The organism is Planctomycetaceae bacterium (assembly GCA_021371795.1).
Taxonomy (GTDB): domain Bacteria; phylum Planctomycetota; class Phycisphaerae; order Sedimentisphaerales; family UBA12454; genus UBA12454.
In genome coordinates, this window is record JAJFVK010000021.1 from 57,672 (window position 1) to 115,342 (window position 57,671).

Genomic DNA, 57,671 nt, shown 5'->3' on the forward strand with positions numbered 1-57,671 from the left:
TTTAAAACTATTATACAATTTATTGTTGAATGAATGGCCGATTTTTGGGAAAATCGGCCATTCTATGAATACCTGTTTCTAAGGACAAAATGGCAAACGTACAGAAAGATTTTGGCTTATACGAAGTAAAAACCGAACACGATGCCTGCGGTATCGGCGCTGTCGTTAATATATCAGGCAAAGCCGACCATTCCATCGTTAAATATGGCAAAGAAATTCTCATTAACCTCCATCACCGCGGTGCGGCCGGCGCAGACGAAACCACCGGCGACGGAGCGGGCATTTTGATGCAGATTCCGCACGAGTTTTTTTTTGCACAAACGAAAAATAAAATAAATCTGCCTTCAGCGGGTAATTACGCCGTCGCGATGGTCTTCTCACCAAAAGACGAATCACTCCGCGAAAAATGTCTGGCAATGCTCAAACAAGCCGTTGAGTTTCACTCAATGAAAATCATCGGACAAAGAATCGTGCCGGTAAAACCGGATTGTCTGGGCAAAATCGCGCTCGAAGCCGAGCCGCACATCAGTCAGATTTTTATCGACGCCTGCGGATTCAAAGACGCAGAGCTTGAGAAAAAACTATTCCTCGCCCGCAAACGCACAGAAAAACAGGTACGCGAAACATTCGGCGAAGCGGCAAGTGATTTCTACATCTGCTCGATGAGTTCACGAACAATCTGCTATAAAGGTATGTTTATGGCATGGCAGCTTGCGGCGTATTATCCCGACCTTTCGGATGAGACGATGAAAAGCGCGTTGGCAATCGTGCATCAGCGTTACAGTACGAACACATTTCCGAACTGGCGTTTAGCACAGCCGTTCCGCTGCATCGCACACAACGGCGAAATCAACACATTAAGCGGCAACAAAAACAGTATGTCCGCACGTGAATATAAAATGTCATCGTCTGCGTTTGGCGAATATATGAGCGACTGCTTCCCTGTTCTGGCCCCCGATGGCAGCGACTCGGCGTGTTTCGATAATTCGCTGGAACTTTTAGTTCAGGCCGGGCGTACCATGCCGCACGCGATGATGATGATGATTCCCGAAGCCTTTGGCGTAAAATACCACATGAGCACGGATAAACGCGCGTTCTATGAATATCACGCCTCGTTTATGGAACCTTGGGACGGCCCTGCCGCGATGGTCTTCACCGACGGCCAAATCATCGGCGGAACACTCGACCGCAACGGCCTGCGTCCATGCCGATATGTAGTAACAACCGACGGCCTTGCAATTCTGGCAAGCGAGGCCGGTGTAGTGGAATTTCCACCGGAAAGAATCCAGAAGAAAGGCCGGCTTCAGCCCGGTCACATGTTCCTCGTCGATACCGTCGAAGGCCGCATAGTTACCGACAACGAAATCAAAAGCAAAATCTCGCGGCAAAAACCGTATCGCCGCTGGCTCGAAGAAAACCGCATTGAGCTTCGCGGATTATTCGACAGCCCGAAACTTGCGACAATCGACCGCGAAACCATATATCAGCGTCTGCGAATGTTCGGCTTCAATCGTGAAGAACTCCGAATGGTTCTAAAACCAATGGGTCTTAACGGTCAGGAGCCGGTCGGCTCGATGGGCAACGACGCCGCCCTTGCGGTCTTGAGCAATCAATCGAAATTATTGTTCAATTATTTTAAACAGTTATTCGCACAGGTTACCAACCCGCCGATTGACCCGCTGCGTGAAGGTCTTGTAATGAGTCTTATGGGATTCACAGGCAAAAAATCTAATCTGCTCGACGAATCGCCTCTGCATTGCAGACAGTTAAAACTTCCGCATCCTGTTCTGACAAACGAAGATATTTTGCGTTTGCGTTCGGTCAATCGCAAGGATTTTAAAGTTGTAACTATCGCCGCGTTATTCGATGCGCAGACTGATAACTCCGGCGCAAGCCTGCGGGCGGGAATTGATAAGCTCGTCGAAGATGCAAAGGCCGCTGTCAAAGACGGAGCGTCGCTGCTGATTATCAGCGACCACAACGCCTCGCAGAGCAAAGCGGCGATTCCTTCACTGCTGGCGACTGCCGCAGTTCACAACGGACTGCTTAAAGCGGGTCTGCGAGCCGATTCAGGCATTATCGTTGAAAGTGGAGAGCCGCGTGAAGTTATGCACTTCTGCCTGCTTTGCGGTTATGGCGCCAACGGCGTTAATCCGTATCTTGCATTCGAGGGACTTAATGAATTGCAAAGAATGGGTGAACTGCCGCCGACGATGGAGCCGGTGCAAATCGCCGATAATTTTATCGCTGCGATTAAAAAAGGCATTCTCAAAACGATGAGCAAGATGGGCATCTCGACCCTGCGAAGCTATCACACCGCCGGACTGTTCGAGGCCATCGGTTTGAATAAACAATTTGTAAATGAATTTTTCACGAACACAAGCTCGCGTATTCAGGGCATCGGTCTTGACGAACTGGCAAAAGAAACTCTCATTCGTCATAACGACGCTTTCACTCCTCGCCAAGGCGGACAGCTTGAGCTTGAATACGGCGGCGATTATCATTACAGAATTAAAGGCGAAGCTCACCTGTGGAATCCTGTTACGATTTCGTGTTTGCAGCACGCTGTAAGAAATAAAGACGCCAAAGCGTATGATGAATTTTCAAAAGCAGTAAATAATCAGGATTCAAAACTCTGTACGCTGCGAAGTCTTTTCGAATTCCAAAACGGAAATCCAATTTCAATTGACCAGGTCGAACCAGCAGCAGAAATTGTCAAACGCTTTTGCACCGGCGCGATGAGCCACGGCTCGATAAGCAAAGAAGCGCATGAGTGCATGGCCGCGGCAATGAACAAAATCGGCGGCATGAGCAACACCGGAGAAGGCGGCGAAGACGAGCAGCGATATATCGAAAAGCCGGGGCAGGTATCGCTGAACTGCCAGATTAAACAGGTAGCAAGCGGACGATTCGGCGTAACGATTAATTATCTTTCGCACGCGACCGAATTGCAGATTAAAATGGCACAGGGTGCAAAACCCGGCGAAGGCGGTCAGCTCCCCGGCCATAAAGTTACCGAAGAAATCGCAAAACTGCGACATTCGACTCCGGGCGTAACTTTGATTTCTCCCCCGCCGCATCACGATATTTATTCTATCGAAGATTTGGCACAATTAATATACGACCTCAAGTGCAGCAACCCCGGCGTTAGAGTTTCAGTTAAACTCGTTGCCGAAATCGGCGTCGGAACAATCGCCGCAGGTGTTGCAAAAGGAAACGCAGACGAAGTTCTAATCAGCGGACACGACGGCGGAACTGGTGCAAGCCCGTTAAGTTCAATCAAACACACCGGCTGTCCGTGGGAATTGGGTGTTGCGGAAACGCAGCAGGTACTTGTTGCCAATAATTTACGGGATAGAATTACGCTCCAGACTGACGGCCAAATCAAAACAGGTCGTGATGTTGTCATTGCCACACTGCTCGGCGCGGAAAGATTCGGTTTCGGCACCGGCGCACTTGTTACGATGGGATGCACGCTTTTGCGGAAATGCCACGAAGGCGCGTGTACGTTCGGCATCGCGACACAGGACCCGGAACTGCGAGCGCGTTTCGCAGGCAAACCGGAATATCTTGAAAACTATATGTTTTTCGTTGCCGAGGAGGTTCGCAAAATTATGGCAGAACTCGGTTTCAGAAAATTTGAAGATATGGTCGGCAAAGTTGAGCATTTGTGTACTCAAAAAGCAATCGAGCATTACAAAGCAAAAGGTCTGGATTTCTCGGCACTGTTCGTTCAACCGGATATTTCAGACGGCAGAGCGATCCACAAAGTTACCGTACAGCAGAACAAACTGGCTGACCATCTCGATTGGCAGATAATCGAAAAACTCAAATCCGCGATTGACGGCAAACAAAAAGCGTCGATTGATATGACGATTCGCAACGTCAACCGAACAGTTGGTACAATATTGAGTAACTATGTTACGAAAAAATACGGCGCAGCGGGTCTGCCGGACGGTACGCTTGATCTGAATTTCACCGGCTCGGCAGGTCAGAGTTTCGGCGCGTTTTTATCGCCCGGCATTACGCTCAAACTCACAGGCCAGGCAAACGATTATGTCGGCAAGGGTCTGTCAGGCGGCAGAATCGTTGTCATTACGCCGAGCGGCTCGAAATTTGCCGCACACGAAAATATCATCGCAGGCAACACGCTGCTTTACGGCGCGACGAAAGGCGAACTCTTCATCAACGGTATGGCAGGCGAAAGATTCGCCGTTCGCAATTCCGGAACAACGGCGGTTGTCGAAGGCTTGGGCGATCACGGTTGCGAATATATGACTGGCGGAACAGTCGTCGTACTCGGCAAAACCGGCTGCAACTTCGCTGCGGGCATGAGCGGCGGTATTGCGTATGTCCTCGATGAAATGCAGTTATTCGACACGCTCTGCAACCTCGACATGGTCGAGTTGGAGAGCATTTATCTTGAAGAAGATAAAAATATTTTGAAAGAGTTGATTACGCGACATTACAAATGGACGAACAGCAAACAGGCTCACAGGATTCTGGATTCATGGTCTGATATGCTCGGCAAATTTGTAAAGGTTGTTCCGATTGATTACCGCAAGTCGCTCGAAAAGATGCGTGCGGCCGAACAGCGGCACACCGAAACAACACCGGCAACTGAAGAAGTGTTTCTTAAAGGTTAACGAAAATTTGAAATTTGAAATCTGAGATTTGAGATTGGAATTATGGCAGAAATTAGAGGTTTCTTAAAATATAAACGCAAAAAAACAGGTTATCGTCCGATTGAGCAGCGGATTTGTGATTACCGCGAAGTCGAACTGACGCTCACACCGGAGGATATCATCCAGCAGGCGGCGCGTTGCATCGACTGCGGCATACCGTTCTGTCACGGCATGGGCTGTCCGCTGGGCAACAACATTCCGGAATTTAACGATTATGTTTACAAAGGCCAATGGCAGCAGGCGTGCGATGTTCTGCACTCGACGAACAACTTCCCGGAAATCACCGGCAGAATTTGTCCCGCCCCCTGCGAAACAGCGTGCACACTGGCGGTTAACGATGAGCCTGTATTCATCAGACACATCGAATATCAAATTGTCGAACGCGGCTTCAAAGAAGGCTGGATAAAACCGGTTATCGCGCAGCAGAAAACAGGCAAACGCATCGCTGTCATAGGTTCAGGCCCTGCCGGCCTTGCCGCCGCACAGCAGCTTGCGCGTGCAGGCCACAATGTTGTCGTTTTTGAAAAAGATGATAAAATCGGCGGCCTTTTACGTTACGGCATTCCGGATTTCAAACTCGACAAGAGCGTACTCGACCGAAGAATCGAGCAGTTAACTGCCGAAAGCGTTCAGTTCCAAACCGGCGTCGAAGTCGGCAAAGATATTTCCTCACATTATCTCAAACAACGATACGATTGTGTCTGCATCACTATGGGCGCAGGCCAGGCCAGAGATTTGGCTGTTACCGGCCGCGGTTACGAAAATGTCGTTTTCGCGTGGGATTATCTCGCACAGCAAAATAAACTTTGCAACGGCGAATTAGTTGAAGATAAAATCATCAACGCAAAAGATAAATCCGTCATCGTCATCGGCGGCGGAGACACCGGCAGCGATTGCGTCGGAACAGCTCGTCGTCAGGGCGCAAAAAAGATTTACCAGCTTGAGATTCTACCAAAACCGCCGGCAATCCGTCCATCGGATACCCCATGGCCGAACTGGCCGAGGATTATGCGAACTTCATCTTCGCACGAAGAAGGCTGCGAAAGAATGTGGAGCGTAAAAACCACTAAAATTTCAGGTGCGGAAACATCCGTCAGCGAACTGCACGGCTGCTCTGTCGAATGGGAAAAAACTCCCCGCGGCTGGAACATCAAAGAACTTGTCGGCACAGATTTTACACTTAAAGCCGACCTTGTCATTCTGGCGATGGGATTTTTGCACATAAAGCACGATGGCTTAATTGATGGTCTCGGCCTGAAACTGACAGAAAACGGAAATATCGCCTGCACGGACTTCCAGTCGAGCGATCCTGCCGTTTTTGTGGCCGGAGATTCACTGCTCGGAGCGTCGCTGGTTGTAAAGGCGATTGACACAGGCAGAAAAGCCGCTGAACAAATTAACGAATGGCTGAAAAATAAATGAAGATTGTAGAATGAAGATTGAATATTGAAAGAAAGTGCGTTAAATTCTTCAATCTATTATATCCCCGATTCTTTAGGATTTTTCTTCCTTGAAAGAAAAATCAGAGGGGACAATCTTCAATTTTCAATTTCATTTCTGTTTTTTTTCTGTATAATACGAAGCCAATGAATTTACGAACTGGTTTATCGCAAATAAACACCACCGTAGGTGATTTTACCGGAAATATAGACAAAATCCGGCAGATGTACGTCCGCGCAAAGGATGCCGGGGTTGATTTGCTTATTTTTCCGGAATTAAGCGTTTGTGGATACCCGCCCGAAGATTTGCTGATGAAAAAACATTTTCTTGCGGAAAACAAGAAGGCTGTTGAGCAAATCGCAAAAGACTGTCCCGATATTACGATGATGGTTGGCTTCGCAGAATTCGCCGACCATTTTTGTTATAATTCGCTGGCGGTTATGCAATCAGGCAAAATACTAAAAGTATACCGCAAGTGTCAGCTTCCAAACTATGGCGTTTTCGATGAGAAGCGTTATTTTTCCGCCGGTTCGGAACCTGTCATTGTGAAAATCAAAGATATGGCCGTTGCCTGCTCTATTTGCGAAGACATCTGGGAGCTGCAATGGCTCAACGAATTTCTAACGTCAGTACCGCAAAAGAATTTGCTTGTAAATATTTCAGCGTCGCCATTCCACGCGGGCAAAATTCATCATAAAATCAGTGTCCTGCAGGACTGTGCCAAAACACTAAATTGCGCAATCGCATACTGTAATATCGTAGGCGGACAGGACGAGCTTGTCTTCGACGGCAGAAGCATTTTTGTAAATTCAGCAGGCGAACTTGTCGCAAAAGCCAAAGCTTTCGAAGAGGATTTGCTTATCGCCGATATCCTGCCGAACGGTCAAATAATTTCCAATACGCCGATTAAGAAAACTGATTACGTTGAGGAAATTTACAACGCGCTGGTTCTCGGCACTCGCGATTACGTGAAAAAGAATGGCTTTAAAAAGGTACTCATCGGTTTAAGCGGCGGAATCGATTCGTCGCTGACAGCGAACATTGCTGTTGACGCACTCGGCAAAGAAAACGTTATCGGCGTTACAATGCCGACACGTTTCAATCTTTCCGAAACAATCAGCGATGCGCAGCTCACCGCTGAAAACCTCGACATCGAATTTCACAGTATGCCGATTGAACCGATATTGCAGACTTATAATAACGAGCTTGCTAAATTCCCCGGCTGGAACGACAAAGGCCTGGCGTATGAAAATCTGCAGGCAAGAATCCGCGGCATTATGCTGATGTCGCTTAGCAATCAGTTCGGCTATCTTGTTTTGACCACCGGCAACAAAAGCGAAACGGCAGTTGGCTATTCCACGCTTTACGGCGACACCGCGGGCGGTTTTGCGGTAATAAAGGATGTGCCCAAGACTGTCGTTTACGAATTAAGCAATTATATAAATAAACTTCACGGCAGAGAACGCATTCCGCAAAGCGTCATAGACCGTATTCCGACAGCCGAGCTTCGCCCAAATCAGAAGGACAGCGATTCGCTTCCGGAATACGACGTTCTCGACAGCATATTAAAATTGTATGTCGAGGAAGAAAAATCTCTGCAGGAAATAATTAAGCAGGGTTTCGACCAGGCGGTTGTAATAAAAGTTATCGCGATGGTTGACCGTAACGAATACAAACGTCGTCAGTCTCCGCCCGGCGTGAAAATTACGCCCAAGGCTTTCGGCCGCGACAGAAGAATGCCGATGACAAATCTTTATCGTCAGAGGATAATTAAAAATAATAATGTGTAACAGTAAACATGGATGTAACAATTGCAAAAATGGATATTTAAAAATTAATATCTAATATCTCTGTGTCCTCTGTGTTCTCTGTGGCTAATAATAATATTTTCTCAGTGGCTAAAGGTTTATAAAAGAATGCCAAAGCGTACAGACATCCATAAAATACTCATAATAGGCTCCGGCCCTATCGTCATAGGCCAGGGCTGCGAATTTGACTATTCCGGCGCACAGGCCTGCAAGGCTCTGCGAAAGGAAGGCTACGAAGTCGTGCTGGTCAACAGCAACCCGGCAACGATTATGACCGACCCGGAACTTGCCGACCGAACGTACATCGAGCCGATTACGCCGGAGATGATTGAAAAAATTATCATTATGGAAAAGCCCGATTGCATCCTGCCGACACTCGGCGGACAGACTGGTCTTAATACTGCGGTCGCTTTGGCTGAAACCGGCGTTTTGAAAAAATATAAAGTCAAACTCATCGGCGCGGATTTAGCGACAATTAAAAAAGCTGAAGAGCGCGACAAATTCAAAAAAATAATTCTCGATATCGGCCTTGACGTTCCGAAAAGCGGCTACGTCCACAACTGGGCGGAAGCCGAGAAAATTATTCAGCAGATTGGTTTCCCGGCAATTATTCGCGCATCATACACACTGGGCGGAACAGGCGGAAGCATCGCTTATAACGCACAGGAATACAAGGAATACATTCATTGGGGCTTGAGTTTAAGCCCGAAAAGTCAGGTACTCGTCGAGGAATCGGTCATCGGCTGGAAGGAATATGAGCTTGAAGTAATGCGCGACAGAAAAGATAACGTCGTGATTGTCTGCTCGATTGAAAACCTCGACCCGATGGGCATCCACACCGGCGATAGCATCACAGTTGCGCCGGCACAAACTCTCACCGATAAAGAATACCAGTCGATGCGCGACGCATCTCTGAAAATCATTCGCGCAATCGGCGTCGAAACCGGCGGTTCGAATATTCAGTTTTCGATAAATCCTAAAAACGGAAAAATGTACGTTATTGAAATGAACCCGCGTGTTTCACGAAGCTCGGCTCTTGCATCAAAGGCGACAGGTTTTCCGATTGCGAAAATCGCATCGCTGCTGGCGGTTGGTTACACGCTTGATGAAATTCCGAACGATATTACGAAAATGACGCCGGCGTGCTTCGAGCCGACGATTGACTATTGCGTTGTGAAATGGCCGCGGTTTACATTCGAAAAATTCCCCGCGACAAATTCAGAACTTACAGTTCAGATGAAAAGCGTCGGCGAAGCGATGGCAATCGGACGCACTTTCAAGGAAGCGTTCCAAAAGGCCATTCGCTCGCTCGAAATCGACAGATACTCGCTTGACAGCAAACACATCACCGCAGGCATTGACGATGAAAAACTCCGCCAGACGCTCCGCACAAGCCGCTGGGATAAGCTCTGGTATATCGCCGAGGCAATGCGAAGAAAATTCACAATCGAAGAAATTTTCGACCTTACAAAAATCGACCCGTGGTTTTTGAACAACATAAAACAGATTGTCGAATTTGAAGGCAAGTTAAGTATAAAGAATCTTGAAAAAGCAAAGAAGCTCGGCTTCAGCGATAAATACATCGCGATGAAACTGAACATTCCTGAAACGCAGCTTCGCAAGCAGCGAATCGAACAGGGCATTTCGGCTGTTTATAAAAGAGTCGATACCTGCGGCGCAGAATTCGAAGCGCACACGCCCTACTTATATTCAACTTACGAAGACCAGTGCGAAGCAGACCCGACGACAAAGAAAAAAGTTATTATTCTCGGCGGCGGCCCCAATAGAATCGGACAGGGTATTGAATTTGATTACTGCTGCTGCCACGCGGCGTTCGCGCTGAAGGAAATCGGCATCGAGTCGATAATGGTCAACTGCAACCCTGAAACAGTCAGCACAGATTACGACACATCCGACAGATTATATTTCGAGCCGCTGACGTTTGAAGATGTGATGAACATCGTCGATAAGGAAAAGCCGGACGGCGTTATAGTGCAGTTTGGCGGGCAAACGCCGTTGAAACTTGCAAACGCACTTGCACAGGCAGGCGTGAAAATTATCGGCACAAGTCCCGAAAGCATCGACGCTGCCGAAGACAGAAAACTCTTCAACAAAATCGTTGAAAAATTAAAACTAAATCAGCCGCCCAGCGGAACAGCGATGAATTACGAAGAGTCATTAAAAATCGCCAAAAAGCTCGGCTATCCGCTTCTTGTCCGACCGTCGTTTGTACTCGGCGGACGCGCGATGCAGATTGTTTACGATGAATCAGAATTAAAAACCTGCGTCGAAAACGCGATTGCGGTTTCAAACGAGCATCCGATATTGATTGATAAATTTCTCGATGACGCTGCGGAGCTTGACGTTGACGCGATAAGCGATGGCAAAACCGTTGTCGTCGCTGGCATTATGGAACACATCGAAGAGGCGGGCATTCATTCGGGCGATAGCGCCTGTTCGCTGCCTCCGTTTTCGTTGAGTCCGAAGTTAATCGCGGAAGTAAAACGCCAGACAAAACTGCTCGCACTCGAGTTAAAAGTCAAAGGCCTGATGAATATCCAGTTCGCTATTAAGGGCAGCGAAATTTATATCCTTGAAGTCAATCCGCGAGCGTCAAGAACAGTGCCATTCGTCAGCAAGGCGATTGGTATCCCGCTTGCGAAGCTGGCCGCAAAGGTTATGGCGGGTAAAACGCTCGACGAACTCGGTTTCACGCAGGAGATGGTGCGTAAGCATTTCTCCGTCAAGGAAGCGGTCTTCCCGTTCCTGAAATTCCCCGGCTGCGATACTATTCTCGGCCCGGAAATGCTCTCGACCGGCGAAGTAATGGGATTGTCGGACGATTTCGGAATCGCTTATGCAAAATCGCAGATGGCCGCGGGAAATTCCCTGCCGACAAGCGGAAATGTTTTCTTCAGCGTGAAGGATGCCGACAAAGCAAAAGGTGTCGAAGTAGCCCGCAGACTGCATAATTTGGGCTTTAAACTCATGGCGACCAAAGGCACTTGCATTGAGCTGATTAAGAACAACATCCCATCGGAATTCGTATTGAAGATGAATGAAGGCAGGCCGAATATTGTTGACCTGATAATCAACAAACAGGTTTCGATGATTATAAATACGACTGTCGGCAAACAGACGATTAAGGATTCGTTCGCGATTCGCAGAACTGCCCTTGACCGCAATGTGCCTTATACGACGACGATTCGCGGCGCAGCGGCTGTTACAACTGCTCTCGAATCGATGAAGCACAAGGAAATTGAAGTTAAACCAATACAGTTATTTTACAAATAAGGATAAATCGTGAAAGGCATATTGCTTCTTGAAGATGGAACTTGTTTCAAAGGCGCAGGTTTCGGCGCCGAAGGAAAAAAGTGCGGCGAAGTTGTTTTCAATACCGCGATGAGCGGCTATCAGGAAATACTCACCGACCCATCATACCACGAACAGATTATTACGATGACGTATCCGCTGATTGGCAATTACGGTACGAACACACTCGACGTCGAATCGCCCAAACTTTATTTGAGCGGTTTCGTCGTTAAAGAGAACTGCGATTTCCCAAGCAACTGGCGCGCGGATTTTTCGCTCGATGAATATCTGAAAAAAAATAACGTGCCCGGCTTGCAGGACATCGACACAAGAAAATTAGTTAGGCTCCTCCGCAGCAGCGGCTCAATGCGAGGCATTATCTGCACTGACGGCTCAAGCACAAAGGAACTCAAGCAGGAACTCGATAAATATCCCGGCCTTGTTGACCGCGACATTGTGCAAAACGTCTGCGCAAAGAAAAGTTATGCGTGGGACAAACCTGTCGAGGACGAATTCGGCCAACTGCATAAAAAAGAATTAAAATATCACGTCGTGGCGTTCGATTGCGGAATCAAGCAGAATATTTTGCGTCTGCTGGTTACCAATGGCTGCAAAGTTACGGTTGTGCCCGCGCAAACTTCCGCGCAGGAAGTTTTAGCATTGAAGCCGGACGGCGTTTTTTTGAGCAACGGCCCCGGCGATCCCGCCCCTGTCAGTTATATAATTGATACGATTCGCAAACTGCTCGGCAAAGTTCCGATTTTTGGAATATGTCTTGGTCATCAGTTATTAGGCCTTGCGCTTGGCGGCAGGAGTTTCAAATTGAAATTCGGCCATCACGGCGCAAATCATCCTGTGAAAAATTTGATGACGGAGAAGATTGAGATAACCAGCCAGAACCACGGCTTCTGCATAGACCCGGATTCGCTGATTGATAAAGATGTGCAGATTACGCATATGAATTTGAACGATAACACGCTGGAAGGTTTCCGCTGCCATAAGGTGCCTGCGTTCGCTGTGCAGTACCATCCCGAAGCCGCGCCGGGACCGCACGATTCGAATTATCTGTTCAACGACTTTATCGAACTAATGGAAAAAGCGAAATAAAAGCAAAAAACTAACCACGAATTATCTCGGAATTATTAAGAAATCCATACTTTTTTATTAGTGTCAATTCGTGGTTATTCGTGGTTTTAATTTGTTTTTTTTAAATCTTTTCGTACGGCCACATTTCCAGTCCGCCATCGAGAAATTTGACATCTTTAAAGCCGTGGTGTTTAAGAATAATCGCCGCTTCATATCCCCGCAGCGAATAATTGCAGAACGCGATAATAGGCCGGTTCTTGTCAAGCTCAACAAACCGCGACCGCAGCGATGCAAGCGGAATAAATACCGCCCCGTCGATTCGCTGCTGCCTGTATTCCGAAGGCGTCCGCACATCCAGCAGAATAAAATCCTTCTTATCAATCATCATCTGCCAAACCTGCCGCGGATTAATCCCCTCGGCAACGCCGTCGAGTTTATTCCTCGCGACATTCGCCGCTGTAATAATATTTTCAATCACAGGCGCATAAGGCGGAGCATAGCATAAATCGAGATTGGAAATCTGGTCGACAGTCATATTGCCGCAAATTGCGGTTGCCGCCACATCGATGCGTTTGTCTGTATTGCCCGAACCAATTGCCTGCGCACCCAAAAGCCGCCTTGAATTTTTATCGACGACAAGTTTTAGCATTATAATTCCCGCACCAGCGACAAAATGTTCCCTGTCCGGCGCCGGCACAAGCACCGTAACGACATCAAATCCCGCCTGCACAGCCGCAGTTTCAGTCAGCCCCGTCAGCGCAACGTTATAATCGAAAACCTTGCACGCGACCGAACCGATAACCTGCCCGAAACTATCCTTTCCGCCGCAAATATTGATAGCCGCGACCCTGCCCTGTTTATTCGCCGTTGAGCCAAGCGGAATATAAACCGGCTTTTGCGTAATCATTTCAATATTCTCAACGCAATCGCCGACCGCGAAAATATTTTTATCGTTGGTCTGCATTTGCGGATTTACTTTTATCGCGCCGGTAACGCCGATTTCAAGCCCCGCCTGTTTTGCAAGCGTTACATTCGGCCTGTTTCCAACCGCGACAATAACCATATCCGCCGGATAAGTGCCGTTATTGGTAACAACGCATTCTACATTATCAGTCCCCTGAAATTTTTCAACGCACGTATTAGTAAGCACTCGAACGCCGTGCGATTCAAGATGATTTTCAACCAGCAGACTCATCTCGACATCTAACAGCCTGAAAATCTGCGGCAGACATTCGACGATTGTAACCCGACATCCTTTCTTAACCAGCGCTTCGGTCATTTCAATCCCGATAAGACCGCCGCCGACAATCACCACATCGCGTGCCTTGCCGCGATCCAGCGCAGCCTTAATGCCCTCGGCATCTGAAACGCCGTGCAGCGTAAAAATATTGCCGAGTATAATTCCGTCAATCGGTGGCTTTATCGGTTCCGAACCTGTCGCCAAAACAAGTTTGTCATAATCGAGAACGGACTGCGAATTGTCGATTAAGTGTTTGACGCGCACCTGTTTATTTTTGCGGTCGATTTCAACTGCTTCGGTCTGGTTGAGCAGATGAACATTTTTAACCTGCTGAAAGAATATCGGGTCGCGTACGACTCCTGCCGGCGAACTCATCAGTTCTTTTTGGTCTTTCACCGCCCCGCTTATATAATAAGGAAGCCCGCAGCCCGCGTAAGACAGCAGCCTGCCCTTTTCGACAATAGTTACATCCGCATCCGGAACGAGCCGCATAATCTTGGCCGCCGTTTTGGGACCGGCCGCTACACCGCCGATTATAACAACCTTCATTGCCGGCTTTTTCTTTGCGTGTGCCTTTTCTTCCTGCTGCTGTTTATCAGACGCCAAAAGTTTTACAATTATTTCCGTCCCGCCCAGATGTGATTTTTCGATATGAATATTTCCGCCCGCCGCTTCGACGATTGCCTTGACGAACGCCAGTCCCAAACCTGTCCCCGGCCGTGCCGACTCGCGTGCGCCGGGCGTCCTGAAAAACGGCAGAAAAACTTTTTCACGATTTTCTTCTGCGATGCCTACGCCTGAATCCGCGATTCTGATTTCAAAATTTTTCATCGCTTCGTTGTACAAAAGAATCATTTCGATTCTTCCGTTATCAGGCGTGTACTTTATCGCATTGGCAAGAATCGCGTCGAGCATTTCCATAATTGCCGCCTGATTGCCCAAAGCGTACGCAGGCTCGGCGTTTATTTTCGCAGTCAGATTGATATTATGTTTTTCCGCCTGTTCATTGAAAGTTTCAGATGCGTTGCGGACAATTGCAGACAGTTCGACAACTCCCTTGAATGCCGCCGGTTCGTTTATTGCTCGTGAGATTGACAATAATCTTTGCGCCGTAACCAGTGTCTGGTCGCAGCTGACGATCGCGCGGGACAGCAGGTCTTTTTGTTTGGCGGAAATCGGCCCTGCGAATTCGCCCTGAATTGTCTGAAGAATCGTCCCGATTGAGGCCATTGGCCCTTTAAGCTGATGGGCGACCAGCGCCGCGAATTTCAAAGGGTCTGATATGATATTTTTCATATAATAGTTATGATAATGTATATTTCCAAAAATTCAAATATGTTCTGACCGGAACCAAATACCGACCAAAACTATCACTATTCACTAATAACTAACGACTAAGGTTTTATTGACAATTACTTATGTTAATTGTACAATATAACATTCAAATCAGCCTGAGCCTTTAGCGGCAGGTCTTAGCCGCAATGTTTGACTTCATAACTATTTGCGCAGCAAATGGTTAGAGGTTGGAGTGTATAAAATGACCGATAAAAAACAACCGATTGACACCCATGTGCATTTAGAGATGGAGCCTGAAATCAACAAGTTTTTCAAGGCTTGTGTTAAGGCCCAGGCCAGCGACCTTCACCTCAAGGCAGGCCAGCCCCCGAAATTGCGTATGCGAGACGGCATAAAAAACACAAATGGCGAGCCGCTGGACTCTAAAAAAATTGAAAATCTTGTTTTTGAGATTATTAGCGACAAACAGAAGCAATTCTTTATGGAAAACGGCGCTCTCGACTTCGCGTATGAGTTCAGTGATTCGGACAGGTTCAGAATTAACATCTTCAAGCAGCGTACAAAAATCAGTCTTGTCGCCAGAAGAATTACGTCAAAAATTCCGCCCTTTGAATCGCTTCACCTTCCGCCGATGGTTCAGAAAATCGCTGAAACAGCCCATGAAGGCCTTGTCCTTGTTACCGGCCCTACCGGCTGCGGAAAAAGTACGACACTTGCATCGATGATTGACCACATTAACACTTTGCGTTCGTGCCATATCGTTACGATTGAAGACCCGTTGGAATTTGTGCACATGGATAAAAAAGCAATCGTGTCGCAGCGTGAAATCGGCATCGACGTTTTGGATTACGGTGATGCGATGCGGTCTTTGATGCGTCAGGACCCGGACGTTGTGCTCATCGGCGAAATGCGTGACCGCGAAACATTCACCGCCGCGATGCGTGCCGCCGAAACAGGACACCTTGTTTTCGGTACTATGCACTCCGCAAGTGCTTCGCAGACGATACAACGAATTCTCGACCTTTTCCCGCAGGACGAAAGAGATCTCGCACGTCAGACATTTTCGATGGCTTTCCAGGCTATCATCAGCCAGGTAATTCTGCCGAGCATCAAAAAAGACTGCGGAAGAGTACCTGCTGTGGAAGTATTGCTTACCAATCCGATTGTACGAAAGCTTATCGCTGACAAGCGTGAAGCCGAGCTTGGTTCCGTTATGAGAGCCTGTCAGAATGAAGGTATGCAGGACTTCACAGAAAGTCTTAAAAGACTTGTCGAAACAGACTGGATTGACCTTAAGACAGCGCTTGGAAACGCGCCGAACGTCGAAGAACTTAAAATGTCGCTCAAGGGAATCAGGGCAAGCGCGGGCGTTATTCTTTAATTTCAAACAATATTCAACCGGAGTAATAAATGCCGACAATTATAGCACAAGTACAGATGGGGTTTTATATTTCGCCGATAAAGCTGGTGGTTTTTGTCATTGGTTTTTTGGCATGGCTGCCGCTGCTTAGCTGGGTGCATCAGGATTCGCTGCAGGTCAGAACAAACGTAAAAAAATGGACGACTATCTTCTTTACTGCCGGCGTGATTGGCCAGTTTGCATGGCTGTTTGTGCCGATGTTTTTCATAGGCCTGACACTATATATCATTCTCCTCGGCGTATCCTCATTGCTCTACATAATGCACCGCAACAGTCTTGTCGATGAATTCCAGAAACTGCTCACAGTCCAGCATATCAAAAGTCTTTTCGTGGATGAAAAGAAAATCCTCAATAAAATTGAAAAAGGTTTGGTCTTTTTTACAGCCAACAAGAACAAAGTTCCGCCTCCGTCGCCAAAGACGCCGGAATTTTTCGGATACAAAACTTCGCAGGAATTTTTCGACGACGCCATTTGGAGAAGGGCCGAATTTGTCCTGATTACCCCCGCTCCAGACCAGCAGTACGCGGTAAATTATGTTATTGACGGCGTTACGGAAAAACAAAATCCAAGAACGCGAGAGGAAGTCGAATATTTCGTTCGCTACCTGAAGAATCTCGCAGACCTCGAAGTCGAAGAGCATCGCAAGCCGCAGACCGGCAGATTCACCGTCCAGAAAGACGGCAAATCGTATGGCTGGGAAGTTATAACAGCCGGTACATCAGCCGGCGAGCAGATTCGCCTGCGTTATACCGCTGATTACAATTTCAGAAAACTCGACGAGTTGGGGCTTATGCCGGACCAGCTCGAACAAATGAAAAGCGTCGCCAAAGGACCAAGAGGGGTATTTTTGGTTACGGGCACAAAGAAAAGCGGCATGACCACGACATTCTATTCGATGATTCGCAACATCGACCCGTTTTTAAATAACATTAACGTTCTTGAAAAGAATCCTGAATGTGAAGTGCCGAACGTAACGCAGATTTCTTTTGCGCTTAGCGATACCGGCACAACGACCTATGCCAAAAAATTCTATCAAATGCTCCGCACCGGCCCCGACATCGTCGGCGTCGAACAGGGCAACGACAAGGAAATCGCCAATCTCGCCTGTACGCTTATAAAGGATAACAAGGCGACGTATATGACGTATGAAGCCGTGAGCGTAATCGACGCGTTTGTAAAATGGCTCACGCTTGTCGGCGACAAAGCGCTGGCAATAAACAGCCTTGTCGGAATTTCGAATCAAAGACTCACAAGAAAGCTGTGCGAGCAGTGCCGCACACCGTACGAGCCGAACAAAGACCTGCTCCGCAAGCACAACATTCCGTCTGACAACATCACCGCGTTTTATCGTCACGGCGAAACAGCGTACAATAAACGCGGCAAACCGGTTTTGTGTACAAATTGCCAGGGCACAGGTTTCCACGGCAGAACAGCAATATTTGAATTGATTATCATCGACCCGCAGACAAAGCAGCTTCTGCTGCAGGCAAAAACCGTAAACGATATTGCCGCGATTTTCAGACGCGCTAAAATGCTTTACCTGCAGGAGCAGGCCATTAGAAAAGTTGCACAGGGTGTTACTTCGATTAACGAAGCCATCAGAGCGCTTTCAGGCCCGCAGGAAGCCGCAAAAAAACCGCAAGCCCCTGCTGCCGCACAGTCCCCCGCACAACAAACACCGCCACAATCGCAAACGGAGAAAAAATGATTGCCGAATTAGTTGTTATCACTGTTATTCTTACGACAATGGGGTACATTTATTTGAAAGGCTCTCTTGTCAAATCGTTCGTATTATTTATGTGTTCCCTTATCGCCGCGGTCGTTGCGCTTTCATTTTTTGAAACCGCAGGCAGAATGGTAATCGGCTATGGCTATGGCGGTCAGTGGGTTTTCACAGGCGTACTGATTTTGATTTTCGCGATTACTTTTATTGTACTAATGATAATCGCCGAGAAAATCGAACCGTTCGAATTATTCTTTGGCGATTTGCCGGACCGTATCGGAAAATGCCTGCTGGCGATTCCGACAGGCTTGATTATCGTAGGCATTTTGTTGATTGCCGTGAATTTATCGCCGCTGTCAGAAAAATGGCCGTACGAGCGTTACAAGATGGACAGTACGACTGGTTCGCCGGACCAGCCGGACAAAGCTTTGATTTTAAATGCTGACGGTTTCACCGCCGGCCTTGCATCAACTATAAGTAAAGGTTCTATGTCGGACAAAAAAAGCCTTGCGGTTTTCCATCCGATGTTATTGGACGAATTGGCATTAAACCGCAGTATCGAGGATGAATCAAATCCGATTATAGCCGGCACAGACGCGATTGCTGTGAAGAGTGCTTGCTGGGCGTCTGACATACTGGCCGAAAAAATCAAAAAAGAGCCGGGAAAAAAACCGATTATCGTGCAGGCAGAGATTCGCAATTCATTGGTAAAGGAAGGCGGCGCATTGTTCTCCGTTGAATCGGGAATGGTTACATTCACGTTTGCGCAGGTCAGACTGATATGCACAGACGCACCGGACAGTTACAAAGGTACAGGCGAACTGGAGTTTCCGATTGGCTGGCTGAATCCTGACGGCTCGATTGTAACAAAGGCTTTGAAGGAAGAGATTAAGCTTTCAGGCCAGGATTTCCCGGACGGCACAAAGACTATTGATTTTATTTTTAATGTTCCCACCGGAAAAACTCCGGCAATGCTGCAGTTCAAGATTAACGCCGTTGCGGAGATAACCCGCGTCAAAAAAGCTGACGAAACGGAAGCGGCAGAACAGACTAAATAAATGTCAAAAAATTGGTTAGCCCAGCCAACATTTCAATCCTCGCAGGGGACTTTGGCTGGGTTTATTAAATTCTGCAGGGTAAGCCAGAGCCGCGACCGTTGTACAAAGAGAAAATCTCGTTTAATATTAAATTTGAAATTGGTGTGTCGTGGATAAAAAAATTAAATTAATTCTGGCTTCGCTGATATTTTCATCAGTCATAGCTTTTCTTGTTTTTTTGTACATCATCACGGAGGTAAAGCACCTGTTGCCGACTAAGGCTGCTTTAATACTTGGCGCAGCGGTTACGATTGGTGATTCGTTAGCGGCTTTATATCTTCTTTCCCGCCCCGCCAAACCAAAAGAATAAACACATCTAATTTAGCCGATTGCGGAAAAATGAGGACTGGCTCAAGTCGAGCCGCGTTTTTAGCGGCGAGTTGTGCCCATCCCAATTTTTCTGTAATTTTTGTTTTTTTCTGCGAATTTCTGTCGATTCTATGTTGTTTCACTGTGATTTACTGTTATTTATCTGCATTTATTTGCTGAAAAGTATTAAAAACACGGTTTTTGGGGATTAAATACGCGCAATTCAATGGGTTTTGAGCAAAAATCTGCGCAATTCGCGCATAAATGCGTGCAAGTTGAAGGTTTTTTGCGTGTAATAATTCGCAGGTTTGCAAAATTTGCGCAGGAAATCGCGTGCGCAGATTAACAAAAACTTTCATGAATTTTCTAAAACGCGCGCGGAATTAACGGTATGTATAAATCAGAAAATGTGATGAGGATTGGCAATTAAGAATTCAAAATTAAGAATGTAGTTTATACTTCGACTGTTTCCAGTTCCCTGACATCGATTTCCATCAGGTGGTCGAGGTAGGTGCTAAGTTCGGTGATGGAGAATTTGGCGAGAAACTCTGGTTTTGCGCTCTTGTTAATCTGACAGATAAAGTCTATTATTTCTCGCTTACTCATTTTTTTTCTCCGATAGTAAAATTCACATTTGACAATCTTAATATCGGAACATTTATTTATTTTTCTTTAATCCATTATTCAAAAGAACTTACAACGCCCTATAACTACTTTTGATTTTACACGCAACATATGGGGGGCAACCATAAAAAAAATTACATTATGTAGTTGCACTTCGCTGGCCGATAAGTATTATAGTGAGCGTGTCCTATAATAAACTGCTCTGGCGGGCAGCAAGACATTTATAATTTTTTTTGCAATTATCATATTTTTCACATTATTTATACCCTTGCCCACCGGACATCTGGAAAAATTCAGCGTGAGAAACGTATGTTTAGCCTTGCTGATAATCTGTACAACCAGACTGTAAGCCCGGAAATGCCCAAATTCAAGTTATGGAATTCTATGGGTATGCTGCTTACCTACAAATGCCCTGCTGCCTGCGGCTTTTGCTACTATCGGTGCAGCCCGGCCAAAGGCGGTCTGTTAAGCGTTGACCTGGCAATTGCCGCGTGGAAAAGTTTAATCACCCTTGCCGGCTCATCAGCTAAAATCCACATCACCGGCGGCGAACCGTTTTTATACTGGTCGCATCTGGCAGAGATTCTGGAAAAGGCCGCCGAGCTTGGTTTAGGCGAAGTTGACGCGATTGAAACAAACGCATTCTGGGCAGAGGACAAGGCAGACATCATCAGAAAGCTCAAATTTCTCGATTCGCACAACGTCAGAAAGATGAAAATCAGTTACGACCCATTCCACGCCGAGTTTGTGGAACATCGAAAGGTAAAACTGCTTGCCGACACGGCCGCCGAGATTCTTGGCAATGACCGGGTGCAGGTACGCTGGCAGGAGTATCTGGAACAGGGACTGGACGTTATGAAGATGCCGGACGATGAAAAAATGAAGCTTTTCGTCGAATCCGTCAAAAAATTCCCCTGCCGATTCACCGGTCAGGCAGCCGACAGATTGTCGGAAATTCTCGCGGATAAAGATGTTGAGGCAGTTTCAAAAAGCAACTGCGGCAATTCGTTTTTGTCCGCCAAAGGCATTCACCTTGACCCTTTCGGCAATGTCTTCAGCGGCACGTGCAGCGGGATTGTGATTGGAAATATCACAAAAGAACCGTTAGAAGAAATTTGGCGGAAATTTGTTCCGAGCAAAATGGATGTAATAGACGTATTATTCAGAGAAGGCCCTGCCGGCCTGCTTGAAAAAGCAGTTAAGCATGGGTACCAAAAACGCCGATTATATTCTGGTAAGTGCCATATATGCACGGATTTACGTCAATTTTTCTTTGACAAAGGTTTGTATAGCCCGATAATAGGGCCAACGGAATGTTATAACTAAAGTTAGCCCCCAGCTTTATGCTGTGGGGTCAGAAAAAATTATGAGCGAAACGAATTACGACTCGATTTTTGGCAAGCTTGTTCTCGATCAGGGCTTTTGCACTGAAGACGAACTGACATACTGCAAAAAGCAGCTCAAGGACAGAGCCGCGGAGAATCCCGCCACCCTTGAGCAGTTGTTACTGTCTAACCGTTTCATCACTCCGAATCAGGCAAAACGAGTCAAGCAGGTTTCAAAAGAGAGCACAAAAGAAGGTGCTGCCGAGCAGATTCCCGGCTATAAAGTTCTGGGCAAACTCGGAGCAGGCGCAATGGCTATCGTTTACAAAGGCAGACAAATCAGTCTCGACAGAATTGTCGCCATAAAGATATTACCCCGCAGATTCAGTGAAAATCCCGATTATGTGAAGAGATTCTATAAAGAGGGAAAAGCGGCTGCAAAGCTGAACCATAACAACATCGTTGGGGCTTACGACGTAGGCGAGGCCGGCGGATACCATTATTTCGTAATGGAATATGTCGAAGGCAAAACTCTTTACGAAGACCTTTCCAAGGGCAAAATTTTCACGGAGTCGGAAGCTGTGGCGATTACAATGCAGGTTGCAAGCGCGCTTGCTCACGCTCACGCAAAAGGCCTGATACACCGTGACGTTAAGCCGAAAAATATAATGATAAACAGCGCAGGAATCGTCAAGCTGGCGGATTTGGGTTTAGCTCGCGATACTGACGATGTTGAACTGGCCAAAAGCGAAGCCGGCAAAGCGTTCGGCACACCGTATTATATTTCGCCGGAACAGATTAGGGGCGAGATTGACATTGACGGCAGATGCGATATTTATTCGCTGGGCGCAACTTTTTATCACATGGTTACTGGCAGAGTGCCGTTCGAGGCGACAACGCCGTCGGAAGTTATGCGAAAGCATTTGAAAGAGCCTCTTATACCTCCCGACCACATTAATACCGCTCTTTCGGCCGGCTGTTCGGAAGTTATCGAGATGATGCTCGAGAAGAACAAGCACGAAAGATACGCTTCAGCGGAAGAATTGCTGACGGATTTGGAAGCTGTTCGCAAAGGTGAACCGCCGCTGGCGGCAAGAAGGAAGTTTAATCTTCAGGATCTTCAACAGCTTCAGGAAGGCCAATCGATTGAGGTTGAAGAAGTTGCGGACCAGGATGCCATGATTAGCAGATATAAGGTATTAACGGTTATTTTAGGTTCTGTGATTTTGGTTTTGATATTGCTTGTTGTGTTCCTTTTCGCGCAAAGGTAATGGCATTTCCTGTTTTGGAGTTTGTATGACTAAAGGCGGAGCCAATTTTACAGCACAGGAACTTGCGTTAGTTTTAAGTCATTACGACATTGGCATAATCCAGCGGATTAAATCCCTCACTGGCGGCAGTAAACGCGCACCAAAACAAATTATCGTTTCGGACAAAGGCAGATATTTTCTCAAACGGCGGACAACCTGCAAAGATACACGAACTCGGATTGAATTTGCGCATTCCGTGCAGAACATTTTGATTGAAAAATGTTTTCCGGTTTCAAAACTCCTTCGCACCAAAGACGGCAATAATACATTTTTAGAGCTGGGAAATTACATATATGAACTTTTTGAATTTGCGATGGGCGTCAGGTTTGATTCCAGAATCGAACTGGTCGAAGACGCCGGCGTAAGACTCGCCATATTCCATCAGATATTGAAAAGCTGCAAGTTTCCGTCAATGTCGCACAGGAGCAGTTTTCACAACAGCAAATCTGTGCGGGAACATTTGAAAAAAATCGGTTCTGATGAAGTTACATCGAATCTTATGACCATGTATGATAATTCGAGTGTAAATGTAAATCAGTTTGGTTTTGACAAATGGCCGAGCGAAATTGTGCACGGTGACTGGCATCCGGGCAATATGCTTGTCGCAGGCGATAAGATATCGGCGGTGTTTGATTTTGACTCATTAAATCTTGCGCCGATTTCAACGGACATCGCCAACGGCGCACTTCAGTTTTCCATTATAGGCGGCCGACAGGAAACTTCCGACTGGCCGGACTTTCTGGACGAAACAAAATTTAACGCGTTTTTAACCGGCTATTGCAAAGCGAATCCGATAAGCGAAGACGAATTAAAATCGCTGCCGGATTTGATGATTGAAACGCTTATAGCGGAGGCAGTTCTACCAATCGCCGCAACAGGGTATTTCTCTAATTTTTCAGGCACAGATTTTTTAGAAATGATTCAACGAAAATGCCTGTGGATTAAAAATAACAAGCAATCGCTCGTAGATGGAATTATGAGCAAAGTCTCTCTAAATCGCTGATTTTTGAACCAGCAAAAAAAACGGTGTCAGGAGTCGTTTTTTATCTGGAAAGTTTTTTTCGCTTTTGAAGCTTTTTTAATTCCGCAGTTCCACTTTGCCAATATTCCAAAACCTCTTTAGGCGATTTGCCTTCAAGTTCTTTCTGAACCAACTCCGCCCCGCGTCGTTTCATTTGAACGCAATCAAAAGTTTTAGTTTTCATTTTCTATCACCTCCGGCGGCGAATATATCGCAATTTTGCCAAAACCATTAAGAGTATTCACAGCGTTATATAACGGGATTTTCTGAAAATTCACTATATGCTTAAAATTCCAACTCACTATCAATTCTGCTTTCGACACTGTCGCCATCGCCACATGCATAGCATCGGTAGCATATTTTGCGGATACTATACCGGCCTGAAGATATGCCTGCTGCAACCGTATTACGCTGTCGGAAATTTCCGCGATTTGAGCAAAAACAAGAAAATTATTAAACAGTTCGAGAACACGTTTAGGCCCGGCCTGTATTTCTTTATGTACAAGTTCAGATGTTATAAGTGTGAATATCCCTCTCTCTACAGCATCAAAAAATGCTTTGCTGGCAACATCAAATTCATCGTCAAATACTCCGCCAAACACAGATGTATCAGCATAAACCCTTGTATTTCCAGTTTTTATAACAGAAACCATACAATGATTGTATAATATCAAACAGGCTATTGTCAAATAAAAAAAGAGCAGACTACGTTAATTACTCGCAAAGTCTCTCTAAATCGCTGATTGTCAAATCGCTCACCGAATCAATAATCAAATCTGCATCTTCAAGCTCATCAGCAGGATAACTGTTTGTAATCCCTATAATGCGCATTCCGGCTTTTTTTGCCGCGTTAATGCCCCACTGCGAATCTTCGATAACGATACATTGGTCGGCCTGAATTTCAGAATGGTTTTTCTTATTGGTTAACTCCAAGGCCTTCAGATAGCCCTCCGGGTCGGGCTTGCCTTTTTCGACATCCTCCGCACAGACAATCACATCGAAACAATCCGCAAAATCTGACCCTTCAAGCATCAGTTCAATATCGTCTCTCGAAGCGCCGGAGTAAATGCCAATTTTGATCCCGCCGGTGTTGAGCATTTTTATAAATTGCGGAATGCCCTCAATTAAATGTTCCGCGTGCCTGATAAGCTGCTCGAAGAAAATTCCCTTTTGGTCAATCAGCATTTCAATCTGCGGAGTATCAATATTAAGTTCGAACTTGTCACGAACTGCCTCGAACATCTGCGTGTCCGTGTAACCAAGATACGAAGTATAATACTCGTCTTTGTCGAGCTGAACGCCGAATTGCTCCAGAACCTTATTTGTGGCTGCAAAATGAGACGGCTCGGAGTCGGCAATGACTCCGTCAAAATCGAATATAACTGCTTTAACCATTATTTCTCCGTTGGCACCGCGCCGGCAAGAGCGTCGTACTGCTCAAGCGATGATACATTGCCGCTCATAATGGATTCAATCAGAGATTTAATCAATGAAGCGTTTTTCGTTATATATCTGCGGGCAAGCAATTCCTTGCGTTTCTTCATACTCATTTTTGTCTGCCCGTTATCACTCTTCGGCGTTTCGACATCGATATCAACTTTACCGCTTGCCTGCTCACAGAACAAGTATCCGCAAATAATCGCTATCGCAGTATCAACGAGTTCCCTGCCGTGCAAATCCATATACTCAACGCCCTTTTCCTTAACATAAACAACAGCCTTGAGCAGAAGTTCGGTATTGGCTTTGAGAATCGCGAGCAAGTCCTGAACCTGCGGTTCGTATTGCTTTTCGGCAAGTTCCGCGATATATTTTTCACACGTTCCGCTACAAACGCCGCGAACAGCCGCGACAACCTGCAACTGACTTGTGCCTTCATAAATCGTGGTGATTCTTGCGTCTCTTGCAAGTCTTTCGCACGGATAGTCACGCATAAATCCGCTACCGCCGAGAACCTGAATAGAATTATATGTAACTCTGTTGCACATTTCAGAGCTTAAATATTTCGTCATCGGCGTAAGCATACCGGCGTATCTGCCGTAGCGTCTTGAAGCGTCTTTGACTTTCTTCAACTGCTCTTTATCGGCAGGAGGATTAATCTCGAGCGTCTTGGTATAACTTATATCATAATCAACCACCCTGCTTGTTTCGTAAAGAAGCGCGCGAGCGGTTTCAACTTCTATTTTCATATCGATAACCAAATCGCGAACAGCCGGTAATTTTTCAATCGCTCCGCCGAACTGTTTTCTGCTGGCGGCGTAATCTCTTGCGATTCTGTATGCGGCTTCGGCGATACCCAGCGACTGGCCGGAGATGCCGAGTCTTGCGCCATTCATCAGGCTCATAACATAAGGAGCAAGTCCGCGTCTTCTTTCGCCGACAAGTTCGCACGGCGTGTTATCGAAAAACAGCTCGCAGGTTGGCGAACCGTGAATGCCGAGTTTGTCTTCAGTTCTGCGGACGTGAACTGTCGGGCCGCTGTCGCAAACGAAAAGGCTCAAGCCAAGACCGCCGCTTCTGTCTGGTTCGCTTCTTGCAAGCACAAGCAATACTTCGCCGCAGCCGTTAGTAATGAAGCGTTTTACGCCGTGCAGATACCACTGGCCATCATCGCTCTGGAAAGCACGCAGCTTGCAGCTTTGCAAATCGCTGCCCGCGTCCGGTTCGGTAAGAACCATCGCGCCGGTAACTTTACCTGCTGCGAAATCGTGCAGATATTTTTGTTTTATTTCTTCTGACGCGAAGTAATTAATGGTTTCAGCAATGCCCTGCAAACCGAAAATATTCATTAATGACGCATCGGCACGCGATACAATTTCAATCGCGATTGAGTAAATGATATTCGGGCAATTCAAACCGCCGAAACGATAAGGCAGTGTAAAGCCCATCACATCGGCCTTTGCGAGCATATTAATCGATTCTTTAATGCCGTCGGCATATTTTACATTGCCGTCTTCACAAAGATGACTTCCCTGTCTGTCTATACCTTCGCTTCGCGGCCAGATAAAATCGCCGCTCAATTTTCCGATTGAGTCGAGCACGAGGTCGTAGTTTTCCGTTGCTTCTTTAAGGTTTACCGGTGCGTAGTCGAAATCCTTCGCGAATTTGAAACCTTCTTCAACAGCGTCCGCCACGCCAGGGATGTCGATATTCCTGAACAAAAACTGTATATCTTCGTTATCTTTATAAAAATTTGCCATTTTTCAACCTATTATTAACCACGAATTAACACGAATTTTCACGAATTAAATATTTTACTTACCAATCGCTAACCCCAACGCGGGGTTTCCGCCACTGCTCCAACGCTCATGGCTCTGATTTTAAACTCTCGCCTTAATAGCTTTAACCATTTTTGGAACGATGTCATTCAGGTCGCCGACAATTTTATAATGCGCTACATCGAAAATCGGTGCCGTCGGGTCATTGTTAATTGCGATAATCTTCTGGCTGTCGCTCATACCTGCCTGATGCTGAATAGCGCCGCTGATTCCAATCGCAATATACAGGCTCGGACGAACGGTTGTACCGGTCTGGCCGACCTGATGGTCGCGGTCGATGAATCCCAAATCGACTGCTGCTCTTGTTGCGCCGGGCGATCCGCCGAGTGCGTTTGCCAAGTCCCAAACAAGTCTGAAGTTTTCCTTGCTGCCAACGCCTGCGCCGCCTGCGACGACGATTCTCGACGCCTTGAGGTTTACTTTCTTTCCCTGTTTATGTTCGCGGATGATTTCAACCGGCAAATCGCTTTGCTGAATGGTAATCTTTTCAGCGAAAATCTGGCCTTTGCGTTTCACATCCGGAATCGGCATTTGCATAACGCCTTCGCGAACGGTCGCCATCTGCGGCCAGCGGTCGTAATTAATAATCGTCGCGATAATGTTTCCGCCGAACGCGGGACGAATCTGCAACAGAAGATTCTTATAAGTTTTGCCCTCCGCCTTGCTCTCGTGGTCGCCAATCTGCAAATCTGTGCAATCGGCAGTCAGACCAGCTTTAATAGCACTGGCTACGCGCGGGGCTAAATCTCTTCCGCAGGGCGATGCGCCGTAAATCATAATTTGCGGCTGGTATTTGTGAATCAAATCATCAATAACTTTGGCATAACTGTTCGTCTGATAGTGCTCGAGCAGCGGATTTTCGAGAACATAAACGCTGTCCGCTCCATACTGGCAGAGCTTTTCGGCCAAACCTTTAATCTGGTCGCCGATGAGAACTGCGCCGACTTTTACACCGAGTTTATCGCCGAGCATTCTTGCTCTTCCGAGCAGCTCAAGCCCGATATCCTCAAGTTTGCCTCCGTGCTGTTCGGCAAACACCCATACTTCGCCTTTGGGATTGACTGAAATCATAGAATCATCCTGAATATTAACTAATAGTCTTGTCTGTTATTAATTCGTGAACCATATCCGTAATACCGCTGTCTGTCGGCTCGACAGTTTTGCTTTCGCGAGCCGTGAGAACAACACTTTGAATCCTGTTTACTTTCGTAGGTGAGCCGTCTCTGCCGCACCATTGCAGGTCGGCTTTGAGATTGTCAAGATCCCACTGCTTAATCAAAAGCCCCTGCTTTTCGAGCTCGGCAATTTTCATATCCGCAAGCTCTTTGAGTTCCGCATCGCTTGCAGATGGGTTGTCTTTTTTAAGCTGTGCCTGAATTTCGACAGGTGTTCTGGCCTTTTTGTATTTCATCAGCCTCTTGGCGGCTGCGATTCTCGGCTCGTTAGCTTCGTCAATAACTGTCAGCAGCGCGGGCAGTTTGCATTTTACTTCCTGCCAGCCGTTGCCCATATTTCTTCTGGCTGTGATGGTATTGTTTTCGAGCCCGAGAAGTTCCTGGACATAAGTGATTTGAGGAATGCCAAGTTTTTCGGCAAGCTGCGGGCCAACTTGTGCGGTGTCGCCGTCGATAGCCTGTCTGCCGCAAAGCACAATATCATAATTAAGCTGCTTTACCGCACAGCTCAAAATATAGCTTGTCGCAAGAGTATCGCTCGCTCCGGCACGACGGTCCGTAACAAGAATCGCATCGTCTGCGCCGCGATAAATCGCCTGACGCAAAACTTCGGTCGCTGCGGGTAAACCCATCGTTACAACGGTAACTTTGCCGCCGAATTTATCTTTAATCTCAAGTGCAAGCTCCAGAGCGTTAAGGTCTTCCGGATTGAAAACAGCCGGCAACGCGCCTCTGTTGACGGTACCGTCGTCGTTCATCGCCTGGCCTGTAATTTTTTTCGTGTCAGGCACTTGTTTTATTGTTACAACACAGTTATAAGCCAATTTTACCTCCTTGTATAAAGGATTAATTTTTACTTCTGTACTTCTGTATGGGAAAACCCAAATTTGATACCCTATAAAGACCGGATAGTTTAGCTAAATTAGAAAATATGTCAACCAATAATTCCAAAATGCAACAAGAGAGATTCGCCATCCTGAAATGATTATTTCCCGGTCGGCATAACTCCAATACCCACACCTTCAACAGGACTTGCTTGGCCGGTTTTGACGTTATATTCGATGCCTTTGACCAAAACACCGTTTAGCATACACGGCATTTCGTCCGACCCCCAAATTTTCATATATTCTTCCGCCGGGTTATAAGTAAGCTCTTTGCCGGCGAATTCATTGCCGTCCTTTTCCTGATAAACAATACCATCACTGGCGACAAGTTTCGTAAGCTGGGTTTTGCCCGCCGCTGATTCGTTATAGTCAATGTCAATCTGTTTGGTATCGATTGAAGTTCTCGGGCCGTAGCCGGTATTCTCTATCGGCAGATAACCGATGTGTATGCCGGCGGTCTTTTCGCTGGTCGCCCTTACGTGCAGAGAGTTCGTATCCCACAGAAGTTTGGTAAAGCCCTCGACCAGTGCATAACACGGTTTTGACAACTTTTCCTGATTGGGTGTCCCACGTGGAATTTTTGAAGTATTGCCGTATTCGACCTGACCATTGCCAATCGCAACAATGTCTTTCGTTATGCCATCGTAATCAATGCGTTCGGATTTAAGTCTGACGTGGCTTAACTTTGTTTTTCCGCTGGTTCGCACCGACTCAAGCCGAACGTTCGGTCCGGCAATCGTGATATGCGACACACTGGAAGAAGCCATTATATCTTTGCTGTCCTGCTTTTTTGCGAAATCAGCAATTAGCTGTTTGCCGTAAAAAATATTCTCCTCATTATAACCAATCGCCTGTCTTACAAATACGCCTCTGACGTCTGTATTAAACACAGCCTGCATTTTCGGGATAGAAAATTCCGCACCCTGTTTGGCATTGATGACAAACGGCACTTTTTTCTTTCCGGTATCGCTTTTCACTTCCGGATACATAACCAATTCAACTTTGCCCTGGGTCGATGCGATTTCACCAAAAGCGTTATAATCGACAGTTTCAGCAATTAAAACATTACGCACACCGAGCCAGTCGCGAAGTTTTTTGTCCAGATCACGAAATGCTTTGAATTTTTTTGGCTTCCAGTTTTCGTATTCTTTGGCATCAATAGGTCTGACTATCATCGGGCCGTCGCATCGGAGCGTGGCTATCACATTAGCTTTGCCGGAAGTTTTAACCGGCGAGGGAATGTTCACATCTTTTGTATTTTCTTCGGATTTGGCCTGTTTGACTTCTTTTATATCGGCAGCAGAATTACCATTACTATCAGAGGCTTTCGCTGACTTTGTTTTTTCAGGCTTCTCTTTGTTTTTGTTTTGCGATGAACGTAAATTGGAAACCGAAACTTCTTCAGCCAGTATCACTTCCTCTTTATATTCGATTCTTACATTGTCTCTGAAGATACAGCGATAGTCTTCGTCCTGGTTCAATAACTTTTCTTTATTTTTGTCATCCTGCGACTTTTCAGAAGCAGCAACAGCAGAGCTATTTGAATCTGTCGCCGGCTTATTCGGCTCGGCTTTTGCAATTGCAACCTGCTGCGATGCGGCAGGCGGCTCATTTGTCGGTTCCAGGATATTCAGGTAGATGATTTTCGGAATCTTTAAAAATTCCATTCTGCTTGTATTACTGTTATAGACAATCTCCAACCCTTTTCCCAAAAGCTCCGCCTCTGCAGAAACGAAATTTATATCGTCTTTAGACCACAACATCGAACGGTCATCGTCGAACGAAACTTCGTTAAGATAAATAAAACTGTCCGAACGTTTGCCCTGCCCGAAAATATGCACAACCACATTGCCCTTAAGCACGGCCTGTTTCGGCGTTGGTCTGGCCCCTTCAAGATTTTCAAGTTCAACAAAGCCCGTGTCGGAAGTAATATCGCACCGCATATTTTGCTGATAAACACTCATAAACGGCTTGTCAAGTTCCCATTCGTCGCCGGATTTATGCAGAACTTTTTCAAATCCTATTACTCTCTCTAATTTTCGCGTCTTCGGATTGATTGTTTCAAAACGTGCCTGCTCGACACGTTCAACTCTCACCGGCCCTATTTGGCCGGAATTTGCATCTGCGGAATAAAGGTTTGCGTCATTGGAAGCCTGGTACTCTGCGCTGGGTGCTTTGATGCCTCCGGCGCTGCCGAACATTTCATAAAATATAAAAGCAACCAGCACTGCGAAAGTTGAAACTATCCATATTTTGACTTTTCGACTTTGAATCGTCATACAAGATACCGCTCCATCAGGGCATCCCACTGTCCCGTATTTTTAAGGATATATTCGATTACCTCGCGGACAGCACCGCTGCCGCCGGTTCGCGAAGTTATATAATGAGCGTAACTTTTTAATTCATCTACCCCGTTGGCAACAGCAACGCCAAAACCGGCGCGTTTGACAATTGGAATATCGAGCAAATCATCGCCGATGTATGCAATGTTTTTCGCTTCAAGACCTGTATCTGCAAGCAGCTTTTCAAAGCAGAGAAGTTTCTGCTGGCAAGGCTGGTACACATATTCGATTTTCAGTTCTTCCGCCCTTTTTTGTGTAACGGCGCTTTGTCTGCCGCTAATCATCGCGGTTTTAAGACCCGCCCGCTGCCACATTTTGATGCCATGGCCGTCAAGAAGATGGAAACTCTTGGATTCGCTGCCGTCGGAACAAATGGTTATCGTACCGTCTGTCAGGACGCCGTCGACATCCATCGCCAGCAGCTTAATCTGCTTAAGATCCGTCTTATTAGTTTGGGCCATCTTATCCTACAATTTTTAACGACACGATATCCTGAACGTCAATCATACCTACCGGCCTGTCTGAATCGTCAACAACCGGCAAATCGTCAATCCTGTGCTTATGAAAAATCGCCATAGCCTCTGCCGCAAGAGCGCTCGCCTTTATCCTCTTGCAGTTGGCGGTCATAATATCTTTAGTTTTGCACTGGAATACATCCTGACCGTTTTGGGCCATCAGTCTTCGCAAATCAGCATCAGTGATAATGCCCGTAAGTTTGCCCGCCGAATCGACAATCATAACAGCGCCGTGCCGTTTAATATCACTATTCTTCTTGAGCATTTCACGAACACTGTTGCTCTCGTTTGAGATGGGAAGCTTTTCATTCGGCTGGAACATCATCGACTGCTCAACTGTAATCAGTTTCGCACCCAAAGAACCGGCAGGATGAAATCTGGCGTACTCCTCAACGCTGAATTCCCTTGCCTTCATAACTGTTAGTGCAAGAGCATCGCCAATTGCCAGCATACACGTCGTTGTAACACTCGGCGCAACGCCAAGCGGACAAGCCTCTTCGAGTTTGCCCATACACAAAACGATATCGCTGTACTTTGCAAGACGTGAATTACTGCTGCCTGTGATTGCGATGAGTTTTATTTCAAGCTGCTTTACGATATTCATCAGCCGAAGGATTTCATCTGTCTCGCCGCCATAGCTTAACGCAAGCACGATATCATTTTTCTGCAATCTGCCCGCGTCGCCGTGAACGGCCTCGGCCGGGTGGAGAAAATGACTTGGTGTGCCTGTTGACGCCATTGTAGAGCTTATCTTCTGGCCGACAATACCGGCCTTTCCCATACCGGTAACGATAACCGAGCCGGTACAAGAATATATCATTTCCGAAGCCGCCGCGAAATCAGCACTTGCAGCAAGTCCAGCCATTTTCGCAACGCCTTTAGCTTCCGCGATGATTACCTGTGCTGCGTATTCAAGATCAAATTCCATTTCGCTTTCCTAATTCTGTTTTCTGTATTCTGTCTACTGTATTCTATAATTTAACCACGCCTTCGCGTTCATCATAACATACTACATTATATTGCTCTGCGGGGCAAGTTTCATCCGGCTTGATAAAAATGTGCAATTGCGCATCAGTTTCTATTTTAGCTATTGCCGCTCTTCTTTGGTTGAGCAGGAAATCTGCTATCGCCGGCGGTGCCGACAGTACAACTTTCTTAATTTCCTTGCGTGCCGCGGCTGAATTGAGAATCCTAATGACTTCTATCGCCGCAGAAGCCGGATTTTTGACCATTCCGGTTCCGCCGCAATGTGAACATCTCAAATAATTGCTGTACTGAAGGCTCGGCCTGAATCTTTGACGCGTCATTTCAATAATTCCAAACGCGCTGATTTTCAGGATTCTGCTTCTTGCCCTGTCATTTGCCAAAGCATTGCGGAATGTTTTTTCGACTTCGCGTCTGTTCTTTGAGTCGCGCATATCTATGAAATCGCAGATTATTAATCCGCCCAAATCACGCAGCCTCAACTGTCGTGCGATTTCCTTTGCGGCATCCATATTAATTTTCAAAGCCGTCTGCTCGGCGTTTTCGTGCTTTGTGAATTTTCCGCTGTTAACGTCAATCGCAACAAGCGCCTCTGTCTGTTCAATGATAATCGAGCCGCCGATTTTGAGTTCGACTCGTTTGGTATTTATTTTCCTGATTTCTTCTTCGATTTTATATTTATTGAACAGCGGTATCTTGCCGTCATAATAACTGACTCTTTTTATCATCCTCGGCTGTACAATTTGCAGAAAATCCCGGATTCTCTTGCAGACATTCTCGCTGTCGCAGATAATTTTGCTCATATTCGTATTGAAAATATCCCGCACCGTGCGAATCACAAGGTCGGACTCTTTATAAAGTTCCGCCGGAGCAGGTTCGCTGTCCGTACGCTTCTGGATTGCACTCCAGAGCCGATTGATATATTCAACGTCTTTTTGGACATCCTTTTTCGAACAGCCTGCGCTTGCGGTGCGAAGAATAAAACCTGTTTTGGCCGGTATCTGAACTTCGTCGAGCAGCGCACGCAGTCTTGCGCGTTCTTCCTCGTCTTCGATTTTCTGCGAAACGCCGAGATTGTGCATCCAGGGCATCATAACTACGTATTTGCCCGGCAGCGAAAGATACGTCGAAAGCGTCGGGCCTTTGGTGTTAATACCCTCTTTTGTTACCTGAACGATGAGATGCTGTCCGCGTTTGAGACACTGCTGAATCGGAGGCCTGTCTTTCAGCGCTTTGCGTTTGCCGATGTGCTCGGTAAAATCCTCACCTTTACGCATAAAATATTTCGGGTGCAGGTCGCTGACGTGCAGAAAGCCGTTTTTGCTCACGCCAAAATCTATGAACGCCGCCTGAATCGCAGGCTCGACATTGACGACCACTCCCTTGTAAATATTGCCGACATGGCCTGCCAGCGACTGCTTTTCGATATACAGTTCATCAAGGCTGCCGTTTTCAACAACCGCGATTCTGTTCTCCTCTGCCTCTGTTACATTAATAATCATTTCACTTGCCATATGCTGTCCTTAATACATTTGCCAGTTGACCCTCTTTCGAGTCGTCGAGATGCCCAGCCTTTCGGCTCCAAGCCCCAGCAGTTTGATTATCTCATCGGGCCGTACAGTTCCCCTGTCGGTGATAAGACAAACAACCTTAACCGCCTGCTGCGTTTTCTCGAACGATTTGAAAAACTGCCCGACATCCACTGTCCGGGAGTTTCCATTTTCGTCAACTGTTCTTTCAATTAATATTTTTTCATGGGAGGCGATTTGATCGTTAAGTTTATCAATCGCCGCCGAAACGTTTTCAATTTCCTGTCCGCTCATCTGTACTTCGTATTCCGCTTCGAGAGGTCTGAAACTCACCCTGCCGCTGTGGATCGCCAAATCAATCAGCGTAAAACCTTCCGGCAAATTTGCGGTAATATTTTTATAAATCTCCTTTTCTGACGCACCATCAGCCGCTATTTGCGCATAGAAAAGTTCATCTTCCGATTCCAGCCCGACGCTTTTGGGCAAAGGCAAAGACATTTTAAGACGCGGATTGTATCCCTGGCTGTAAATCAGATTCAGACCGCTGCGAATCAGCGTTCTTCCAACAGCCCTAAATGACTCCTGGTGCGATAAAAATCTGACATTTCCCTGTATTCTGTATCTTCCTGCCAGTGTTTGAACACTCTGTTCTATCTTCAAATCTCCAAATTTCTGCTTTGTTTTTGTATCTTGCAAAATATATCCGCTTCAGCGGATTCCACAATTTTGATTTTTAATATTTTATTTTTTATTTTACTTAAAATACTTCCGGCAATACTTTCATCGCTGCACTGCGGAGATAATTAATTACTTCTCTTTCCGAGTTCATCATCAGAACTTTTCTGGCGATTGCGTTGCACGATTCTATCGTAACAGACCTGACGAGCTTTTTAATTTCAGGTATCATCGGCGGAGCAAGCGAAAATGTACGGTATCCAAGTCCCAGCAGCATCATAATATATTCCGGGTCGGAAGCCATTTCGCCACAAATGCTGACGTTTATTTTCGCTTTGCTGGCATCGTGAATTATGCTTCGCAGAAGTTTTATAACCGCAGGGTCGGCACCGGAATACAAAGTCGAAACTCTTTCATTTCCTCTGTCAACCGCAAGCGTATATTGAATCAAATCGTTTGTGCCGATACTGAAGAAATCGCTTTCGCCGGCAAGAATCGACGCTGTCAATGCGGCCGAGGGCGTTTCAATCATTATACCGACCGGCACATTCGGATTGTATTTTATATTATCCTCGTCGAGGTCTTCCATCACATCACGCAAAATCATTTTCGCCTGCCGTAATTCGTGCAGACTGCTGACCAGCGGGAACATTATGCGGATATTGCCCTCGACAGAAGCCCGCAGAATCGCGCGAAGCTGCGTCTTGAACAGTACAAGATTCTGCAAACAGAACCTTATCGACCGCAAGCCAAGAAACGGATTCGATTCGCGTGTGAATCTCTTGTTTTGCGTAAATTTATCCGCGCCCAAATCCATTGTCCTGATAATCACAGGCATATTGCCGGTTACGCGCAAAACCTCTTTATATGCATTATAATGGTCTTCCTCGGTAGGCTCCATTTCGCTGTAAAGATAAAGAAATTCGGTTCTGTAAAGCCCGATTCCATGTCCGCCCTTGTCGAACACCATCTCGGCTTCATTTGGAAACTCAATGTTTCCGTACAACTCGACCATAACGCCGTCGCGAGTAATCGCGTCCATATCGCGCAGCGCATCAAGTTCACGTTCGAGCCTTTCAAACTCAGCGGCCAGTTCCCTGTATTGCTTGAGCGTTGTCTCGTCCGGGTCAATAATGACAACGCCACGATTGCCATCGATAATAACCGTCGCCATCGGCGCAAGATTGCTTGTTACGTCCTCAAGACCGACAACAGCCGGGATGCCCATAGAACGCGCAACAATTGCAGTATGACTTGTCCTTCCGCCTGCATTGGTCGCAAATCCCTTGATATATTTTTTATCAAAGCCTGCCGTTTGCGTGGGACTAAGTTCGTGCGCGACAATTACAACCTCATCGCTTATGTGCGCAACATCCTGTTTTTTTTCGCCCAAAAGCTGCCGCAACAGACGTTTCTCAATATCATATATATCGGCGGCACGTTCACTGATGTATTTATCCGGAACGCTTGCGAAATGATTGGCGACTTCGCGTAAAGTCGTGGAAATGGCGTATTCAGCGGTCAAAAGCTCATTATAAACCAGGTCGGTGATTTTTTTGCGAAGATTTTTATCCTTGAGAAAACGCAGGTGCACCGCGAAAATATCTTTGATGTTCTCACTCTCGAAATCTTTGCCGGAATGAATATCCTCAAGTTCCGCTATCGCCCTTTTAAAAGCATCGCGGACTCGCTTGACTTCAGAAACTTTGACGGATGAAAGTATAGACCTTCTCGGAATCCGGTAGTCCGCCGAATCTATGACAAGAGACTTGGCTATCGCAATTCCCGGCGATACCGCAATACCTTTTTTAATTTCCATATCCTTACCTCTGACAGCCCGCCGGCATTACTATTCTTTCTGCAGCCATGCAGGCTCGTCAAACATCCTGACTTCAATAAGCTCTTTCAGCGCATCGGTCGCAGCTTGCGCATCAACTCCTTCAGCGGTTACTTTCAATTTCGTCCCCGCAGCAGCAGCCAGCATCGCCATGTGCATAATGCTCTTGCCGTCAACATTGATCTTGTCATTGCTGACGTTTATCTTGCTCGCAAATCGGCTGGCAGTATCCACGAACTGCATCGCAGGCCGCATGTGCATACCGTTTGCGTTCTTTATTTCAACCTCAATACTGACTTTTTCAGCCAATACTCGGCCTCCTGCCCTTTAATCTGTAAAATACTATTATTATAACAATTTATTCTGCGCGATTACCAGGATGGATTCTGGTCGGCTTCGACAAGCAAGTCTTTTATCTGGTCAACTGTTTCAGATTGTCTAAGGAACTTTCTGAAGTTGTCGTTTTGCAGATGCTCGAATATCGATTCCATCGCCTGAAGATGCTGGTCGCCTTCGGTTGGGCTAAGCAGCAGTATAATCGTATATACCGGCTGTTTATCCAGCGAAGAAAAATCTATGCCTCTTGCGCTGATTCCGATAGCGGCGACAATTTTCTTCACTAATTTATGCCTAATGTGCGGCACAGCAACACCTTTGCCAATGCCGGTACTGGCTTCATTTTCCCGTTTAATCACGGCTTTAGCGATTTCAGCCGAATTTTCTGCACTAATCTTCCCTGTTTTTTCAAGGATTGCTATTAGTTCTTTGATCGCATCGTCTCGCTTAACCGCTTCGAGTCTTGGAACTATCGCTTTAGAACTAATTACATCTGCAATTTTCATATTTGCTCCTGAATCTTTCCAATAAACCTTTCTGTTTATTGCTGCCCGTGTTTATTGTCACGTTCTTTTTCTTTTTGCTTTACAAGCTGACGTTCGACTTTCTTCACGGCTTCATCTACACAGGCATACAAATCCTGTCCTAATTCTTTACCAATAAATATATGATTATGTTTACCCCTTGCGATTACTTCCACACTGCATTGCTGACCATCTTTTCCGCCTTCTATTATTACTTCTACAGTAAGAATACTGCTGTAAAATTTAGAAAGCCCATCAACTTTTTCTTCGATTCTGCCCTTGATTGTATCTGTTATTGTGATATGTTTGCCGACAATTTTAGTTTCCAAATCACTATCTCCTTAAACAATATGATTGTGTAATTGAAGACATCCCGCAGAACGAGACTGTTGAACATGCATATACAATTTCTTGTAAAACCTGCATTTCCCCTGACTTATAATTGTTTTTAGTATCTTTTATTCGGCTTAACATCAGCCGTTTACAACTGTTTTTCTATTAAACTGTAATAAATAACATCGATAAATTCAACAATTACTTTACTTTACGCCATATAATACGTCAACAAAAATCGTCATACTTTTTATAGGGCTTTTAAGCAGAATTGAAGATGTCAACAGTAAAGACTTATAGAATTGAGGAAAAATAGAATCGCCTTATTGCGGTAAACATCAAATACACCACCAAGGGAAAGGCAAACGCACCAAGCACACCCGCCCGGCTAGTACCCTCCTATTGGCTGTGTAAAATACACCTAACGTTGTCCGGAGATATATTCTCCGGACAACGTCAATGTTCTCGCCTTATTTCCTTCGAACTAAACCCAACACGCCAAGAGTTAACAGTCCAACGGTTGCCGGCTCAGGAATACATTCCGTTGAAACGGTAATGTAATCAATATCAGCACCGCTGTCGTGTATCTTGATAAAAATTGTTTCAGATGCCGGATTTGGATAGATACGCCAGTGAGCATTAAGCACATACCAACCATCTGTATATCCCCATTGATCGTAGGTCGGATCAATCGTCCAGCCTAATACTTCAATATTGGTCGCGGTCGGTACAGTAGCAATGACCTCTGCGTCTGTTTTCGTCAGGTCTGCTCTGAATCCCATCGTCAGCCATACATCCTTATAAGGATTAAGTACCTGGCTGTTAGGAATCCACAGTGTTGCAGTTGTTTCCTCGCTGGCCCATACACCGTTTCGGCCAAGAAAAGTCGGATACCAGCCCGGTTCGGCACCGCACGCTACGCCGGTTACAGTAATAGCCGCCTCGGCTGTGCCATAGAGGTTTGCACTAATTTCAGGTAAGGCCGGATTGTCAGCATCATCAAAAGTCCATGTTTGCGAAGTTACATACGCAGAATATGCGGCGGAATTGAACAATGCCAACAACAACCCTACCCCCACTAATACTACCTTATTCTTCATCTCTCTTCCTTCCAAATGAGTTTACAAAAACACCTTCTCCATTAAAACGCAAGGGGCATTATCCCTAAAAGAGTTTTTGGAGTCAACTCGTCAATTAGAATGTCATCAGAAATGATGAAGACGACCTGCCGACATTTCGAGCCGGCAGGTCATATTGTCATATATTTTTATCTTTTTTTACGGCCAATCAAGGAAAGAATCGCACCAAATCCCAATACCGCTAACGTTGCAGGTTCTGGAACTGCAATACATATCGTATCTACTGCGATATAGTCAACGTATGCTCCGCTGTTAAGCAGTGTAAAACGAATAGTTTCTGAAGATGGATTTGGAGAAATTCCCAGTCCAAAAGTTAGTGTTCTCCAACCATCGCTTAATTCAACAAAGTTGAAACCAAGATCTGTTACAGTAACACCTGTCGGAGCCAAGACATCATAACCAGTTCCAAGGACAAACCCGCTTGTCGGAGCATTTAATACATCCGGAGGAAAATGCCCCCTGCAGCCAACTTCAATCCAAATTTCCTTGTAATCGTTTGTGATAGGATTGTTTGGAATTGTTAAATCCACGACCGCGGTATCTCCAATCCAGACACCTGAACGTCCCTGATAGTCCGGCCTCCACTCGCCTACTGTCGTAATTGTACCCGCCGTAACAGTAATCGCCGCAGAAGCATCGCCATAAGGGTTCTGGTCAATTTCCGGAGCAGCAGGATTGTCAGTATCATCGAACGTCCACTTCTGATATGTTGAGCCGGCAACACCTCTTGTCCACCACATTCCTGCAGAAGCAAAATTCGCAAGGCTGCAAATAATTAATACACAAATTACAATTTTCGAAATCTTTTCCATTAGTTTTCTCCTTATACCTGCTGCCGATTTAACGCTGAAATTCTACACATTTTCAGCATTACAGCAGCCGTTAAAAAATATTATTTTCTTCCATACCAAACTAACCCCGGATGCTTTTTGCACACCCCACAGTTGTCTGTTCAAGCTGTTCATATTTTTGTTTGTGCCATATCGTTCCTCCTGAATCCAATCACATTATTTTTCACTTACCGTTCTGTATATATTGTCAGCCATCGCTAAACTGCATCGTCATAATTTTTGCGAATAACACCGCGCGGGCTAAAGCCCACCCTACCAATTATTTCATCACTGATTTCGCAGATTACACAGATTTTACGGGTTATTTTTTTTGTTTCCGCGTCATCTGTGCAATCCGCGATTCATTTACTTTTCTATTTCTTTCTTCTGATTAAACTCAACATACCAAAACCAAGAATACTCATTGTTGCCGGTTCCGGAATAATTATGGTCTCCGCGGCGCTAATCGTTACCGCACCGTCTATGGCCAATGCCCGCCCGTTCAGGGTACCACCACCCAGGCTAATGCTTGCCTGTGCGAGGATGTTCCCAACGAAAGCGTTGGTACCGCCAATGGTTGCGGAACTGCCTACCTGCCAAAACACATTGCCGGCCGATGCACCATTGACTAAAGACACCATTGCGCCTTCAGGTGTTATCAGGGTGCTGCCAATCTGGAAAATCCACTGTGCACTGGAATCTCCTAAAGCATCCAGCGTAAGATTTCCGGCAGTCCAGGGTGCAGCGGCAGCATAGACATACACTCCCGGAGTGAGGGTCGTTCCGCCCAAGTCCGCAGGTCCTGCCACGCCGCCGGCAGCGGTTTGCGCTGCGGTGTATGCAGCTTGCAAATCCGTATGGGCAGCGTCTGTTGCAGGGTCAGCGGCAAGGTACAGGATGCCATTGACCATTTCAGCCGTGATTCCGGTTATTGCCGGTGTCGGCCAACTGCCTACATCTCCGGTAAAAGTTGACGTGCCGGTATTAGTCACACCACTGCCGCCAAGCACTGCGAAGTCAGCCGCCGTACCCAGATCTATTATCTCGGCCGGCGATGTACCTATGGCCAGCACAGCTACCACCAGAAATGCTGTTACAATACTTTTTCCATAATTCCTAAAAAAACCTTCCATACAATCACCTTATCTTTCTTCATTTACTACATTCTTCCTTTCAAATACCACATCACACTCTTTCTATAACTTACCAAAAGACCGGCCGGCACAAGGAGATGTTTTGTACCGGCAGTACTTTCGTTTACGATAGTCTGACCATTTTTATTTTATTTTTTTCTGCGAATTAAACTCAACGCGCCAATAGCGAGCAAACTCATTGTTGCAGGTTCGGGAACAGTGGTATAGCCCACTCCAGTATTACCTGTCAACCCACCTGCGGTATCATAGTTACCGAAGAAATCCGCAACCCATGTGCCTGGTAAAGAAATAGTCCCCGCTGTATATTTACTACCATCTACCAAGAAATTCACCTGTCCATTCCAAATAGCTCCAGAAGACAGCGTAAAATTAAATGAAAAAACAGTTGAGTTATCTACTGCGGTAACAGTATTGCCAGAATAGCTCGTAAATGTATCCGCCGGTTTGTCAATTACTACATAAAGCGGATTTGCAGGATTGCCCGATACCTCAGAACCACTCTCATCATAGAACCATGCGCAGTTTGTGCCGTATCCTGACCAACTATAGGTACTCGGAGCAATCGACCCCCAACCAGCCTGATTCGTGCTGCTGCCTGTAATTGTGAAACTGCCGCCTGTGATTACAGGTATAGCTCTTACAGCCCATAATCCCCATTGATTGCTCGAATCACTTAAAGATCCGACCGCGGCTTTCACGTCTGCGGCGGTAAATGTTGCTGTCGTGGCCTGAACCATACCACATGCAACCATAATCAAACCTACTACTGCACAAATCGTAATTACTTTTTTCATTTTGTTTTCTCCATTTTTCTACCACTAAGACACCAAGTTTAAATATATCTCTGTGCCCTCTGTGGCTATCTATTGTTATTATTTAATTTTTTCACTACGCCGTTTCAAGAAGGACTGCCGGCACGAGGTTTTCGTACCGGCTAATCCTTAAAGCATATTCACTTTTTATTTCTTTCTGCGAATTAAACTTAATGCGCCAAGACCAAGCATAGCCATCGTTGCCGGTTCGGGAATCTGTGCGCTTTCAAATGTTCCGGTATAATCTGTACCGTCGAATGAAACGACAAGATTTCTGATTTCACGGGATTGAGTTGCATAAGTTGTGTTTCCGACTGTATCGCCCCAAATCAGCGCCATACCATAACCATTGATAATTGTGGAATTTCCTGCGGTATTAATCTGGTCAAACATTTCGCCCCAGTAATCCCAGCCGAGAGACGGACTTCGCTGATAATCATACATACCGGCAATAGTAAGGTCTTTTATATCCCCCCACTGCATCGTAGTAAATGGTTCAACTTTATCAACAGCAAGTCCATTGTGTTCATACATCGCAACGCTTGTTGAGTCTGGTATGGCTGCGGTCAAATCCAGGGTAATTCTGCTCCACTCACTATCGACAACTTGAGTTGTACTTACACCTGCGATGCCCAATGACGTAGGAGCAAAGATACCAAATTTGCCGTTTCCATCAGTTAAAAAGTAATTAATGGTTACATAGCCAAGAGCAGTTTTATAATCAAATGCAAGTTTTATGTTATTCAGAGTTTGCCCAACGGCAACATTTGTCGTGGCAAATGTACGCGAACCATCACGATAACCATTTGGAGTTTGAAAACCGCCTGTGGCCAAAGTACCCGCAGGACTGCCATTATTATTATACCAGTACCATTCATTAGTATTGCGAGGTTGCTGGTCATAATGCAGTAACGAACCGTCAGGGCTTATAGAAAATTGGTTCAGACCCTGAACTGTTGCTACTTCCCACGTGGTTTCTGCTGCCTGTGCCAAACCATTAACTGCCAAAACCATTCCTATTATTGCACAAATTGTTAACAAATTTTTCATTTTGTTTTCTCCATTTTTTCTGCCACTAAGACACCAAGACGCTAAGTTTTTAAATATATTATTTTCTTTGTGCCTTTGAGCCTTCGTGGCTATTTTCGTTATTATTTTTTCACTAAGCCGTTTTAAAAAGCCGGCATGAAACGCTCACGCCGGCTTATCCTTCACATTTTTATTTTTTTCTTCTGATTAAACTCAATACACCAAATCCAAGCAGACCCATCGTTGCAGGTTCGGGGGTCGCAAAATAACTTGCCGGTGTGATTTCGCCGTAACTGCCGCCGTCAGTTGTAAACATAGCTTTTGAAAATGCGATATCGAAACCGTAAATATCACCGTCGGTTATTGGATTTTTGTCTATATCGGCAGTAACAATAAACTGGCCGCTAAATGAACCGACAATAGTGTCTGGCAATACGGTATTTATAAGCCAGCCGTATTCATCTAAAGCAGCTGCTTCTGAAAAAGTAGCCGTAAATGTATATGTATAATTTGTAAATGTTACACCCCATGCAACTCCGTTGTCCGGCTGCCACATACGGCTCCATGGATAAGGAGCATTTGTTCCACTGACGGTAACGGTAAAAATTGTTTTTGTTGCATCCCAGCTTGCGGCTGCACTTGTTACGCTTGGAGTGGTAATTTCTTCAGCCAACTGAAGAAAGGAATCATTTTGATTGCTGGGTGAATGCTCCCACCAACTACTCAAAAGTTCATTATAATTCCCTTCGTAACCAGCATCTACATACGGAGAATTAATTGATGTGTATAAGTTTGCATTGCGCGGTGTAGATGTTGTCGAAGTGCCTGTTCCATCTGTAATGTTCCAAATTGTACCTTGATAGCCAAGTTCATTGGTAGAGGCAAAAAAATCTGTTGCTGCCATGCCATATTGGCTGACTGCTAAAATGGTTACCAAACAAATTGTAATTAACTTTTTCATTTTGTTTTCTCCTTCTTCGCACCACGAAGGCGTGAAGATATAAAATATTGTTCACTTTAAACCGTTCTTATTAAAAGCCGGTATGAACGCTCATACCGGCTTATCCTTCACATTTTTATTTTTTTCTTCTGATTAAACTCAACGCACCAAGACCAAGTATTGCCATTGTTGTTGGTTCAGGAACAAGAGTTGGGTTTTTAACTGTATAAATATTTGAATAATTATCATCGGTATCGCCGAATATCCAGTTGAAACCATAAGCCGTATATGTACCGGCATTCAGATCATCTGGAGCACCGCCGCCGCCCCAATGGCTTGATGGAGTAGCAATTGTATAACCTGCAAAATCACTGAACGTAAAATGAGGAATTGTTGTGCCAGCAGGAAGGTTTGCATAAGTTGTTGTGCCGTTAGGTAGTTTGAATCCTTGAGTACCGCTGACCTCATAAACCCATGTTGTTGCATCCTGCAAAATGTCCCATATTGTATTATGCGGCCCAGAAGTACCCCACTCCAAAGTATGACTTGGCTCATTTGAAAGAACGGCATATCCACCTAATCCATCAGTAACCCAAATATTCATATATGGACCATAAACTCCTGATGGAACGCCTTCAATACTAACGGCTTCAATATCTCCAATGGTTAATTCATTCATTGAGTTAGTACCCCATCCAGCTTTTTGGCCACTAAGCTGAACATCAAATTGTTTAAAACCATCGGCTACATCTGCTATTGTTGGGGCTATGGCGCCACTATTTGAATTACGAATTACAAAAGCGTTCCAACCTGCTACATCTGCTGCTGAAGCTATGACACTTACTATTAATACTATTGCAAAAACTGTAATTAACTTTTTCATTGTTTTCTCCATTTAAAATTTTAATTTTAAATTAATATTTTGTTTTTCGCGATGAAATACTCACCGCAAAGTTTTAATCTCTCAAACCGTTTAATTGAAAGATTCTCCTATTATCACTGACAATTCTGTTTCATAGGCACATACCTTTCCGCTGATTCACTGGCTAAGTTCTTCAGCAATTTGTTTCTGGCTGTTCTTGTTAACTATTTCCAACCACCAAGAGCACCAACTCTATGAAGTATAATTGCATATCTCTGTGTTCTCTGCTGAAGCGAAGCGAAAGCCCTCGATTTTTAAGGGTTTTTGCACCTCGAAAGCGAAAACCAGAGAGGGTGACCTCTGTGGCTATCAAAAAAGCGGGGCCGACCCAAGAACGGCCAGTGATCTTTGGCCGACCCCTATATATTAAACGCAGCTTCCTACGCCGCCGCGATTTTACGCAAGCCGGGTATGGCAATCCATCACTGACCGTCAAACCCGACTTAGGGAGATAAAGAAATTGATAGCGTTATTTAATTTCCACACGTATTACTATCGCAACATTTATTAACATCGCGGTTACCATCCGCCGGGCTTAACTTTTTTACCTATCACCAGCCGTTAAACCCGACTATTAAGAAGAAGTTGTTAGTTCTGTTAGTTTTCCAAATCTATATTCATCGCAGCTTCCGCACTGCGGTCGTCATCTGCCGGGTCTGGCTATCTATCACTGACCGTCAAACCCGACTATAAGGAGGTAAAGAAGTTGTTAGCGTTATTTAGTTTTTTAATCTATATTCATCACAACATTTATTAACATCGCGGTTATCATCCGCCGGGCTTAACTTTTTTGCCTATCACCAGCCGTTAAACCCGACTTTGGGAAAATGAGAATGAGAGCATTTATTTACTTTATACATTATTGACGGCTATGTATTTAACACCGTCAATTTCATAATCTTTTGAATCATCATCAGGTATCTCACAGATACCACTTAGTAAACAAACGGTTTTACGAAAATGGTCGTCGTCAATATTCTCCGGCAATACCGCTGTTACTCCGATGCTCCTTGCGGCAACTTCCTGCACATAATCGCCGGCGTTTATCATCGCGATAGTCGCAATACCAGGCTTAGCTTCAATTACCGCCTTGAGAAATTCGCCATCCTTTATATCAATGAGCTGCCATTTGCTTATTACCGTATCTATCCTTCGCTTTTTGAGACATCGAATAGCTTCCCTGCCGGTTTCAGTCATATACAGCTGAACTGACAAACCCTGCAACGCATTCGCTTTCTCGCAAACTCCGGTTATCAAAATTTTAGGAATAAAAATCATTTATTTTCCTTTATTCCATTGTTTCATTTTCAATTATTAATTCCGTTCATTACTACATATATAAACAAACACTGTGCCAGAAGCTGGAATTATTTAAAAATATTTACAACACAAGAAATGAAAACGAGTTACGCAAAAATAATTTTTAGAAACATAAAAAATTTAAAAATCGTGCAGTTGCCGTTATGTAACAAACATTTTAAAAAAATTTTACTAACCATATGAAGTACAAAAATTTAGGTTCAAATTGCGTAAATGTAAATTAATTACAAAATGGTAACTAAGTTGATAGTTATTGGTTGATAGTAATTAGTGACGAATGGTTAGAACCCGGATTTGAAGACAAAAAAAAATGGGCGGCTGTTTTTATTTAACAACTGCCCAAAGGAAATTGGACTTAGTTACTTTATTATTTCCACGTCGGCGTCAGGTCGAATTTTTCAACCAGCCGGGATAATTTTCTGTGGTCTATTTTCAGCAGCTTCGCAGCCGCCATTTTTTTGCCGTTTGTTTTTTGCAGTGCCTGTATCAACATTTTCTTCTTTAACTGCTCAAATGACATAAACATCTTATCCTGCTCGGCAAGTATCAGGTCGCCTGCTACAACATCCGTCGGAATAGCCGTAACATCGATTATATTCGATTTACTCGTGATATAGGCGTATTCCATCGCATTAGCTAATTGACGCACATTGCCGGGCCAATCATAGTTTTCAAGCACTTCTATTGCGTTTCGAGACAGAGTCTTCTGCGCTTCTCTGTATAGTCGTGCCTGTTTTTCAAGAAAATACTCCGCCAGAATTGGTATATCCTCTTTTCGCTCTTTCAGTGAAGGAATCTCTATCTTTATTACGTTGAGTCTGAAATATAAATCGGCTCTGAAAGTACCTTCTCGCACCATTTGCTTTAAATCACGATTAGTAGCACAGAGTACACGAACATTAATGGGAAATGGCTTTGTTGAACCGACAGGAGTAACAGACGATTCCTGCAAAACACGCAGCAGTTTAGCCTGGAGTTCTATTTCAATTTCGCCTATTTCATCAAGAAAAATCGTACCACCATTAGCTGCCCTGAAAAAACCAAGCGTATCATTGATTGCGCCAGTGAATGAACCTTTGGTATGACCGAACAACTGACTCTCAAAAATGTGACCGCTCAACGCTGTGCAATCGACAGGAACAAAAACTTTATCGGCACGAGGGCTTTTGGAATGAATTTGACGGGCAACCATTTCCTTGCCGGTTCCCGTTTCGCCTGTGATAATTATAGAGCTTTCACGACGCGCGACAATATCAATGGTCTCAAGAATAGATTGGAATGCATTTGAAGTGCCCACAAAACGGCGTACAGACACCCCACCGGTCTCTATATTTACACCACCACCCAATTCAGCCGTTCTTCTCCAATCCTCCATACACAATCTCTACTTACTTGATGCAATCCAAATAAGAAAAAAGGGAAGCTATATAGGCTTCCCTGTACAATTTCATATTATCTCTGTTTTCTCAAAAATGCCAAAGCCGCAATCCCCATCAGGCAGATTGTCGCCGGCTCTGGAACAACTACAAATGTGCTGGTACCAGATGCCGAATCTCTCGCTGAAAGCGTAAACCAGAATTCTGATTCAATGCTTGAAACCGTGCCCAGTATAGTCTCAGGGAAATCCCTCGTGCCTTTATTCTCTTCATTTGTCAGAGTACGTTCGGGAATCGAAAAACCACTGACCAGATTGGCAAATACTGATGTGCTGTTGTACCTTGCCTGATGCGTTTTTCCGCCATAAAATAGACCTGTGATTGCTGCCCCTGCAGCATCCGGTCGGTCTGTCAGCGTAACACCAGCCGACGCATAAGCTGTCGGATTTACAATCGGGTCAAACACTACAACTTCCGAAAGGATGTTGTACGTTGTCGCCAATGAACCTGCACGCAAACCAAATTCGATACCTACTTCAGGGTCACTATTGATTGTTAATGCCAGTTTCTGAATCTTGGAGCTACCCCCATCAAGATCTACCCAATCATCAGGATTTGACAGATCGTCAAATCGCTGGACAAGATCAAACGTGTACTCAACACCGGCATCTACCCGCTGTTCCCCCGTGCTGAACGTCGCATTCGTACCATCACTGCCGGTAATAGTAACAGAGTAATTTATAAGACATGCCTGAACCACGGCAGGCAGTAACAGAACCGCCAACCCAACGAACAACCCACATATCAATTTCTTCATTTTCTCACTCCCATCTCAAAAAAGTTTTCCCAACTGTTTTCTCATCCAAAATACGCTTACGCGTTTACGATACTAACGGTGATTATCCAACAATTACATAACCTTGCAAGTCGACAATCCTGATGTCATCAAAAACGATGAATATTATTTATTATTTGTAGTGCGGTGATACTTATAATGATAAAATACGGAAAGTATCAATTCGCTCCTATCCTGCACGTTAAACTTCTGAAAAAGGCGTCCGAAGTGGGTTCTTACTGTTGGTAAAGCAATTCCTGCCTCTTTTGAGATTTGCTTATCAGATTTGCCTGTCAGCAATAAATACATAACATCGCTCTGTCTTGGCGACAAGGCAAGTTCTTGGGCAAGCCGCTGCCATTCATCTCGCTCAAAAATTAATAATTCCGACTCCATACGCTCTCTTTCCCAACTGTACGGAGGTATTATAATGTAAGCGGCATTATATGTCTATAAAAAAAACAGGTAAATGTAAATTGTTTATAATTACATTTAACCTGTTTTTCTACATTTTTGTCTGTTTTACGAGGCTTTCGGCATTGAGTGAAGGCTTTGGCCGATAGCGTCTTCCCACGCCTCTTTAAGGACTTCCGACACTGTCGGGTGCGCAAATACAACTTCGCTGATTTTTTCACTGCTGCCGATAAGTCCTCTGGCAGTGGTAATCATTTCCGTAACCGAAGCGCCGACCATTGTTACGCCGAGAATTTTGCGAGTGTTTTTATCGCTCAAAACTCTAATTTCGCCTACAGTTTCGTTATGTGCAAGGCTTCTGCCGTTGGCTTTGAAAAATGCCCTGCCGGTGTCAAACTCAATGCCCTGCTTTTTGCACTTAACCTCATTAAGGCCGACACTGGCAACTTCCGGGAAAGTATAGATTGCGCGTGGAACAAGTGAATAATCTTTGATACGGGTTTCATGTCCCATTGCGTTATCGGCAGCGACTTCGCCCTCGAAAAACGCACCGTGTGCAAGATATGTTGTGCCGACCGTGTCGCCGATTGCGTAAACGCCGGCTGCGCTGGTTTCCATTTTATCGTTTACCTTTATCAGGTTTTTATTCATTTCCAAACCAAGACTGTCAATGGTTCGCTTATCGCACGATGCCCTTCTGCCGACGGAAACGAGAACTTTTTCAGTTTCAATAACTGTACCGTCTTCAAGAATAACTTTTGCTCCGGAATCTGTTTTTTCACAGCCGGTTACTTTTTTACCTGCCAGAGCATCGATTCCAAGCTTCTTGAATTCACGCGTCATAAGTTTCCCAACCCATTCATCCTCAAGCGGAAGGATACTTGCAAGCGCTTCAATAATAGTAACTTTGCAGCCAAGCGATGCGTAAACGCAGCCTAATTCACAACCGATAACGCCGCCGCCGATGACAACCATTGTTTTCGGTATTTCCGGCAGAGACAACGCTTCGGTGCTGCTGATTATGGTTTTGCCGTCAAACGGAAGGAACGGAATTTCCACAGGAGTCGAACCGGAGGCAATTATGATTTTTGTCGCTTCGAGCTGTGCGGGAGTTTTGCCCTCTACGGAGATTTTGTTTGGAGCGGTAACAACGCCGCGGCCTTCGAATATTTTTATTTTGTTGCCCTGAATGAGACTTGTCAGTCCTTTTCGCAGGCCGGTAACAACATTATCTTTATGGCTCTGCATTTTCGGCCAGTTAATTTTTGGATTTTCAGTTTCGACGCCGAATGCCGAGGCGTGTTTGGCAAGATTGTAAACATGCGCACAAGCCAGCAGCGACTTTGACGGTATGCAGCCGCAGTTAAGACAAACGCCGCCGATGTTTCCCTTTTCGATAATGGCGACTTTTGCGCCTTTTTGCGCACATCTTAAAGCCGCCGAGTATCCGCCCGGCCCTGAACCGATTACAACAACATCAAAATTTTCAGCCATAATAAAATCCAATCTCTAATAAACTATTTAACTATCGTTGTTCCCGCCGCTTCGAACATTTTGACACCGCCGCGTTCAAGCTGCAGGATGAGCCCCTGCGCCGGCTCAACGCCAAGGCAAGCGCCTGTAAATTGTTTGCCGTTATGTTCGACGGTTATTCGCTTTCCTGTAAGCATACTCCGCTTATGCCATTTTTCAACTATTTCGTCCGGATTTTCTTGAGCAATTCGCAGAAAACGTTCAAAATTGAACATCAGCCTTTTGGCCAGCAGATTCCTGTCGCAGACCCTTCCGCACTCAATATCGACACTTGTCGCGATTTGTTCAAGTTCTTCCGGGAAATCGCTCGGCCGCTGATGGCAGTTGATGCCGATACCGATTATGTAATATTTCGCTTTTTTTTCGATAAGTATTCCGGCAAGTTTTTTGTCATTAACAAAAACATCGTTCGGCCATTTAATTTTTGCCTGATGTCTGCCGCATTTATCAATCGCCTTGGCACACGCCACAGCCGCGATAATTGCCATCATATCAGGCGTGATTTTATTTTCGAAAATCAGTATCGAGCAGAGAATGCTCTTGTGTTTGCCGTCAAACCATTTATTGCCGCGTCTGCCTTTGCCGGCGGTCTGATGTTCTGAAAGAACAATCAATCCGTCGTTTTTTTCGCCGCCGGAGGCGTACTCACGCGCAATGTCATTTGTGCTTGCGGTGCTTTTGTAAATGAGTATCTTTTTACCGATTCGCTCGGTATCGAGTTTGGTCTTTATTACATCAACATCTAAGCTACTGAATTCCATTTCTCTTCTAATTCTATATTCTGTGTTCTATGTTCTGATTAGAAATGTCTATCCAAACCGATATCAACAGAAATAGCGCTGTGCGTAATTGCGCCGATAGAAATTCTGTCAACACCGCAAAGTGCGATTGCGCGAACGTTATTGAGCGTAATTCCGCCGCTGGCCTCCAGCAGAGGTTTATCGCCGCACATTTTATTTCGCATCGAAACGGCGTGTTTATACTGCCACTGACCCATATTATCCAGCAGCACAACATCAACACCTGGCACATTCAAAACGTGATCGAGTTGGTCGTCAACATGGTCAACTTCAACACATATAAATTTTACATCTTTGATTTTCTTCGCTTTGGCGACAAGTTCTTTGAGTTTGCCTTCGAAATCCTTACCGAGCTGGGCAATATGATTATCTTTGAACATTACCGCTTCCCGCAGGCTGAATCTGTGATTATGACCTTTGCCGCAACGAACGGCGTATTTCTCCAGTTCGCGCCAGCCGGGAATGGTTTTGCGAGTGTCATATATTTTCGCTCCGGTTCCGCGAACAGCGTGGACATATTTAGCCGTCATTGTCGCGATGCCGCACAGCCTTTGCATGAAATTCAGCACGACCCTTTCAGCAGACAGCATCGAACGAATCGGTCCTTCTATTACGCCCAGCGTATCGGCGACATTTGCCCGCTGGCCGTCGCGTTTATATACTTTCAGTTTGAGTTTTTTATTGTATTTCTTGAGAACCTCTTTGGCGATATTCATTCCGCAAACAACGATTTCTTCCCTGCTTATAATATACGATTTGCCGGTAGCTCTTTCAGGAATCATCAATTCGCTTGACGGATCCCTGCCGCCAAAATCTTCCTCAACAGCCATATCGATTAACTGCCGTACACGGTCCATATTCAAATGTTTCATCTTATTCCTTACCAAAAATTATTTTCTGCCAAGCCGCGGCATTTCTTTTAATTCTTTCAACTGGTCGCGAAGGTACGCCGCCCGTTCGAAGTCCAGTTTTTCAGCGGCTTCGAGCATTTCCTTTTCTATTTGCGTCGTGATTTGTACAACATCGTATTCATCATCACTCAAACTTACCGCGTCTCTGGCGGCCTGTCTGGCTTTCAGTTTCTCCTGCAGACCTGTATAAATCTGCTTCCTGATAGTTTCGGGAGTGATATTATGGTCTTTGTTGTACTGCGCTTGTATTGTACGCCTTCTATTCGTTTCGTCAATTGCTTTTTGCATAGCATCGGTAACCCTGTCAGCGTACAAAAACACCTTTGCATCGATATTTCGGGCAGTTCTGCCGATAGTCTGAATCAGCGAAGTCCGGCTGCGCAAAAAGCCTTCCTTGTCAGCGTCGAGAATCGCAACCAGCGTAACCTCCGGCAAATCCAATCCTTCACGCAAAAGATTAATGCCGACCAGTACATCGAACGTCCCCATCCGCAAATCCCGCAAAATAACGACACGTTCCAGCGTTTTGATTTCACTGTGAAGATACCTGCACTTGAAACCCTTTTTGGATATGTACGCAGTCAAATCCTCGGCAAGCCTTTTTGTCAAAGTCGTTACAAGCACACGCTGATTGAGTTTGACGTGCGTTTCAATCTGCTCCAGGAGATGCGGTATCTGATTGGTTGCCGGATGAATAAAAATTTCAGGGTCGAGCAAACCGGTCGGACGAACAATCTGTTCAACGATAGCGTCTTTGCTCAAATCAAGCTCAAACGGTGCAGGCGTTGCGGAAACAAAAATAACATTTCTCCAGTTTTCCTGAAATTCCTCGAACCGCAGCGGCCGGTTGTCAAGAGCACTCGGAAGCCTGAATCCGTGTTCGACAAGAACTTGTTTTCTGTTCCTGTCGCCGATGTGCATCGCGCGAATCTGCGGAATCGTAACGTGCGATTCATCGATGAACAGCAGAAAATCCTTCGGAAAATAATCGATAAGCGTATAAGGCCTTGCACCTGCCGGCAGCCCGCTCAAATGACGTGAGTAGTTTTCGATACCGCTGCAAAAACCGACTTCCTTAATCATCTCGATATCGTAAAGCGTGCGAGCCTGCAATCGCTGCGCTTCGAGCAATTTGCCTTCCTGCCGCAATTTCATAAGCTGCTGTTCGAGTTCTATTTTAATATTGCTGATTGCAAATTCAATTCTGTCGGCAGGCATAACGTAATGTCCCGCCGGATAAACAAACAGTTGGCTTTCTTCGGCAAGTTTCTCTGCGCTGACAGGATTTATATAAGTTATTTTTTCAACCTCATCGCCGAAAAATTCAATCTTAACTGCAAACGATTCGTAACTCGGCCAAAGCTCAACGACATCGCCTCGCACCCGATACGTTCCGCGATGAAAATCGACGTCGTTTCTTTGATATTGCAAATCCGCCAGCCTGCCGAGCAGTTCATTTCGTTCGATAGCATCGCCGACTTTGATACCGATAACGCTCGACTTGTAATCCTCCGGCGAACCCAATCCGAAAATGCACGACACCGATGCGACAATAATCACATCCTGCCTGCCGGTCAAACTCATCGTTGTCGCAAGCCGCAGCCTTTCAAGCTCATCGTTTCGCGATGCGTCTTTTTCGATATAAATATCCCGCTGCGGAATGTACGCTTCCGGCTGGTAATAATCATAGTAGCTGACAAAATATTCGACCGCATTTTCGGGGAATAATTGCCGAAATTCCTCATAGAGCTGCGCGGCAAGCGTTTTATTATGACTGATGATAAGCGCAGGCCGTTGATATTTTTCGATGACGTTGGCCATCGTAAAAGTTTTTCCGCTTCCGGTAACACCGTAGAGCGTCTGGTACTGTTTGCCGGCTTTTAAGCCATCGGCAAGCTGCTGAATCGCCTTGGGCTGGTCGCCCTGCGGTTTAAAGTCAGATTTTATCTTAAAGTTCGCCATAAATTAGGAACTGCTAATGTTATATCAGAAGTGCCAAAAATACAATGCAAAATAACATCCCGCCTTGTACGTTTAGTACAAGACGGGATTCCTCATTTTTGCATTTTAATTTTTGATATTTGATTTTTGTTTTAGCTCATCGAGCATGTTCCGCCGCCTGGGCCGGATTTGTAGAGGTTTTTGTTATACGGCAGCTTCATCAGCATTATTCCCATCATACAATTATCCGTTACGCCGGCAAAAATCAAACCGCACGCAACAAAAATCGGAATCATCAGGAAATACCAGTTCACGAACCCTGCCAGAATAATACCAATAAGCACAAGACTGCCGGCAATCGTTCTCACCTGCCGTTCGAGCGAAATTCCGCCTGCGCCCTTAATCACAGGCAGCTTATCTTTTTGCCATTGCGCAATACCGCCCTGTATCACCTTAACATTATGAATTCCCGCCTGCATCATCATATCCGCCGCCATCGCCGCACGAGTGCCGCTGTGGCACAGCACAAGGAAATTATTCTTTGCATTACTGACTTCGGCCATTCTGGCAGAAAGCTGATCGATAGGAACATTGAGCGAATTTTCCAAATGTGATTGATTTATTTCCACAGCCGAGCGAACATCCAGAATTTTCGCCTGCGGGTCTGACTTGAGAATTTTTGCTGCCTCGGTCGGCTTAATCATCTCAATCTGCGCCGCTTCGCCCCGCTGATTTACACGAACGATGTTTTCGATATTGAAAGGTTTGGGAATAACCTTTGAACGCATATTTGATGCAAATGCCTCTTTGTTCGTTTCCTTCAAAAACGGATTGCTTGTTTTTTCTTTTCCTATTGTAGATTCTTTTTTCCCGTTGTAATCGTGTCCCGGACAAAGAATCGTTTCATCAGGCAGTTGTTTTAATTTCTGCAAAGTATCGAACATCGATTCAGGCGAGCCATTTTGAAAATCTGTTCTGCCGACACTGCCGATTAACAGCACATCCGCTGAAAACAGTCTGCCCTCGCCGTATAAGCTCACCGCGTCATCCGTATGCCCCGGCGAATATATCACCCTGATTTTTTCCGAGCCTAATTCTATTTCATCGTTGTCTTTTAGCCGTTTATCGACAATATTTGAAATCGCCTTTTCGCCCATAAGAATTGGAGCTTCGAGCTGTTTTTTCAAAACCGCCGCGCCGGAAAAATGGTCGGCGTGTGTGTGCGTATCGACGATGTATTTGAGCGTCAAACCATTGCTTAACAGATACTGCTTGTATTTATCGATAAGACTGATATGCGGATCGATTATAATCGCCTGTTTTTCCGAACTGATAATATAAGAATAACAACTTCCTGCAGCAAAATGCTTTACCATAAAACTCCCTTTCAAATATATTTCCTGCCTTTTTTCAAAAAGGTCTTAAATTCCCACTTGCTCACCACACTGCAATGCTTTTACATATTGTTTAAATCGGATTCGGTTTGCGAATCGATTTGTATTTCTTCGACAGGAGTTTCAGAAATTTTCTGCTGTTGCGGCACATCAATCTCGACGATATCAATCGGCAGCGAAGTTTCTTCCTCTATTTCGCTTTGGGTTTCTTCCGGCTGGTCTATTGCCTGAATATCCACCGGAGATTCCTGTTTCTGCTCAAGCACATCGCCCTCTTCAGACATCATCGCTTCGTGTACCGCTTTTTCCGCAGGCTCATCCGTCAGCGCACGCAGATAAATCGGCATACCCGGTTTGACCTGCTCCGCTGTGATTAATTTTTCACGCACAAGTTCGAGAACGCCAAGGAAAAGGCCTATCATTACAAGTTTATTTTTCTTGCCGTCGAAAATTCTTGTGAAATTCATCGGCCCTTCGTTCTGCAAACGATGGAGCACTTCAATCTGATACAAATCAATCGGCGTATCGTCGGTAATATGACGAATATCCATAAGATTGCCGGTCGCCTTCATCATCGTATCGAAAGCGTTCAGCAAATCCCAGACTGTTATCGATTCCAAATCAAGCTCCGGCTCGGTCTTAGGCTCAAGACTCTGGATAATATTATCGCTGCGTGAAAATTTCTGCTGCTGCGTCTGCGATGAAAGATTGAGCATATTCGCGGCGTCTTTGTATTTCTTGTATTCGAGCAACTGCCTGATAAGTTCGTGCCGCGGGTCGGAAGCGTCCTCTTCCAAAGCATTAACCTGGTCTTTGGGCAGAAGCATCGCGGATTTTATTTCCATCAGCATTGCCGCCATTATGAGAAATTCGCCCGCCAGTTCGATGTCGAACATCTGCATCATCTCTATATGACGAATATATTCTTCGGTAATCTTCGCGATTGGAATATCGTAAATATCGACCTCTTCCTTGCGAACGAGGTACAAAAGCAAATCCAGCGGACCGGAAAAAATATCAAGATTTATTCTATAATCTGTCATATATACTTTCGTTAAGCGTATCTCGTGAAGAGTATCTCGTATTTCGCTTCACGCTTCACGAGCGACGAGATACTTTAATCAATGCCCATCGCTTTGCGAGCGCGTTTCAGTGTTACATTCGCTACGGCAGCCGCTTTTTCAGCGCCTTCTTTTAGAATCTTCTTCACATAATCGATATTATTTTCAAGCTCTGCGCGTTTCTGGCGATAAGGCCTGAAATATTCGATTAAAAGTTCGACAAGTCTTTTCTTTGCATCGCCGTAGCCCATGCCGCCCTGTCTGTATTTCTTGTCCCACTCGGCCAATTCTTCAGCCGAAGCAACAAGTTTCAGCAAAGCGAATATATTACATTTACCAGGGTCTTTAGGCGATTCGACCGGAGTGGAATCCGTTACGATTCGCATCACTTTTTTCTTCACGGAATTTTCAGGCTCGAAAATTTCGATGGTGTTGTCGTAGCTTTTGCTCATTTTTCGACCATCTATACCCGGCACAACCGCAACCGTATCAATAATATAATCTTTTGGCAGAACAAAAGTTTCGCCGTAGGTATTATTGAAATAGCCCGCGATATCGCGTGTTACTTCGATATGCTGTTTCTGGTCAGCTCCGACCGGAACAAGATTACTGTCGAAGATAAGAATATCAGCCGCCTGCAAAACAGGATAAGCGAACAGGCCGTGATTTGCGGTAAGCCCCTGCGCAACTTTTTCTTTATAACTTACGCACCTCTGGAGCAGTCCCATCGGCGTTACACAAGACAAAAGCCAGCACAATTCAATTACCTGCGGCACATCCGACTGACACCAGAACACCGTTTTGTCGGTATCAAGACCGAGCGCCAGATAGTCCATCGCGACCGCGAAACGATTTTGCCTAAGCGTATCCGGATTTGGCCCGCTGGTAAGGGCGTGATAATCGGCTATGAAATAAAAGCCTTCATTTTCCGCCTGAAGCTGCAGATGCTGCCTCATTGCGCCGAAAAAATTTCCTATATGCAGCCTTCCGGAAGGCTGAATGCCTGATAAAACTCTCAAAGTATAATACTCCTTAATACAGATTTTTCAAAATTACCCGTACCGTCCTTCGCGACGCCAGTCCCCGCAGGGGGTTAAAGCAAAACGGGCAACAAAGTTACAAAATTCACGACGCGCGAGCAATAATACCAATTG

At 45.5% G+C, this 57,671-nt stretch carries 47 protein-coding genes; 12 read left to right on the top strand and 35 right to left on the bottom strand.

From position 1 onward, the window contains the following. Positions 1–89 precede the first annotated feature (89 nt). The 5 genes from gltB to carA all read left to right on the top strand — a co-directional run bounded on the left by gltB (position 90) and on the right by carA (position 12,352). Positions 90–4,646: a glutamate synthase large subunit gene (gltB, locus tag LLF92_11065; GenBank protein ID MCE5341645.1), complete on the top strand. Its 4,557-nt coding sequence runs from the start codon at positions 90–92 to the stop codon at positions 4,644–4,646. Positions 4,647–4,688: 42 nt separating this feature from the next. Then, on the top strand, positions 4,689–6,107 hold the full coding sequence (locus tag LLF92_11070; protein ID MCE5341646.1) for a glutamate synthase subunit beta: 1,419 nt from the start codon (positions 4,689–4,691) through the stop codon (positions 6,105–6,107). 164 nt (positions 6,108–6,271) lie between these two features. Beyond that, on the top strand, positions 6,272–7,915 hold the full coding sequence (locus LLF92_11075; protein ID MCE5341647.1) for an NAD+ synthase: 1,644 nt from the start codon (positions 6,272–6,274) through the stop codon (positions 7,913–7,915). Positions 7,916–8,041: 126 nt separating this feature from the next. Continuing rightward, a complete protein-coding gene (carB, locus tag LLF92_11080) occupies positions 8,042–11,227 on the top strand; it encodes a carbamoyl-phosphate synthase large subunit (protein ID MCE5341648.1) in 3,186 nt (1,061 codons plus the stop codon). 9 nt (positions 11,228–11,236) lie between these two features. After that, on the top strand, positions 11,237–12,352 hold the full coding sequence (gene carA, locus LLF92_11085; GenBank protein ID MCE5341649.1) for a glutamine-hydrolyzing carbamoyl-phosphate synthase small subunit: 1,116 nt from the start codon (positions 11,237–11,239) through the stop codon (positions 12,350–12,352). A 100-nt stretch (positions 12,353–12,452) separates the two neighbouring features. Here the strand turns inward: carA and LLF92_11090 are convergent, their stop codons facing one another. Continuing rightward, positions 12,453–14,867 carry an FAD-dependent oxidoreductase gene (locus tag LLF92_11090; GenBank protein MCE5341650.1) on the bottom strand — a complete coding sequence of 805 codons (2,415 nt, stop codon included), beginning with the start codon at positions 14,865–14,867 and terminating at the stop codon, positions 12,453–12,455. A gap of 241 nt (positions 14,868–15,108) precedes the next feature. Here LLF92_11090 and LLF92_11095 point away from each other — a divergent pair, with 241 nt between their 5' ends. The 4 genes from LLF92_11095 (at position 15,109) to LLF92_11110 (ending at position 19,418) form a co-directional block, all read left to right on the top strand. Beyond that, positions 15,109–16,248 carry a PilT/PilU family type 4a pilus ATPase gene (locus LLF92_11095; GenBank protein ID MCE5341651.1) on the top strand — a complete coding sequence of 380 codons (1,140 nt, stop codon included), beginning with the start codon at positions 15,109–15,111 and terminating at the stop codon, positions 16,246–16,248. Positions 16,249–16,277: 29 nt separating this feature from the next. Then, a complete protein-coding gene (gene tadA, locus LLF92_11100; GenBank protein ID MCE5341652.1) occupies positions 16,278–17,996 on the top strand; it encodes a Flp pilus assembly complex ATPase component TadA in 1,719 nt (572 codons plus the stop codon). Further along, entirely contained in the window at positions 17,993–19,069 is a 1,077-nt protein-coding gene (locus LLF92_11105; GenBank protein MCE5341653.1) for a hypothetical protein, read from the top strand. The genes tadA and LLF92_11105 overlap by 4 nt, the downstream gene beginning before the upstream one ends. 148 nt (positions 19,070–19,217) lie before the next feature. After that, positions 19,218–19,418 carry a hypothetical protein gene (locus LLF92_11110; GenBank protein ID MCE5341654.1) on the top strand — a complete coding sequence of 67 codons (201 nt, stop codon included), beginning with the start codon at positions 19,218–19,220 and terminating at the stop codon, positions 19,416–19,418. 452 nt (positions 19,419–19,870) lie between these two features. Here LLF92_11110 and LLF92_11115 read toward each other — a convergent pair whose 3' ends face one another. Continuing rightward, complete coding sequence (locus LLF92_11115; protein MCE5341655.1) at positions 19,871–20,023, bottom strand: hypothetical protein; 153 nt, start codon at positions 20,021–20,023, stop codon at positions 19,871–19,873. Positions 20,024–20,350: 327 nt separating this feature from the next. Between LLF92_11115 and LLF92_11120 the strand changes: the two genes are divergently transcribed. The 3 genes from LLF92_11120 to LLF92_11130 are packed head-to-tail and all read left to right on the top strand — an operon-like array spanning position 20,351 to position 23,679. Then, entirely contained in the window at positions 20,351–21,367 is a 1,017-nt protein-coding gene (locus LLF92_11120; protein MCE5341656.1) for a radical SAM protein, read from the top strand. A 40-nt stretch (positions 21,368–21,407) separates the two neighbouring features. Further along, on the top strand, positions 21,408–22,637 hold the full coding sequence (locus LLF92_11125) for a serine/threonine protein kinase (protein MCE5341657.1): 1,230 nt from the start codon (positions 21,408–21,410) through the stop codon (positions 22,635–22,637). 25 nt (positions 22,638–22,662) lie between these two features. Continuing rightward, complete coding sequence (locus LLF92_11130; GenBank protein ID MCE5341658.1) at positions 22,663–23,679, top strand: phosphotransferase; 1,017 nt, start codon at positions 22,663–22,665, stop codon at positions 23,677–23,679. Positions 23,680–23,719: 40 nt separating this feature from the next. Here the strand turns inward: LLF92_11130 and LLF92_11135 are convergent, their stop codons facing one another. From LLF92_11135 to trpS, 33 genes are all read right to left on the bottom strand, one after another. After that, the gene (locus tag LLF92_11135) at positions 23,720–23,881 is read right to left on the bottom strand and encodes a hypothetical protein (GenBank protein ID MCE5341659.1); all 162 of its coding nucleotides are present in this window, start codon (positions 23,879–23,881) and stop codon (positions 23,720–23,722) included. Continuing rightward, positions 23,871–24,350, bottom strand: a complete 480-nt coding sequence (locus LLF92_11140; GenBank protein ID MCE5341660.1) for a type II toxin-antitoxin system VapC family toxin — start codon at positions 24,348–24,350, stop codon at positions 23,871–23,873. Before LLF92_11140 ends, LLF92_11135 begins: the two co-directional genes overlap by 11 nt. A 61-nt stretch (positions 24,351–24,411) precedes the next feature. Continuing rightward, on the bottom strand, positions 24,412–25,092 hold the full coding sequence (locus tag LLF92_11145) for an HAD family phosphatase (GenBank protein ID MCE5341661.1): 681 nt from the start codon (positions 25,090–25,092) through the stop codon (positions 24,412–24,414). Beyond that, positions 25,092–26,894 (bottom strand): acyl-CoA dehydrogenase family protein, encoded by a 1,803-nt coding sequence (locus LLF92_11150; protein MCE5341662.1) that lies wholly within the window; start codon positions 26,892–26,894, stop codon positions 25,092–25,094. Before LLF92_11150 ends, LLF92_11145 begins: the two co-directional genes overlap by 1 nt. A gap of 120 nt (positions 26,895–27,014) precedes the next feature. Next, a complete protein-coding gene (locus LLF92_11155; protein ID MCE5341663.1) occupies positions 27,015–28,043 on the bottom strand; it encodes an electron transfer flavoprotein subunit alpha/FixB family protein in 1,029 nt (342 codons plus the stop codon). 16 nt (positions 28,044–28,059) lie between these two features. Continuing rightward, complete coding sequence (locus LLF92_11160) at positions 28,060–28,971, bottom strand: electron transfer flavoprotein subunit beta/FixA family protein (protein MCE5341664.1); 912 nt, start codon at positions 28,969–28,971, stop codon at positions 28,060–28,062. 161 nt (positions 28,972–29,132) lie between these two features. Continuing rightward, positions 29,133–31,310, bottom strand: coding sequence for a hypothetical protein (locus LLF92_11165; protein ID MCE5341665.1), 2,178 nt, complete (start codon positions 31,308–31,310; stop codon positions 29,133–29,135). After that, the gene (locus LLF92_11170) at positions 31,307–31,834 is read right to left on the bottom strand and encodes an HAD hydrolase family protein (protein MCE5341666.1); all 528 of its coding nucleotides are present in this window, start codon (positions 31,832–31,834) and stop codon (positions 31,307–31,309) included. The genes LLF92_11165 and LLF92_11170 overlap by 4 nt, the downstream gene beginning before the upstream one ends. A gap of 1 nt (position 31,835) precedes the next feature. Continuing rightward, on the bottom strand, positions 31,836–32,816 hold the full coding sequence (locus tag LLF92_11175) for a KpsF/GutQ family sugar-phosphate isomerase (GenBank protein ID MCE5341667.1): 981 nt from the start codon (positions 32,814–32,816) through the stop codon (positions 31,836–31,838). Positions 32,817–32,859: 43 nt separating this feature from the next. Then, positions 32,860–34,386 carry an Rne/Rng family ribonuclease gene (locus LLF92_11180; GenBank protein MCE5341668.1) on the bottom strand — a complete coding sequence of 509 codons (1,527 nt, stop codon included), beginning with the start codon at positions 34,384–34,386 and terminating at the stop codon, positions 32,860–32,862. 9 nt (positions 34,387–34,395) lie between these two features. Continuing rightward, on the bottom strand, positions 34,396–35,097 hold the full coding sequence (locus LLF92_11185; protein ID MCE5341669.1) for a TIGR03936 family radical SAM-associated protein: 702 nt from the start codon (positions 35,095–35,097) through the stop codon (positions 34,396–34,398). A gap of 61 nt (positions 35,098–35,158) precedes the next feature. Continuing rightward, positions 35,159–36,895, bottom strand: coding sequence for a phosphoenolpyruvate--protein phosphotransferase (gene ptsP / locus LLF92_11190; GenBank protein ID MCE5341670.1), 1,737 nt, complete (start codon positions 36,893–36,895; stop codon positions 35,159–35,161). Between the two features lie 30 nt (positions 36,896–36,925). Further along, on the bottom strand, positions 36,926–37,222 hold the full coding sequence (locus LLF92_11195) for an HPr family phosphocarrier protein (GenBank protein MCE5341671.1): 297 nt from the start codon (positions 37,220–37,222) through the stop codon (positions 36,926–36,928). A 62-nt stretch (positions 37,223–37,284) separates the two neighbouring features. Beyond that, entirely contained in the window at positions 37,285–37,755 is a 471-nt protein-coding gene (locus tag LLF92_11200) for a PTS sugar transporter subunit IIA (protein ID MCE5341672.1), read from the bottom strand. 35 nt (positions 37,756–37,790) lie between these two features. Beyond that, positions 37,791–38,102: a ribosome-associated translation inhibitor RaiA gene (gene raiA / locus LLF92_11205; GenBank protein ID MCE5341673.1), complete on the bottom strand. Its 312-nt coding sequence runs from the start codon at positions 38,100–38,102 to the stop codon at positions 37,791–37,793. Positions 38,103–38,576: 474 nt separating this feature from the next. Next, positions 38,577–39,206: a PEP-CTERM sorting domain-containing protein gene (locus tag LLF92_11210; GenBank protein MCE5341674.1), complete on the bottom strand. Its 630-nt coding sequence runs from the start codon at positions 39,204–39,206 to the stop codon at positions 38,577–38,579. A 167-nt stretch (positions 39,207–39,373) separates the two neighbouring features. Beyond that, positions 39,374–40,057 (bottom strand): PEP-CTERM sorting domain-containing protein, encoded by a 684-nt coding sequence (locus LLF92_11215; GenBank protein MCE5341675.1) that lies wholly within the window; start codon positions 40,055–40,057, stop codon positions 39,374–39,376. 392 nt (positions 40,058–40,449) lie between these two features. Next, positions 40,450–41,208, bottom strand: a complete 759-nt coding sequence (locus tag LLF92_11220) for a DUF3494 domain-containing protein (protein MCE5341676.1) — start codon at positions 41,206–41,208, stop codon at positions 40,450–40,452. Positions 41,209–41,357: 149 nt separating this feature from the next. After that, positions 41,358–42,023 carry a PEP-CTERM sorting domain-containing protein gene (locus tag LLF92_11225; GenBank protein MCE5341677.1) on the bottom strand — a complete coding sequence of 222 codons (666 nt, stop codon included), beginning with the start codon at positions 42,021–42,023 and terminating at the stop codon, positions 41,358–41,360. 165 nt (positions 42,024–42,188) lie between these two features. Then, complete coding sequence (locus tag LLF92_11230) at positions 42,189–43,091, bottom strand: PEP-CTERM sorting domain-containing protein (protein ID MCE5341678.1); 903 nt, start codon at positions 43,089–43,091, stop codon at positions 42,189–42,191. 169 nt (positions 43,092–43,260) lie between these two features. After that, positions 43,261–44,031: a PEP-CTERM sorting domain-containing protein gene (locus LLF92_11235; GenBank protein ID MCE5341679.1), complete on the bottom strand. Its 771-nt coding sequence runs from the start codon at positions 44,029–44,031 to the stop codon at positions 43,261–43,263. Positions 44,032–44,146: 115 nt separating this feature from the next. Next, complete coding sequence (locus LLF92_11240; protein MCE5341680.1) at positions 44,147–44,893, bottom strand: PEP-CTERM sorting domain-containing protein; 747 nt, start codon at positions 44,891–44,893, stop codon at positions 44,147–44,149. An 891-nt stretch (positions 44,894–45,784) separates the two neighbouring features. Further along, on the bottom strand, positions 45,785–46,210 hold the full coding sequence (locus tag LLF92_11245) for a hypothetical protein (protein MCE5341681.1): 426 nt from the start codon (positions 46,208–46,210) through the stop codon (positions 45,785–45,787). Between the two features lie 409 nt (positions 46,211–46,619). After that, the gene (locus LLF92_11250) at positions 46,620–47,627 is read right to left on the bottom strand and encodes a sigma-54 dependent transcriptional regulator (protein MCE5341682.1); all 1,008 of its coding nucleotides are present in this window, start codon (positions 47,625–47,627) and stop codon (positions 46,620–46,622) included. Between the two features lie 77 nt (positions 47,628–47,704). Then, positions 47,705–48,445 (bottom strand): PEP-CTERM sorting domain-containing protein, encoded by a 741-nt coding sequence (locus tag LLF92_11255; GenBank protein ID MCE5341683.1) that lies wholly within the window; start codon positions 48,443–48,445, stop codon positions 47,705–47,707. 144 nt (positions 48,446–48,589) lie between these two features. After that, positions 48,590–48,859, bottom strand: coding sequence for a helix-turn-helix transcriptional regulator (locus LLF92_11260; GenBank protein MCE5341684.1), 270 nt, complete (start codon positions 48,857–48,859; stop codon positions 48,590–48,592). A 126-nt stretch (positions 48,860–48,985) separates the two neighbouring features. Then, positions 48,986–50,371 carry a dihydrolipoyl dehydrogenase gene (lpdA, locus tag LLF92_11265; GenBank protein ID MCE5341685.1) on the bottom strand — a complete coding sequence of 462 codons (1,386 nt, stop codon included), beginning with the start codon at positions 50,369–50,371 and terminating at the stop codon, positions 48,986–48,988. Positions 50,372–50,394: 23 nt separating this feature from the next. Next, positions 50,395–51,171, bottom strand: coding sequence for a biotin--[acetyl-CoA-carboxylase] ligase (locus tag LLF92_11270; GenBank protein MCE5341686.1), 777 nt, complete (start codon positions 51,169–51,171; stop codon positions 50,395–50,397). Between the two features lie 38 nt (positions 51,172–51,209). Then, positions 51,210–52,082 (bottom strand): carboxylating nicotinate-nucleotide diphosphorylase, encoded by an 873-nt coding sequence (gene nadC / locus LLF92_11275; GenBank protein MCE5341687.1) that lies wholly within the window; start codon positions 52,080–52,082, stop codon positions 51,210–51,212. 18 nt (positions 52,083–52,100) lie between these two features. After that, positions 52,101–54,083: an excinuclease ABC subunit UvrB gene (uvrB, locus tag LLF92_11280; protein MCE5341688.1), complete on the bottom strand. Its 1,983-nt coding sequence runs from the start codon at positions 54,081–54,083 to the stop codon at positions 52,101–52,103. Between the two features lie 131 nt (positions 54,084–54,214). Then, entirely contained in the window at positions 54,215–55,438 is a 1,224-nt protein-coding gene (locus tag LLF92_11285; protein ID MCE5341689.1) for an MBL fold metallo-hydrolase, read from the bottom strand. Positions 55,439–55,518: 80 nt separating this feature from the next. Continuing rightward, on the bottom strand, positions 55,519–56,499 hold the full coding sequence (locus tag LLF92_11290) for a segregation/condensation protein A (protein ID MCE5341690.1): 981 nt from the start codon (positions 56,497–56,499) through the stop codon (positions 55,519–55,521). 74 nt (positions 56,500–56,573) lie between these two features. Next, entirely contained in the window at positions 56,574–57,536 is a 963-nt protein-coding gene (trpS, locus tag LLF92_11295; GenBank protein MCE5341691.1) for a tryptophan--tRNA ligase, read from the bottom strand. Between the last annotated feature and the right edge of the window lie 135 nt (positions 57,537–57,671).

Coding starts and splice junctions, on each gene's coding strand:
- gltB (MCE5341645.1), top strand. CDS start 90: ATGGCAAACGTACAGAAAGATTTTGGCTTATACGAAGTAAAAACCGAA.
- LLF92_11070 (MCE5341646.1), top strand. CDS start 4,689: ATGGCAGAAATTAGAGGTTTCTTAAAATATAAACGCAAAAAAACAGGT.
- LLF92_11075 (MCE5341647.1), top strand. CDS start 6,272: ATGAATTTACGAACTGGTTTATCGCAAATAAACACCACCGTAGGTGAT.
- carB (MCE5341648.1), top strand. CDS start 8,042: ATGCCAAAGCGTACAGACATCCATAAAATACTCATAATAGGCTCCGGC.
- LLF92_11090 (MCE5341650.1), bottom strand. CDS start 14,867: ATGAAAAATATCATATCAGACCCTTTGAAATTCGCGGCGCTGGTCGCC.
- LLF92_11095 (MCE5341651.1), top strand. CDS start 15,109: ATGACCGATAAAAAACAACCGATTGACACCCATGTGCATTTAGAGATG.
- tadA (MCE5341652.1), top strand. CDS start 16,278: ATGCCGACAATTATAGCACAAGTACAGATGGGGTTTTATATTTCGCCG.
- LLF92_11105 (MCE5341653.1), top strand. CDS start 17,993: ATGATTGCCGAATTAGTTGTTATCACTGTTATTCTTACGACAATGGGG.
- LLF92_11115 (MCE5341655.1), bottom strand. CDS start 20,023: ATGAGTAAGCGAGAAATAATAGACTTTATCTGTCAGATTAACAAGAGC.
- LLF92_11120 (MCE5341656.1), top strand. CDS start 20,351: ATGTTTAGCCTTGCTGATAATCTGTACAACCAGACTGTAAGCCCGGAA.
- LLF92_11125 (MCE5341657.1), top strand. CDS start 21,408: ATGAGCGAAACGAATTACGACTCGATTTTTGGCAAGCTTGTTCTCGAT.
- LLF92_11130 (MCE5341658.1), top strand. CDS start 22,663: ATGACTAAAGGCGGAGCCAATTTTACAGCACAGGAACTTGCGTTAGTT.
- LLF92_11135 (MCE5341659.1), bottom strand. CDS start 23,881: ATGAAAACTAAAACTTTTGATTGCGTTCAAATGAAACGACGCGGGGCG.
- LLF92_11140 (MCE5341660.1), bottom strand. CDS start 24,350: ATGGTTTCTGTTATAAAAACTGGAAATACAAGGGTTTATGCTGATACA.
- LLF92_11145 (MCE5341661.1), bottom strand. CDS start 25,092: ATGGTTAAAGCAGTTATATTCGATTTTGACGGAGTCATTGCCGACTCC.
- LLF92_11150 (MCE5341662.1), bottom strand. CDS start 26,894: ATGGCAAATTTTTATAAAGATAACGAAGATATACAGTTTTTGTTCAGG.
- LLF92_11155 (MCE5341663.1), bottom strand. CDS start 28,043: ATGATTTCAGTCAATCCCAAAGGCGAAGTATGGGTGTTTGCCGAACAG.
- LLF92_11165 (MCE5341665.1), bottom strand. CDS start 31,310: ATGACGATTCAAAGTCGAAAAGTCAAAATATGGATAGTTTCAACTTTC.
- LLF92_11170 (MCE5341666.1), bottom strand. CDS start 31,834: ATGGCCCAAACTAATAAGACGGATCTTAAGCAGATTAAGCTGCTGGCG.
- LLF92_11175 (MCE5341667.1), bottom strand. CDS start 32,816: ATGGAATTTGATCTTGAATACGCAGCACAGGTAATCATCGCGGAAGCT.
- LLF92_11180 (MCE5341668.1), bottom strand. CDS start 34,386: ATGGCAAGTGAAATGATTATTAATGTAACAGAGGCAGAGGAGAACAGA.
- ptsP (MCE5341670.1), bottom strand. CDS start 36,895: ATGGAAATTAAAAAAGGTATTGCGGTATCGCCGGGAATTGCGATAGCC.
- LLF92_11200 (MCE5341672.1), bottom strand. CDS start 37,755: ATGAAAATTGCAGATGTAATTAGTTCTAAAGCGATAGTTCCAAGACTC.
- LLF92_11210 (MCE5341674.1), bottom strand. CDS start 39,206: ATGAAGAATAAGGTAGTATTAGTGGGGGTAGGGTTGTTGTTGGCATTG.
- LLF92_11215 (MCE5341675.1), bottom strand. CDS start 40,057: ATGGAAAAGATTTCGAAAATTGTAATTTGTGTATTAATTATTTGCAGC.
- LLF92_11220 (MCE5341676.1), bottom strand. CDS start 41,208: ATGGAAGGTTTTTTTAGGAATTATGGAAAAAGTATTGTAACAGCATTT.
- LLF92_11225 (MCE5341677.1), bottom strand. CDS start 42,023: ATGAAAAAAGTAATTACGATTTGTGCAGTAGTAGGTTTGATTATGGTT.
- LLF92_11230 (MCE5341678.1), bottom strand. CDS start 43,091: ATGAAAAATTTGTTAACAATTTGTGCAATAATAGGAATGGTTTTGGCA.
- LLF92_11235 (MCE5341679.1), bottom strand. CDS start 44,031: ATGAAAAAGTTAATTACAATTTGTTTGGTAACCATTTTAGCAGTCAGC.
- LLF92_11240 (MCE5341680.1), bottom strand. CDS start 44,893: ATGAAAAAGTTAATTACAGTTTTTGCAATAGTATTAATAGTAAGTGTC.
- LLF92_11245 (MCE5341681.1), bottom strand. CDS start 46,210: ATGATTTTTATTCCTAAAATTTTGATAACCGGAGTTTGCGAGAAAGCG.
- LLF92_11250 (MCE5341682.1), bottom strand. CDS start 47,627: ATGGAGGATTGGAGAAGAACGGCTGAATTGGGTGGTGGTGTAAATATA.
- LLF92_11255 (MCE5341683.1), bottom strand. CDS start 48,445: ATGAAGAAATTGATATGTGGGTTGTTCGTTGGGTTGGCGGTTCTGTTA.
- LLF92_11260 (MCE5341684.1), bottom strand. CDS start 48,859: ATGGAGTCGGAATTATTAATTTTTGAGCGAGATGAATGGCAGCGGCTT.
- lpdA (MCE5341685.1), bottom strand. CDS start 50,371: ATGGCTGAAAATTTTGATGTTGTTGTAATCGGTTCAGGGCCGGGCGGA.
- LLF92_11270 (MCE5341686.1), bottom strand. CDS start 51,171: ATGGAATTCAGTAGCTTAGATGTTGATGTAATAAAGACCAAACTCGAT.
- nadC (MCE5341687.1), bottom strand. CDS start 52,082: ATGAAACATTTGAATATGGACCGTGTACGGCAGTTAATCGATATGGCT.
- uvrB (MCE5341688.1), bottom strand. CDS start 54,083: ATGGCGAACTTTAAGATAAAATCTGACTTTAAACCGCAGGGCGACCAG.
- LLF92_11285 (MCE5341689.1), bottom strand. CDS start 55,438: ATGGTAAAGCATTTTGCTGCAGGAAGTTGTTATTCTTATATTATCAGT.
- LLF92_11290 (MCE5341690.1), bottom strand. CDS start 56,499: ATGACAGATTATAGAATAAATCTTGATATTTTTTCCGGTCCGCTGGAT.